The following is a 57671-nucleotide window of genomic DNA, read 5'->3' on the forward strand; positions in this document are numbered from 1 at the left end:
TTTATTGGAAGCATCCTGAGCTTTTTTCAAGATGACATCTCTTTCCAATCTGGCTTCTGCCAATAGCTTCTCATTTTCAGCTTTGAGATTAGCCATTTCATTTCTAGCAGTTTCAGCTGCTTTCAATGCATTTTCAATGCTGCTCTCTCTTTCTTCCAAAGCTGCAAGCATAGGCTTCCAAGCAAATTTGATCAAGATAAAAAGCAAACCTAGGAAGCCTAATAGCTGCCAGAAAATAAGACCGGAACCTGGGGTTATCAAATCCATGATGTATGATTTATTTCAGATTGTTCAATGAAACAGAAAGAAAAGGGAATGGCACGAAGCCAGACCCTTTTCAATTTTTGATTAGCTGATGCCCGCGATATTCAACGCGATCAACAAACAGATTACCGCTGCGAACAGGGAAACCACCTCGATCAAGGCTGCGATGATCAACATAGCACCTTGGATCTTACCAGCAGCTTCTGGCTGACGAGCAATAGATTCCATTGCCTGACCACCGATACGACCGATACCAAGTCCTGCGCCAATCGCAACAATACCAGCACCGATTCCAGCTCCCATAAGAGCATAACCAGCAGTCAATAAGATAGACATTAACATAATTGTAGATTTATAAATTGAACAAAGAAATTCCTAATTAATGATGATCGTCATGCGCGTGCTCTGCTACCGCACCACCTATGTACATCGCTGTAAATAGTGTAAATACATAAGCCTGAATTGTAGCAACCAGCAATTCGATAATATTGATAAATGTGACCATCAAGGTACTTACTACCCCAATAGTGTAAGATTCAAAGATGAATGCCAAGGCAATAAAACCTAGGATTACAATGTGTCCAGCAGTGATTGCCACAAACAATCGGACCATCAAAGCAAATGGCTTGGTAAACAAACCGATGATTTCTACCGGAACAATGATCAACAACATTGGAATCGGAACTCCAGGTGTTGCGAAAACGTGTTTCCAATAATCCTTATTTCCGTTCACGTTGGTGATGATAAAGGTCAAAACCGCCAAGGTGCAAGTCACAGCAATATTACCGGTTAGGTTAGCAGCACCAGGAAGAAGACCCAATAGGTTACCAAACCAAATGAATAAGAAAAGTGTGATTAGGTAAGGAACAAACTTTTTGTATTTGGGACCAATCGAATTTTTTGCAATCTCATCTCTCACAAAAATCACGATAGGCTCAATCAACGCAGCCGCACCTTTAGGGGCTACAGCACCGTTTTTCTTGTAGTGTCCAGCTGCAGAAAGCGCAATCCATGCCAAAATGAACATGACGATAAACATCATGACCACATTTTTCGTAATGGATAACTCAACGAAGCTACCTTCATCAACTCTACCCAAATGATCATGCTCGTCAATGTAATATCCTTCGTGGGCGTATTCTTTTCCAAACTCATGAGTTTCGTGATTTTGGAAATTGGAGGACATAAAAACCTCCAAACCTCTGTCGCCGGAATAGACAATTACAGGCAAAGGCAGGGTCACATGCGTGTGACCAAAGGTCGCAAAATGCCACTCATGCGAGTCTTTCACGTGATGCATGATGAAGCTCGTCTTGTCTTCCTCTGATCCGGCTGCGAAAGTGGGGTTAGAAAATCCCAGCAAAAATGCTGATAATAAAATACTTAGGGCCAGTAGTTTGCGCGTCATCAACTCTTTAATTTGAGGGCTACTTTGAAATCGGGCGCAAGTTAGATAGAAAGGCGTAGATATCAAAAACTAAGTAGAACAAAAAAATCACAAAGAAATCTCCTATAAACAAAATTATATTCTCCATTCCGGGCCAAACTTCGATCCCAACGAACACCAAAGAGCCAATTAATCTCAGAATCATTGCTAAAACAGATATTTGAAAGAAATTTTCAGAAAATGATTTGAGTAAAAAAGCGTTTAAAACATTGATAAAAAAGGAGATAATTAGGAGGAAAAAATAAATATGCCAGATATGAGTGTGGATAATCTGTGGTACCAAAACCTGTAAAATCAAGATCAATCCTGCCAAAATCCCCGAAAGGATAAAGAAGCGGAGATGCATATTTTTTGGTAAAGACATGGTGAATTAATTTTTTACAAAAGTACCAAATTTTATTTGGATGATGGTTTTACGAATTGAATTCCTGCTTTTAGACTATAAGATTGCTTATGGCATTTTACTTCCAGGAAAATCAAACCTTATAGCACAGCCCTCGCTATTACTTGTTTTTAAGACTTCTAATTTTAGATTTCAGACTTCTGATTTTAGCTTTCTAACTTCACCTATCTTGTTTCATCGACACCCAAAGCTGATAAAAAGCCAGAAAAACCGATAAAAAAGAAAACAACAGTATCCACACAGGAAATTTCATGTCACTTTTTTGCTGCAGCCACCAACCAAACCAGGTTCCCGCACCTATCACACCAAATAATTGAAAGGATAAACCAATATATTTGACAAAGGAATTGCTGTCATTCCATGCTTTTCTCTCCTTTTTTGGATCTTCAGGTTGCTCCATATTCTTAAATAAAGTAAAATAATCCGATACCTTTCCTCTGGTATTCAGTGAATTGAAATATTTGAATGCCTATTTCGTTCGCTATGTAGCACAAAAGAGCTATTTTGGTATCACAAATCTTTGTATTTATTCATGCGGCTTACATCCCGGCTCATATTTATTTGTTCAATTTTTTTAGGTTCCTGCTCTTCAGAGAGGAATACCTTCACCAACCGGGCTTTTCACAATCTCACATCTCATTACAATGCTTACTATCTAGCAGATGTCAAGATCAATGAAGTGCTGAAAGAAGTAAAAAGCAACTATAAAGAAGACTACACTCAGGTTTTACCGGTATTTATTCCTATCGATTCTGCGACTATCCAATCTTCCAATGAAAAATTGGAGTCAGCGAGGGAATTGGCATCTAAGGCAATTGAATGGCATAGAATATCCAAGTGGGTAGATGATAGCTACTATTTAATCGGAAAAGTAGATTATCTGGAGGCTCAATCTGATGATGCAAAAAATGCCTTCAAATACGTCAATGTCAAAAGCAAGGACAGGGACCTCAGACATAAGGCATTGATTAACCTGCTTAGACTATATGTGGATTTGAGTCAATTTGAGGATGCCAATTTTACTATAGATTATTTGTCCAAAGAGTCTAAAATCAATGAGGAAAATCGGTATGAGCTTTACAGGACTCTGGCCTATTATTACGAAAAAAGAAGGGATAGAAGTGGAGTGATCGGAGCCTTAGATAAAGCCACCGAATATGCGCAAGACAAAAAAGAAACCTCCCGAATTAATTTTATTCTAGCTCAATTATATCAAAGAGAAGGCTTGGATGCTTTGGCTTTTGATTATTACAAGAAAGCTCAGGAGGGAAATCCCCCCTATGAAAGAAGTTTCTTTGCCCAACTTTATGCTCAGCAAGTGGCCGAGTTGAATGCTTCCAAGGATTTGAGAAAAGTTCGGAATTACTACGAGTCCTTATATGCAGATCAAAAAAACAAGGACCTCAAAGATGTAGTGGTTTACGAAAGGGCTCTTTTTGAAGAAAAACAAGGTGATATTCCTTTAACTGTAAGTCTACTACACCAAGCAGCAAAAGAGCCCGGTAGCAACCCAAGGTTGAAGGGGTACATTTACCAAAAGCTGGCAGACATAAATTTCAATGAATTTAAAGATTACAGAGCCACAAAGTATTACTTGGATAGTGCCTTAACTTTTATCAAAGCCTCAGATCCAAGCGCTGCTCAAATTGCACAGCAAAAAGAAACCTTGGATCAATATGTCTTTCATGTGGAGAGAATTCAACAAAATGATAGCCTTTTGTTTTTGAGTTCTCTCAGCAAAGAGGAACAGACTGCACTTGCAAACCAGTTTATCAAATCTGAAGAGGAAAGGCTTCTAGCCGAAGCAAAGGCAAAAGAAAAACCCAAAAATTCAGGGATTTTTGATAATCTCTTAGCTTTTGCAGACAGGGGCTCTGGTTCTTCTTTCTATTTCGATAATGCAGTTGCAATGCAGCAAGGAGCAATTACATTTTACAGAACCTGGGGTAATCGTCCTCTTCAGGATAATTGGAGAAGAAGTGCAGTTAATTTTCAGGGAAATACCGGCAATAATCCACAGGCAACAGTAGATTCCACCGCCACTACTGATGAAAACAATCCCCTAAATCAATTACCTGATATAGAAACTCTGTTAGCACAGATACCTCAGACTGCTGAAGACAAAAAATCATTAAATCAGGAATTGGAGGAGTCTTATTTTGAATTGGGCAAGGTTCTTTATTTTGATTTAAAAGAAATAGAGAGATCTATTGACAATTTGGAGGTACTGGTCCGAGAGTATCCTAACAGCTCCAAAAAGCCAGAAGCATATTACCTTTTGTATTTGGCACAAAAAGAAAGAGGAGGAAACTTTCAGCAGTATGTAGGCCGATTAAATCGGGAGTATCCTGATTCACAGTACACCTATTCAGTAAATAATCCAGAAGCAGCTTCAGGAAATATAGCCTATCTCCAATCTTCCAAAAATTACGAGCAGGCCTATGATTTATACTACAACGGCAACTTCGGAGAAAGTAGAAGAATTATCCGATCAACTTTGGAAGAATATCCATTAACAAGAAATACAGAACGATTATTGCTCTTGGATATCATGATTTCCGGAAAAGTTGAAAGCCGTGAAAGATTCAAAGAAAGGCTGGAGGCTTATATAGAAAACACAAAAGATGCGGGCTTGGTAGAATTGGCAAGAAATATGCTCAAGCCACTCTTGCCGAAAGAAGATTTGGCTTCATTAAATCAGGCAGACAGTACCGCTCTGGACTCTGCTAATTTGAATTTATCCTTGAAGGATTCTGTTTCGACAGAGAAAAAGCTATTGGATTCTCCATTTAAGTTGGATGAAAATCAGACTCATATCATGGTTTTGGTCATGAGCCCGGAGGAAGCAGAAAAGGCCGCAGGTTTGGTTGGAGAATTGGAAAATTTCCATGCTAAAAACTTCTCCAATTCAAGGTTGAGGACTGGTAATATGAATATGAATAGAGAAAATGCCATTTATATCATCAGTCCATTCACTAATGCGGAGAAGGCAAAAGAGTATTATTTGAAATTTATGGAGAACTTTGAGTCTGCCAAACTTAGCAAAGAGCTTAAAGACCAGGCATTCTTTATCTCCATTGAAAACTTTCAAATTCTGAATAGAAGTAAAAACTTAGAAGAATATAGAGCCTTTTTTGAGGCATATTATCAATAAATATGAGTAAAAACACCAAGCCCGAGACAACTTCTTGGGCAAGTAAAACAATCAAATACCTCTGGATTGCCTTTGGAGCAATGGTTTTCGGATTCATCCTATTCGTGTGGATGGTCTCTGTAAATTTCTTAGGGCTTTTTGGTCCACTTCCGGATTTCAAAGCACTGGAAAACCCAGAAAGCGAAGTAGCTTCAGAATTATATTCTTCTGACGGTCTGCTATTGGGAACCTATGCCCGGGAAAATAGAAGTCCGGTAAGTTTCAATGAGCTTTCTCCCAATCTAGTCAATGCCCTCATCTCCACAGAAGACGTTCGATTCGAAGATCACTCTGGAATTGATATGACAGCAATGGTTCGGGTTTTTGTCAAATCAATTCTCTTGGGGCAAGATGCTGGGGGTGGTTCTACCTTAAGCCAGCAGACTGCTAAAAACCTATTTAAAACCAGAACTGATGCCAATCAGGGCTTTTTGAGTTCTATTCCGGGTTTGAGAATGTTGATTATCAAAACCAAAGAGTGGATTGTAGCTACTCAGCTGGAAAAGGCATACACCAAGAATGAGATTTTGACCATGTATCTGAATACCTCAGAGTTTGGTTCGAACGCATACGGAATCAAAACTGCCGCAAGAACATTCTTCAATAAAACTCCGGCAGAATTGGATGTGCAGGAGTCTGCCGTCTTGGTAGGTCTTTTCAAAGCTCCAACCTATTATAGCCCTGTTTTCAATCCTGAAAACTCTTTGAGAAGAAGAAATACTGTTTTGTATCAAATGGTGAAAAATGATCATTTGACACAAAATGAATTTGATTCGATTTCAAATATGCCAATTGAACTGGATTATAGAGTTCAAAACCAAAACCAAGGATTAGCTACTTATTTCAGAGAAGTAGTGAAAGCAGATTTGCTTCGATGGACCAAAGAGAATATCAAGTCTGACGGAACCTCCTATGATTTGTTTGGCGATGGCTTGAAAATATATGTAACCATCGACAGCAGGATGCAGAAATATGCTGAAGAGGCTGTTGCTGAACAAATGGCAGCATTACAGCAGAAGTTTTATAAGGAAATGGGAAGTCGTGACCCTTGGATAGACAGCGAAAACAGAGTGATTCCTAACTTCATCGAAAATGCTGTTAAACGAACCGAAGCTTACAGACTATTGAAACTCCGCTACAAGGACAATGAGGACTCCATCAATATCAAGCTCAATGAGAAGAAGAAGATGAGAGTGTTTTCTTGGGATGGAGAGATAGATACTTTGATGAGTACCATGGACTCATTGAAATACTATAAGAAATTCCTTCAGACAGGTTTTGTAAGTATGGATCCACATACGGGCCATATTAAAGCTTGGGTTGGTGGAATTGATCATAAATATTTCAAATTTGACCACGTAAAGCAAGGAAAGAGACAGCCAGGTTCTACTTTCAAACCATTTGTCTACGCTGCTGCAATAGAGAATGGATACAGCCCATGTTATTCAGTGATTGATCAACCTGTGGAAGTTTACATTCCAGGCCAGCCAGCTTGGTCCCCGTCCAACGCTGATGGCAAATTCACCTACGAAAGAATGACCATCCGTAAGGCAATGGCCAAATCAGTCAATTCGGTGACTGCATATATGATGAAAAAACTCAGTCCGAAAATAGTCATTGAAACGGCTAGAAGGTTGGGCGTTACCAGTGATTTGGAAGAAGTTCCAGCCTTAGCTTTAGGTGTAAATGACGTATCTGTTTTTGAGATGGTGGGTGCATTTGGAACCTTTGTTAATCAGGGTGAGCATACCACTCCATTCTACATCGATAGAATTGAGGATAAAAATGGAAATGTTATTCACCAATTCACTCCGAAGAAGAGACCTGCTATGAGTGAGGAACATGCATATTTGATGACATATATGCTAAGAGGAGGCTTCGAAGAAGAGTCCGGAACTAGCCAAGGAGTTCCTTGGTCTTTGAGAGAGGGCAATGAATTAGGCGGTAAAACAGGAACTACTCAAAATGCTTCCGACGGCTGGTACATTGGAATCAGCAAGGACCTAGTAACAGGGGTGTGGACAGGCGGAGATGATCGTGCTATCCACTTCAGAAGCTGGTACGATGGTCAAGGTGGACGAACAGCCAGACCTATCTGGGTGAAATATATGGAGAAAGTATATGCAGACAAAGATCTTGGATATACCAAAGGCCCATTTCCGAGGCCTGAAAGACCACTCAGCATAGAAATCAATTGTGATGTCTACGAAAAGGAAAGTCAGCGATTCGTAGAATTTGATTATGATTCGAAAAAGAACGATTTCTAAGTAAAAAATCTTCTATTATTGAAAACAGCTTCATTTCGGAGCTGTTTTTTTAATTTAGCCGTATGCAGTCATCTTCATATTCACCGGAAGCTTATAATCAATTACCCGATCATCCGGGCGTATACAAATACTTCAATGAAAGTGGAGATCTGATTTATGTTGGAAAAGCAAAAAGCCTTAAAAAAAGAGTAAGTAGCTATTTCAATAAAAATACAGGAGTGAACCTCAAGACCAGAAGAATGGTCAAAGAGATTCGGAAAATCGAAATCACCTTGGTGAATTCTGAATTTGACGCGCTCCTATTGGAGAACAACCTAATCAAGAAATCTCAGCCTAAGTATAACATCTTACTAAGAGATGATAAAACTTACCCCTATTTACTGATTACCAAAGAGCATTTCCCAAGAATTTTCCCCACTAGAAAATTAATCCCAAAAAGAGGAACATACTTTGGACCTTTTGCCAGTGTCAAGGCGATGAATAATGTACTGGATTTGATCAGGGAGCTTTTTACTATCAGAACCTGCAAGCTGGACTTATCGCCATACAAAATTGATGAAGGAAAGTATAAGGTTTGTCTGGAATACCATATTGGCAACTGCCAAGGTCCTTGTGTAGGAAAGCAGGCAGAAGTGAATTATTTGAAGGACTTGGAGCAGGCAAAGCATATATTGAAAGGCAACTTGGGGATAGCCAAAAGCTATTTCAAACAGGAAATGCAAGCCTACGCAGAAAGCTTAGAATTCGAAAAGGCCCATAGAATGAAGGAAAAGCTGGATCTTTTAGAAAAATATCAGGCCAAATCTCTTGTGGCTAATCCAAGCATTTCCAATCATGATGTCTGTACTTTGGTTTCAGATGAAAAATATGCCTATGTCAATTACATGCGCGTCAAAAATGGTTCTTTGATTGTTTCCAAAAATGTGGAATTAAAAAAGAAGCTGGATGAAAGCAATGAGGAATTACTGATAGCAGCTTTAATCAGGTTACAAGACCAATTTAATAGCGACGCTGAGGAGGTATTGGTAAACATAGATATCACAGAGCCAATAGAAGGTCTTAATCTAACCATGCCTAAAATTGGTGATAAGAAGAAACTGATAGAACTCTCAACCAAGAATGCACTATTCTATAAAAAAGAGAAGGCATTACTTCAAGGATTGAATCAAGATAAGAAGGACAGAGTTATCCGTCAGTTGCAGCAAGATTTGAGTTTACCGGAGATTCCTGATCATATAGAATGCTTTGACAACTCCAATATTCAAGGCACCAGTCCTGTGGCAAGTATGGTTTGTTTTTTAAATGGAAAGCCTGCTGTAAAGGAATACAGACATTATCACATCAAGACAGTGGAAGGGCCTAACGATTTTGCCAGCATGAAGGAGATCGTGACAAGAAGGTATAAAAGACTGATGGAAGAAGAAAAGCCTCTTCCTAAGTTAATTGTGATCGATGGAGGAAAAGGACAGCTTTCTTCAGCGGTTGAAGCAATTCAGGATTTAGGAATATATGGTAAAATGCCCATCATCGGGATCGCCAAACGCCTCGAAGAAATCTATTTCCCAGGAGATTCCTACCCCATTCATATTGACAAAAAATCAGAAAGTTTAAGGTTGCTTCAAAGAATAAGAGATGAAGCTCACCGATTTGCAATCACCTTCCATAGAAAGGTTCGCAGTAAAAATGCTTTTGGAACTCAATTAACAGCAATACCTGGAATTGGGGAGTCCACTGCCAATAGACTCTTGAGTCATTTCAAATCGGTAAAAAAGATCAGTCAGGCCAGCGAGGAAGAGCTAACCGAAATTATTGGATCAAGCAGGGCAAAAGCTTTGATTGAATGGAAAGAAAAAAATAAAGGGGCTTAAAGCCCCTTTTTATTTTACCACTCCCAAAGGGAGTTTTCAAATTCTAGTAGTTTGTATTCGAATGCTAATGCATCCATGTATGCTTTCATGTCTGGGTTCGGATGATCTGCCCTAACCATATCAGCAATTAGAGCTTCATCTGGATTTGTGAACCTTCTCACTACCGACCTAAAGAGTCTACTTTCAAAAGCTTCATCATAAGTCAAACTTTTAGATATGTTCTGGTAATTAAGCCATCGGGCTTCCGGATGATCTTTAAAGTAGTTGTAGAAATCTTTGTAGCGAATATAACCTATAGTTTCTTGACCTGCATTGGAATTGGTAGCAGATGGCATTACCAAATGAATGAATTTAATGTCAAAAACCATATCCGAATGATGCTTATCGAATACAAAATCTTCCTTGAAATCCAGATAATACAATTGCTTAACGAAAATACTATCTCCAGTTGCATTCAACCAGAAATTCTCTTGGAATTCAGCAATTGATAATGGACGGGTAAAGTCTTCGTCAGCAAAAACTTCCAAAGCATTTTCATCCACAACAGCTTTATAGATATAGCTCATGATGCCATTAGTCTTAGCATCACCAGAGCCATAAAGAGAAAGATTGTACTTTTCCCTCAAATCAATTCTTCTCCAGACACCAATTTGATACATTTTATCGTCCTCTCTAATCCTTTTGGCAGAGAAAACGGTATCAATAGCAAATTGTCTATCACCGTATCCAGATGGACTCACACTAGTAGCCGCAACTTGGGCTTCACTCGTCAAAGGGGCTAAGCCACCAGCTACGAGTACGGATAAGAATAAATTTTGAAGAAACTTTTTCATAATCGTATTTTCTGAATTCTTACCGGAAAATTATTTTACTCCGATACGAATGATTTGATTCAATGAGGTAGGAATTTTATTTCCTCTAAAGTTGGTACGGGTTACTTGATTCACCACCACCACTATATCATCACCAGGTCTTGCACTTTCCAAAAGTGATCTCATAGCTAGGCTGTTTCCATTTGAAATCTGGATAGTCTGTCTTGGAACATCACTTCTCAATAATCTTACTTCTCCACCTGTTACCTCGAAATTGGCATCTTTCGCCATTGTTCTTCCGAATGTAGGCTCAGGAGTAGCTAAAATTTTCAAACCTGTAAGCGATCCAATTGCTTGAGCTTGTGCCAAGTCAACCGGAGATCCATTGGACATAGCAGCAACAATGGTTGGAGCAGGAACTGGTTTAATATCAAACGTTACGTCATCAATTTTATTTCCTCCAGAACTAACACCGATAGTTACTTTACCAGATGCTCCAGGAATAATCGTAACCTGCCCAGGCTTATTTCCTTTGATAGATTGACCATTACTTACAGAGAATTCAGGCGCATAAGTATTTCCAAGCGCTGGAACCTCAATTAGCAACTCATTGGCACAATCTGCATACAATTGCTGAACAACCTCAGAAGAAACTTTTACTACTGGTTGAGCAACAAAGTATTCGTACTCTACAGGAAGAACTTGATCTTCGCCACCGATATTGGTAACAATTTCACCTTTTAATACTCTTCTAGCCAATCCTCTATCATCATATTGAGAAGCTGGAGTAGCCGTAAATTCAATCTGACCAAATCCTCTTTCATCCACAGTTACTGATCTTCCATCCAAAGTCATGGTTGGAGTAGCAGATGAAGATGAAGAAGCAATAAACATAGTACCTTCAAATTTGGTACCAGCAGCTACGATATTGGAAACTGCAGAGATTTTAGCTTCTGTGATATCGGCTTTGAAGTAGAATGAACCGATTGTGTTGGCGATGGTAGTTAATGCTTCACTTTCGATATTCAACACCTCATTTTGATATTGAGAAATCAAAGCCATTACTGCACCCACTGGGGACTTCACAAAATTCAAAGCAACAAAGCTTTTATTCTTTGCTTCAGAGTCATTTTTGAAGAGGTCGATTTCAGCTGCATCCAATGCAATTGGAGCAAACTTTCTATCGGTAATACCTACGCTAGCCAAAATCTCCTCAATTTTAGTAGGATAAGCATTTAGAGTTTGTTTCATCTCCTCGCCTTTCCCATTGTTCACGAAAAGGTTACCTGCAACCTCTGTATTTTTCAAGGAAGAACTCACAAAAGTACCTTCTTCATTCTTAGCGTTAGACTGAGTAATCAGCTGCTGCTTCAAATCTTCAAGGTAGCTGTAGATTTCCTTGGTAGTTTCACGCACTTGCTGTGCTGCTGCTACTTTAGGAACATCTTTCTCATTATTTCCTTGCTGTTCAACTGTATATTCAATTGAACCAACCGTTGATTCGTTCTTTAGGATAAAGTTCCGGGAAGTTCTCTCCATCCCATCATTGATCAAGACGAATTTCTGGAGGATCTGATTACTTACTTGTAGAGCCAGCAATGCTGTCAATACCAAGTACATCATCCCGATCATCCGCTGTCTAGGTGTCTCTTTAACTCCTGCCATTTGTTTTTATCTAATGGTTTTTTTGTTTGGGAAAGAATTAACCTTTCATAGCGGATAGCATTCCACCATAGATTTTATTCAATGAGCTTACGTTTTGATTCAATTTCGCAAGTTCGTTTTTGAAAGCTTCTGTTTCTTTGCCTGCTTCGCTAAGACCTTCCATAGCAGCAGTCATATTAGAATAGAATTTATTCAATGTTTTCACGTGGCTGTTAGCATCCTGAAGCTCCATTTCATACACTGCATTTAGGGCAGAAAGGTTTTTGGTTACAGTCACTACCTGATTGTGATATTCTTTAGCATCCTGTGAAGCAGCTGACATTTCAGTCAATGCAGCAGCAGTTTTACCATAAGATGCGTTCATGTCTACTAGAGTTTTTGCAGCTGTTTTCACGTTGGTAGCATACTCATTGGTAGCTACTGCTGCATCTGCCAAGTTGCCCATTTTTTCAGCTGAGCTGGCAAGATTTTGCATGCCTTTACCTAAGCTTTCAATCAATTCAGGACCAACTTTAGCATTGGCTAGCATGTCGTCAAGCTTTTGAGAAACTTGATCACCAGCTCCAGCTGTTGCTCTTGCTTTCTTAGGAGCAGGACCATCTCCAGCTAATTCCGGATAAACTTTAGTCCAGTCTACTTCCTCCGGTCTTGGTTCAAAGGCTGAAAGGAAGAAAATCGCCGCCTCAGTAGTAAGACCTACACCGATCATGATGTTAGCGCCTTGCCAGTCAAGGATTTTAAACATTGCACCGAGGATAACGACTGCAGCACCAATACCATAGATTTTAGGCATTACGCTGGAATAAAAGAAGTTGCTTTTGCTAGCCATTTTGTAATTAAGAATTAAGGTTTTTGGTTTTTAAAGTGTTGGGTTGATTTATCGTCTTCGTCTTTTGCTGGATTTCACATCCATGGAGCCAGACCTTCCGATAAAGGTCATTGCGGTTCTAAATCCGATGTGAGCCTGAGCCACATCCTGATATTCATAAGTTCTTGTAGATGTTTCTAGGTAGTGTGCGATATCTTTCCAGCTACCGCCTCTTACTACTTTTCTTGGTTCAGTTTCCACATCATACACTGGGTTCAAATCCCAAGTAGCAGTTCTGGAAGTAGCAGCATAAGCATCCAATACCCATTCTGCAACATTTCCTGACATGTTATGAAGTCCAAATCCATTTGGAGCAAAAACATCCACTGGTGCTGTGTAAGCAAATCCATCGTCAATGTAATTACCTCTTCCAGGTTTGAAATTAGCCATTAAGCATCCACGCTTATTTTTCAAGTAAGGACCACCCCAAGGATATTTTGCTACGTCTTTTCCACCTTTTGCTGCGTATTCCCATTCTGCCTCAGATGGCAAACGGAAACTTGGCAAATCAAATTCAAATTCATCATTTGCATTCATGTGGTAGGTTCTCCACTCGCAATATTTTTTCGCCTGATCCCACGTCACACCCACAACTGGGTAATTGTCAAATGCAGGATGATCAAAATAAAACTCCATCAATGGATCACCATAGTGAAATGAGAAGCTTGTAGACCAAACAGTAGTATCTGGCTTTAACTCATCTAAGTTGAATTGTGGCTCCTCTTTTAAAGTGGTAGGAGTACCAGTAGTAAGTGTACCTTCTTTAACAGCTTCTAAAAATTGTCTGTATTTGTTATTGGATACTTCATACTTATCCATGAAAAATTCAGATATGGTTATCTGTTTGTTCATTGATGATTGTGTGAAAGCAATGTCCTCATCGGATTGTCCCATCCAAAAAGTTCCTGCCTTAATAGGAACCATATCGTATGGGAGGTTTTGTTGCCATTGTGCTCTCTTCGGAACACCAGTCACTTCACCTCTCCTATTGAGCTTTTCACTTGCCGATCCTTTTTTACTAAAAAGTCCGCATCCAGGTAAGATTGTCGCAATTGCCAAGCCCAAAACGATCGGCATTAGACGGATATTATTTTTATTATACATAAATGACATTTTTTATATCATCAAATGAAAGTCTTATTTAAAACCTTGACTAAGATCGAAATTTAGCTGAATTTTCAACAGATATGCAAATAACTTGCCAATTTTAAACAGAATAAATTTTCATAAATTCTCCTGAAGTTCAGCTTTATACAAGGGCTAACCTGTATCTCTTAAAATCTAAATCTTGGAGTCCGCTGAATGACTCGCTCTACATTTCTGCTTATATCGGTTAATCTATAACGTAACATAAGCTCATGACTTGTCGGAGATTTTGCCTCCAAACCGCTTACTACCAAATCAAAGGAATACCCTAATACAAGAGAATTATCTCTCAACAAAGAGTATCCCAAGATAAGGGAAACACTTTCTTCCCCTCTAAATGCCACTCCCCCACTAATCTTATTCTGGTGAGTAGCAATAACGCTCACATCATAAGAAAAATTATTGAAGGACACAGATTTTAATAGAAAACTTGGCTCTATTCTCAACTGCCCTACTGGTCTGAATCTATACCCAAACAATAAATAGGAATGATTCCTTAATGGATTTGCAAAACCTCCATCTCCAAAATCAAACTCGGGTTGATTGAGATGTCTAGAACTCAAACCTACATAATAATCTCCTCGGTCCAAAAGAAGTCCTGCTCCAAAATTGAAATTGATGGCATTTTCCTTTCCTGAAGAAGGTAAATTAGGTTCAGGGTTCACCACAACCAGCTCTCCATAATCGATTGAACTGGAGAACATACCTGCATAGGCACCAAAACTAATCGTAGTTCTATTGATTTTTTTATGATATGCTCCTTGAAGATTGATCTCCAAATTTCCTGTGGCGCCTATTTGATCATTGACTATAGTAATACCGTAACCAATATTTTTCCCTTCTAAACTACCCTGAGCTGTCAAAAGCTGCGTAATAGGTGCTCCTCCTGCCCCTGTAGAAGTAGAATAATTTGCCCATTGAGTTCGGTGAAGTGCTGAAAATCGAAATCCTCCTTCTCTTCCAGCAAATGCTGGATTGTAATACATGCCATTATACATGTACTGGGTGAATTGCGCATCTTGCTGCGCAAAGCTGGATTCGATGCTGAAAAAGCTGAGTATAACAGCAAAGCCAAAAATGTATTTCCACCGACTGCTTTGAATCATTTGAATGTGGTTTTGTCAGATGATAGAACTATTGTAAGCAATTAAACTGAAAAACCACAGAATTTGATTTCAAGATTTACAAATTGTTTGCCTTTTTTATATAAAGCTCCAACGCTCCTGTCATACTTGGGGCATTTGGAAGCGGTGCTTCAATATCTAAAATCAATCCCATATCTCTTACGGCTTGTGCTGTGGTCGGACCAAAAGCCGCAATCCTGGTTCTTCCTTGTTCGAATTCTGGGAAGTTTTGTTTCAAAGATTTTATTCCTGAAGGACTATAGAAGGCTAAAATATCATATTTAACATCCGCAAGATCTGACAAATCAGCGGCTACTGTATGATAAATGATTGCTTCTGTAAATGCAATACCTGCTTTCTCCATGTAATCTGGAATATCGTCTTTACGAATGTCGGAGCAAGGAAATAGGTATTTTTCGTTTTTATGTTTCTTGAAATAATCAAAAAGATCTGATGCAGTTTTCTGACCTACAAAAAGCTTTCTTTTTCTGATTACAATATATTTCTGAAGATAATGGGCTGTTTGATCCGAAATACAGAAGTATTTCATGTCAGCGGGCATTTCTATTTTGAATTCTTTACAAATATTAAAAAAATGATCGATCGCGTTTCTGCTTGTAAAAATGATTGCAGTGTGCTTAAGGATATCAATTTTTTGCTTTCGAAATTCCTTGGGAGGAACCGGCTCTACCTTAATAAACTGCCTGAAATCAATCTTGAGATTGTATTTTTCAGCCAGTTGAAAATAAGGTGAATTTACATCGTTAGGTTTAGGTTGAGAGACAAGAATACTTTTGACTGGTTTAAACCGATCCTTAATAGCTGCACTCATGCTTATTAATTTCTTTAAATTATATCTACTATTGACCTAATACCATGATCCATTTTGCAAGGATCAGAAAAGGCACCAATTCTGCGATGCAAAGGTAAGTAAATAAATGGTATTTCTTAAAAGATAGGCGATTCATCATAATTAAGAAAAGTCCGGTGATGCCAATTAGATAAAGCCAAAAGAAAACTTGGAGAGATAATTCAAGAACATTTTCCAGCATAAAAAAGGAATTCATCAGATAAACGAAAATAACTCCGATCATAATAAAACATGCCCAAACAATTAAGCGAAGCAAATAGAAAAAGTGTGGAAATTCCAGCTTCCTTAAATCAAATAAATAAGCAACAATTCTAATCCCAATAAACTTGAATACTGTAAGAATTAGCAAACCAACTGTAGTGACCAACCAGAAAATCATCAGGGACATCACATCTTGATCGATCAATTGAAAGACCAAGTCTCCCTTATAGATCACAAAGCCCAACGTACCCACCAAAGCCAGCAGTAAATTGACCATAAAAACAAATAGCAAAACGTCCATTGAGAAAAACTTTTGCAAACTTCCAACATCGGAAAAATCCTCATCACTAAGTAGCCCACTAGGTCTCAGCATGCCGGAAAAAAGAAAAGGATATGCTTGCTTGTAAAAGGCAATGAAAAATAAAACAATAAGTAATCCTAGTCCGAAAAAATCCCTGAGTACACTTCTCTTTTTTTCCCGGATACTTATGAGATTCTTGCTTTCCTCCGGAGTGGTCTGATCCAACTCAGTTCCAATCATTTTTTTCAAAATGATATTTTGGCTTCCTATACCTTCCTTATATAAAGTCAAGATCACTTTTTCCTGAGCTAATTCTTGAGCCACCTCAGTAACCCTTCGAATTAACACAGTGTCAGAATTGGAGTAAAACCAAAGTTTTTCCCCAGCAAAAACAACCGTCTGCTCTGGCACTTCCAGATAAAGATTAGCCATGGGAAAAGTTGCCAGATTCAACTCCTGACTTATTCTATCACTACTTGCAAACCAACTCTCTCTTTCAGCTACCTCCCAAGTTTTGGAATAATCTTCCAAAACCTGTGCAGACAGGGAAAAACCAGGAATAAAGAAAACTGTGAAGAGAAAGAAAATCCGGATTCTGGCCATTTTTTTTTAAAATCTCGCTAAATATCCAAAATGAATTTTTGATTGGGAAAAGGAAGCTTGTTGTTCATTGGACTTTCCAATCGCATAGATAAATCTGAAAATCCCCGAACCTGTCTCAAAATTCAGGCCCGCACCAAAAGAAACCGGCCTGTCAAAGGAATTTGCAAAGTAAGGGTTTTCTAGAATCCCAAGATCTATAAATGCCAGTAGAAATGAATTTTCTCCAAAAAATAATCGCTGCTCTGCATTCAGATAGGCAAAAGAGGAAGCAAAGAAAAAATTTTCATTAAAGCCTCGAATACTTTTCAGACCTCCCAATCTGAATAAATCATTGACCAAAAGTGTTTCATTTCGCACAAAACCTCCTGCACCCCCAAAGTACATTCCCCAGGAAGGTTTAAGAAACAGATGCTTTTCCCAAATAAGACTGACAGAATATTGTGGATTGCTCAATTCCAAATCCTGATAAACAGCTTCAGGAATCCCTGTATTTTGAAGTATTCTCTTGTTTCCAGCTGAAATCTTCCCAGAAACCTTCCAGCCTTTTCTCGGCGCAATCACATCATCCAACAAATTAAAATCCACTCCCAAACCATATTCATTCCATCTAAAATCGGCTACATCTGGTAATTGCTCCACCTGCCTGAATGCAAAAGTTGAGAGTAAATCACTTGCCTTTCTGTTGGTAAAAAAGGTCAGGTACAAAGAGCTACTCGCATTATAACCCACCCGAAGTCCTAGATTTCTATTGATAAAGGTACTATCCTGCTTGAGAAGACTAAACTCTCCCCCCACATCCAAAGGACTATTGAAAAGAAACGATTCCTTGGCTTTGATATTGAGGTTTTGGGTTAATTCATTAAACCTTTGCCAGCTGACCTCCACATCTCTTCCTTTCCCTCCTAAATGAAATAACTGCAAGTCCAACTGACCGGTAATCAACACCTTACCTGGTTCATTTTGATTAGGCAAAAATCCAATGATTCCATCCAACACATTAGAGTTTCTCTCGACCAAGCTAAAAACTGGCTGAGCTTTTTGAATCCTAAATTCCACCTCGGGTTGACTTCTAAGTCTGAAATAAGGAGATCGATTCGCAAGTCTGCTTGCCCTTTCCAGTTCTTTCTGAGAGAAAGGATCATTAGGAATGAGCCCGGAAAATCTCTGAAAATATTTGGCCTTAGTTTTAGGAGTTCCATCCAAACTAATACTATCCCAAACTATCAAGGGCCCGGATTCATATATAATGGAAGCTTTTATCCCGTTTTCTGTTCTTTCCAGACTGTCCATCTGAACCGACGCAAAAGGATAGCCCTGATTCTCGGAGATTCCTACAATTCTGTCAAATATGGAATTGACTTGAGCGAAAGACAATTTCCCAAGGTTCAATTCTTTTGCCATGGTGGAAGGTAGATTCCCTTGGGACAAAATTACTTCCTCTATTTTTTTACCTGTTTCAAATTTAATCCAGAGCGAATCCCCTTGAACTCGCTGATTTTGAATAAACGCACCCAAATAACCCTGTGCCTGATAGGATAGTAAAAGGGAATCGATTCCATGTCCTCGACCTTTATCGGATTCAAACTGCCGCCACTCATACTCCACTCCATCTAAGCTCCATCCCAACCAAAGCTTTTCCTGTGCTTGAAGCGAAAAAGTCAGAGGGAGATAAACCAAAAAAAGGAACAAGATGAGTTTCATGTGTTTATAATTTGTTTTTCAAAGACCACATGGAATCTCGCATATTTTCCCCGAACATCGGGGCATCCCAGTGTATGCAGACTCCGATATGCTCGATTTCATCTGAGGAAATTAGGATTCATTATATTCGCAAATTAAAAGAAATCGATGGCAGGTATCTATATCCATATTCCTTTTTGCAAACAGGCTTGCCATTATTGTGACTTCCACTTCAGCACAAATACTAGCTACTTGGAGCAGATGATTCAGATGATCGGGAAGGAAGCTGCACTCAGAAAGGAGTATCTCAAAGGACATACGATAGAAACCATTTACTTTGGCGGAGGCACTCCCTCCATCTTAGAACCCAAGTGGATTGATTTTTTATTGGAAAATCTCAAAAGGATTTTTCAACTCAATTTGAAAGAAATTACACTTGAGGCTAACCCGGACGATCTGACAACTGAAAAATTGCAAGCCTGGAAATCAGTGGGTATTGATCGATTGAGTTTGGGAATTCAAAGTTTTGACGATGAAATTTTAAGATTTTATAATCGAGCCCACAATTCAAAAGAATCCATAGAAGCTATTGCAAAGGCCCGCAAAATAGGCTTTGAGAAATTTAGTATGGATTTGATTTATGGCTTTCCTAGTCAAGACCATCAGCTTTGGGAAAAAGATCTAAGTACCGCATTGGAGCAGGATCCAGGGCATTTATCCTGCTACGCATTGAGTGTGGAACCAAGAACTGCTCTGGGAAAATGGGAAAAAACCGGAAAATTTGAACCTGCTTCTGAAGATTTTGTGGCAGAACAATTTGAAATTCTCCAAGCATTCACCGAAACAAAAGGCTATAGGCAATACGAAATCTCCAATTTTGCCTCTTCTGGTAATGAAGCGATTCATAACAGCAACTATTGGAAAGGACTGTCATACTTGGGTTTAGGCCCAGGAGCACACTCATTTGACGGTGAGAAAAGGGGAGCAAACGTCAGGAACAACATCCAATTCATCCGGGCAATTGAAGCCAACCAAATCCCTTTTGAAATTGAGGAAATGGATGAACTTGACCGCTTAAACGAATACATTTTAACCAGTCTCCGAACAAGTTGGGGATTGGATATTTCATTTGTAAGTCAAACATTTGAAAAAGATCTGATTCAGGAGAAAAGGAGTGAAATCTCCAAATTTCAAGAGCAGGGCTGGCTTGTTTGGAAAGATAATACCCTATCTTTGAGCAAAAGCGGAATGCTTTTGGCTGATAGTATAGCAGCAGCCTTGTTTTTCTAAATTAACCTATGAATTATAATCCCAATAGCCGAAAAAAAGAAGCCGCTCCTCTAGAGGATGCTTTCAAAGATTTGCTGAAGGTCTATCGATTGGAGGGGAAATTTCAGGAAAAATCTTTGATCCACGATTGGGGAGAGTTGGTAGGTAAAACTATCGCCTCTCGAACCGAATCAGTCTTTATCCGGGATAAAAAGCTGTTTGTAAAACTTTCATCCGGCCCAATCAAGCGGGAAGTGCAGATGAATAAAAGTAAAATTCTAAACCTGATTGATGAGAGGTTTGGTGCAGGGATGATTGAAGAGCTTATTTGCCTTTGATATAATCCTTAGATGGTTATTAGAATTTTTTAACATCTTACATAAGAAAGCAATCGAGAGATTACTGTCTTTTTTCCATTCCCATTAACTAATATTGGGGATGCATACATGATCAAACTACCTAGCATACATATCGGAAAGCTTAGCTTTTTGCTCGCCATACTAGTATGGCTGGCTTTGCTTTTTGTAGACCTTACCAGATTATTTGGGGCGATCAACGATTTAAATTCCGGAATAGCCCCTGAATTCACATGGATACTGGAAATCTTATTTTTTATCACAGTGTATGGATTCTACAATTACGCAATCAATAAGGATGCAAGAAACGATTTCCTAAATTTGATATGGAGAGCGGCTTCCACAGGCATGTTTGCCTCGGCGATTTTCCTCTTAGTCCAGCTTTTTTATATCCTGTTGGGAGAAAGCAGATTGGCCGATGAGCCATTTCTTCGAAATTTCTTTTACCATGTGCACTTTGCCTTAGTCACTATATTTTTGATATCCAGTGCGATTCTTTGGAAGAATCTGATCCTCTATCAAAAATCCAAACAAGTAGTCAAGCAATGGCAGACTTATGAGTTCGCATTATTGCTAGCCATGTTTTTCATTTTCTTCAATAAAAACACCTTTGATTATAGCTTTATATTTGGCTTAGTCATTTTGACTGGCTTGGGGATAGTTCTTTCAGGAAATTTGAAATGGATCCCATATCTTACCTTTAAGGAGAAATGGAAGTCCCTACTTTTCCTGTTTTTCATACTTTTGAGTGGGGGTTATTTATTTTATCAAACCAGCCAGTTTAGCAATGCCCAGCAAACCTACCCTATCAATCTGCTGGATAACTTATTCCTGATTTCACTTTTTTTATTCATCCTCATTTATGCCTTATTCAGCTTCCTAGTTACCCTTTTCAATTTACCCACATCTTCAGTTTTTGAGCAGAAGTTGACAGAGGCGATCAATTTTCAGCGACTAAGTCAATCCATTCAGCCAGAAGAAAATGAAGAGCAGGTATTGGATATCCTGATTGACTCCTGCATGAGTGCTGCTTATGCAGATGCTGCCTGGATGGAAATGCATAGACTGGAAACAGGCACAGAGCTTATTCAGGAAAGGTGGATCAATGAAGAAACCAGAAATGAGCTTTCTGAGAAAATTTCGGGTATGAAGGCGGCCTCTCAATGGGAGACAGAAACAAAGCCTGATAATCTAAGTCCTCTTGCCTTGAGATTGGATCACCCTAAGTTCGAATCCATACTAATCATCCCTTTGGTGGTCAATAAGTCAGTAATCGGCAGATTGGTACTGTGCAAAGAAGTAAAGGATGGTTTCAACAAAGAGATGATCAATATCATCAGCACCTTTACCCGTCAGGCCAGCATCGCAGTAGAAAATCACCGATTGCTGAATCAGGCTATTCAGAATGAACGGTATCAGGAAGAGTTGAAAATTGCCCAGCGGGTACAAAAGTCCCTACTTCCTGTCAAATTGGATCATAATGAATCCTTTGAAATTTGCGCCTATTCCAATGCTGCCGATGAGGTTGGGGGTGACTATTACGATACATTTCAGCTGGACGAAAATCGATTTGTACTGATCATCGGGGACGTTTCCGGAAAGGGAACTTCGGCAGCCTTTCACATGTCCCAAATGAAAGGGATATTCCAAAGTCTGATTCAACTGGATCTAGGAGCTTCTGAATTTATGAATCGTGCCAATAGTGCCTTGAGTAGATGCCTGGAAAGAAATCATTTTATTACTGCTTCGATATTTATAATTGATACTTCCAATCATACTTTTTTACATGCCCGAGCAGGACATGTGCCTACTTTAATGTGGGAAAAATCCAAAAATAAAGCTGATTTCTTGGGGGTTGACGGATTGGGTTTAGGAATCTTAAGAAACATGCAGTATGAAAAACACGTTGAGGAAAAGGTATTCAGCTTTGAGTCAGGAGACATACTGCTGCTGTTTACAGATGGTATAGTAGAGGCAAAAAATCAAAAATCTCAACAATTTGGATTTGAAAGAGTCCGATCCTTAGTAGAAGTTTATCATCATTTATCACCGAGAGAGATTCAGACAAAATTAATCGACTCACTGCACGATTTCGTGGAAGGAGACGGAATGATTGACGACGATTATTCTCTCATGGTAGTTAAGTTCAATTAATCAAAAAACATGCTTTCGATTCACACTCATGAGGAACATACCCACCATATCCTTCGGATACAAGGGGAAATTGATGCCAGCAACTCAGTGCAACTGGATGAGTCTATCCGAAGTCTTGCTGATAATGGTGCCAAGTCGATTTTAGTTGACGGTTCTGATCTTGAATATATTTCATCAGCAGGATTGGGAGTATTTATGTCTTATTTAGAAGACTTTCAGGAGCAGGGAGTTAGTTTAAAAATTTTCGCACTGGACCCTAAAGTATTTGAGGTATTTAAAATATTGGGACTGGATCAATTGATTTCAATTTTCCCCACTAAAGAAGAAGCGATCCAGGAAGTATAACATGGTACAAAAGATTCAGATAGCATGCCGCACCACGGCACTTTCGGAATTAAGGGACTTTCTTAATCAGACCCTCATGGATTCCAGGATGTCAGACAGTGATATTTTACAAGTCACGCTGGCGGTGGAAGAAGTGTGCGCTAATCTCATCATACATTCTCACAGCTGTAATGAGGAAGACCATATTGTCCTTTCAGTAGAAAAAGATGCTGAGAAGCTTATTTTTGAAATTAAAGATGAGGGCGAAGCTTTTAATTTATTGGATTACGAAATGCCGGATTTGAAAAAAGTAATTTCCGAAAAGCGAAAAGGAGGTCTAGGCATCATTTTGGTACGTAAAATCATGGACGAAATAGAGTTTGAAAGTGACAGAGGAATTAATACCTGTAGGCTAATCAAACTTTTTCGATCCTAATTCTTGTTAAATCCTTAATTCAAAAGGCATTTCCCTTGAAATCCTGATAATTTTGTAACATTGCATCTTGAAAATTCAGCTTTCTGATTCATGACTAACCGAACCATTTCGGCAATTCTCTCGGCCTTTCTTTTCCTGTATATCAATCCGGGCTCAATTGCCCAGACAGCTTCACAGGAAGATCCTCTTTTGACAGTGGGTGGTAAGCCTGTGTCCAGAGATGAATTCGTCTATTTAATAGGGAAAGGCTCCAATTCCGATGCAAATACCCCTGGTTTAAGCAGGGAAGAATTTGAGGAAAATTTGGATCTCTTCATCAACTATAAATTGAAAGTAAGAGAAGCCGAAGCCCTAGGCTTGGATGAGACCACTGAGTTTAAAAGAGAATTCGCTTCCTTCAAAGAAAGCCTCAAATCCCCTTTTCTTATAAAAAACTCTCTGGAGGATGGTGAACTGAGAAAGGCCTATTCCAGGATGCAAGAAGTCATCAGAGCCAGCCACATTCTATTCCAGTTTCCACCCAATGCCAGTTCAGAAGATAGTTTGATCGTGTTGAAAATGGCTCTGAAGATCAAGCAGGAAATTCAAAATGGCGGAGATATAAATGCTTTGGCAGTAGAATACTCGGACGATCCTTCAGCAAAAATCAATAAGGGAGACCTTGGGTATTTTACCGCGTTACAGATGGTGCAGCAATTTGAAGATGCGGCTTTCACACTTCAGCCTGGGCAAGTTTCTGATCCTGTTCTTACAAGTTTCGGATACCATATTATTAAAGTTCAGGAAAGACAACCTAACCCTGGACAAGTTCAGGTATCTCACATTTTGGTTAGAGTAGATGAAACCAATCCTAACTCAGAAAATCAAGCCCGGAGAAAGATTTCCGATATCTATACTGAGATTCAAAAGCCTACCACGCTTTGGGAGGATATTGTGAAAAACTACTCAGAAGATCCAGCCACCAGTAAAAAAGGAGGGCTTTTGCCTTGGTTCTCTGTCGGAAATATGATTCCGGAATTTGAAATGGCTGCATTTTCACTTACTGAAATTGGAGAAGTATCTCCTCCAGTGAAAACCAGATACGGATATCACATTCTAAGATTAGAAAATAAAAAGCCAATAGACTCCTTTGAAGAAATGGAGGATATGATTCGATCAAGAATTTTGAGAGATTCCAGATCAACCATGATTCAATCTCAAGTTCTTGCAATCCAGAAAGCTAGATATGGATTCAAGGAAAATGAAGCCAATGTCGAAAAATTAAGAGCTACTTTGAATACCAAGAAAAAGAATGAATTCCGTCCTGAAATCACAGCTTTAGGAATGGGAGCCTCTAACCTATTTACTCTGAGAGGAAAGGCATATTCTACGGAAGATATGCTCACCTATATGGAAACCGATGAAGTCAATCCAAAAACTAAAGGAGGAACATTCGATATATGGTATGATAGGTTTGCAGGTGAACTATTAGCTCAAATAGAAGAAGAAGACTTAGAGGCTAATAATAAAGAATACGCCATGCTTCTCAAGGAGTATAGGGATGGAATCCTGCTTTTTACTTTGATGAATGAAGAGGTGTGGCAAAAAGGAATACAAGATTCTATTGGACAAAGAGCCTTTTACGAACAAAATATCAGGGATTATCAATGGGGAGAAAGAGTAAATGCTTTCATCGTCAAGGTATTAGATATAAATAAATTAGAACAGGCCAAATCCAGACTTCAGGGAAATGCTTATTCTGAAAGCTTGGTGAATGAATTTGAAGAGTTTTATAAAAGCAATGATCCACTGGCTTACCAAACTCAGTCAGGATTGATTGAAATTGCTGATAACCCTATTCTTTCCAAAGCAGACTTATCCAAGTCTTTCCAAGAAATAGAAGCTGATGGACACCTTCACCTAGTGGTGGTGGGAGCTAAAGTTCCTCCCGGACCTATGGCATTTGAAGAAACAAGAGGCCCGGTTATCAGAGATTATCAAGAATACTTAGACAAGCAACTTATTCAGTCGCTTCGCAAAAAATATCCCATCAAAGTGAACAAGAGCGTAAAAGAAGAGGCATTCATTGCGCTGAATCAATAAATTCAATTACACCGATTCAGGTCGGAATTATCATCCATGAATAAACTAAACCTACTTACATTAATCCTTTTCAGCTTATTCTTCACCCAGCAGGCAATTGCTCAGGAGAGTTCGGTTTCCGGGCAGGTACTGGACAAAATTGTCGCCAAAGTAGATAACAACATTTTGCTGGAATCAGATGTGCAAAAGACCTTTTTGGAAGCTGTGGCACAATCGCAGCAAGGCATGACACCTCCATCAAGATGTGATGTTTTCGAGACGCTTTTGATCAATAAGCTGATGGTTGCAAAAGCTGAAATAGATTCCGTAATCGTGACAGAAGCTGAGGTAATGCTTCAGGCAGACAACCGATTCAATATGGTATTGCAGCAAATCGGCGGAGATGAAAACACCCTACTTCAAGTCTATGGAAAAACTGCTGAGCAGCTAAAGAATGAAATCTATGATGTCATGAAGGAGCAGTTGACCGTTCAAAGAATGCGTGATAAAATCACGCAAGGACTGACTGTATCTCCCGCGGAAGTTCGGTCATTCTTCCAAAGCATACCGCAGGACTCCCTCCCATTCTTTTCTGCAGAAGTAACCGTAGGACAAATTGTAAAAAAGCCTGAGGTAAATCCTCAAGTAAAAGAAAATATTTACAACCAGCTTAAGCAATTCAAAGAGGATATATTGGCAGGAAGAGCAGACTTTGCTGACTTGGCCAGAAGGTATTCTGAAGATCCAGGCTCAGGTGCTCAAGGAGGGGACTTAGGTTTTTTCCGCAGAGGTGAATTGGCTCCAGAATATGAGGCTACTGCATTGAGCTTGAGACAAGGTGAAATCTCTGATCCCGTAGAAACCCAATTTGGATTTCATATGATCCAACTTCTTGAAAATAAAGGAGGGAGTTATAATACCAGACATATTCTACGAATTCCACAAGCTACGGAAGATGATATTAAAAAGACCGAGCGTTACTTGGATAGCTTGAAGACGGAAATTGAAGCAGGAAGATTGGAATTTGCGAAAGCAGCCAAGGACTATTCTGATGATAGAAATACCAGCGATAATGGCGGATTCTTTACTGATCCGGGAACAAGCTCTAACCGATTAACGCTTCGAACATTAGAGGATCCTGTATTGTATTTCACAATCGACAGTATGAAGGTGGGATCCATTTCCAAACCAATACGATTTGAAGATCCTAGAGAAGGAACCAAGGTTAGAATTCTTTATTATAAAGCCAAATATCCAGCTCATCGAGCTAACCTCAATGATGATTACGAGAAGATGAAAGCAGCGGCCTTGAGAAAGAAAGAAGATGAAATTCTAAGTACTTGGTTTGTAACTGCCAAAGAAGACGTCTTTATAGATATTGACCCCGCATATGATCGATGCAACGCATTGGTAGAAAAGAAATAAAAAAGGGAGCTGATGTTGAATCAGCTCCCTTTTTTGTAAATAACAGCACTTAATTCTTACCAAAAAGCGTTTTAAACGCCATTCCGATTTGCTTGAATCCTTCTTTAAAAAAGCCTTTAGATTCTTTGAGTTTGGGTTCTAGGTTCTTTTTTCTTTCCTCATACTCCTTCTCCAGCATTTCTTTTCCCTTTTTCAACTCAGCCTCCAAAGAAGTTTTGTTCGCTTTCAACTCGCTGATTTTCTTATCGATTTCTTCTTTGACTTCTGAACCTGCGTCTTTCCCTTTTTGGACCAGTTCCTCTATCTTGTGACCGATCTCCTGAAGGGTAGCTTCAATTTCCGAAATACCTTTATTGTTTGTTTTCATGTGTTTTTAATTTATGTTTCAAAGGCCACATGGAATCTCACACATATTACAATGACCCAATGTGTGTCGCTTGCGTCGTGCTCGATTTCATCTGTTATTTGGTTTAAATGTTCAGATGGAATACTCATGAAATTTTCTGGCCTTGTGCCTGAAATTTCAAGAGCATTTCATAGCTAAAAATCTGAATTTTATTGAGTTAATAATTTAACCAATTTATTTCAAAGAATGGAATAAAGGGATATTAAAGATCAGAATCCACCGATTCTCCGGCTTGGGTTTGCTTTTCATAAAGCTCAGCATAAACGCCTTTTTGCTCCATCAAAGACTGATGATTTCCACGTTCTATGATTTTACCATCATCCAAAACTATGATTTGGTCAGCCAGTTTGGCCGAAGAAACCCGATGAGAAATAATCACAGAAGTTCTGTTCTTCATGATTTTCTTCAGCGCATTGAGGATAACATTTTCTGTTTTGGTGTCCACTGCTGAAAGGCAATCATCCAAAATTAAAATCTTAGGCTCTTTGGCAATAGCTCTGGCGATGGAAACTCTTTGTTTTTGCCCACCTGAAAGTGTGATCCCTCTTTCACCCAGCATGGTTTCAAAACCTTTTGGAAAGTCCACAATATTCTTGTAGACATCGGCATCTTTTGCTGCCTGTTCTATTATTTCCTTTTCTGTATGATCCAATCCAAAAGCGATATTATTTCCTATTGTATCAGAGAACAAGAATACATCCTGAGGTACATAGCCAATATTTTTTCTCAGATGGGAAATATCAAAGGATTCAATGGGTTTGCCATCAATTAAAATCTGACCTTTAGCAGGATCATACATTCGCATCAATAAATTGGCAATAGTAGATTTGCCAGAACCGGTTGTACCAATAATTCCCAAGGTTTGTCCCGATTGAATTGAAAAAGAAACCTGATCCAAAGCCTTCACGCCCGAGTCAGGATAGACAAATGAAAGATCCTTCATTTCTATTGTTCCATGAATCTCATCTTTGGCATCTTCAGTACTGATGATATTATTTTGCTCATCCAAAAATTCATTGATTCGAGTCTGAGAAGCAGCAGCCCGCTGCACAATACTGGTTACCCAGCCCAAGGATGTCACTGGCCAAGTCAGCATGTTCACATAAAGAATAAACTCTGCAATCACGCCATATCCTATATCGCCGTTGATCACTTGGAGGCCTCCAATGTAAACAGTGATGATGGTAGAAATACCCACCAAGGCCATAATCAAGGGAAAGAACAAAGCATTCACACGTGTCAGCCTGATGGATTTTACCTTGTACTCTTCACTAGCATCCGAAAAGTCTCTGACACTATCATTTTCACGTACAAATGCCTTAAGCACTCTAATTCCCGAAAAAGCTTCTTGGGTAAATGTGCTTAGATTAGAAAGGCTTCTTTGGATCTTTTCCGAGCGCTCATTAATCAGGTTATTGACAAAATAAATACTTATGGAGAGTACCGGAAGGGGTAATAATGAATACAGTGTCAATTCAGGATTGACCATGATCATGTATGAAATTACCAATGGAAAAAGAATCAGAAGGTTTAATCCATACATGATGGCAGGTCCCAAATACATACGGACTCTACTGACATCCTCTGTGATTCTAGCCATCAGGTCTCCCGTGCTATTTTTTCTGTAGAAGGATAAAGACAGGTTTTGATACTTTTCAAAAATCTCATTTTTCATATCATACTCAATCCTTCTGGACATGATGATAATAGTTTGTCGGATGAGAAAAAGGAAAAAACCCCGCAAAAGGGCCATAACTAAAATTAATACACCAAAGACGAGGACAAATTTTAAAAAATTTTCAGAGGCAATATCACCTAATCCTCCTAGGTCTAAAGGCTTAAATATCACCGAGCTTTCCACCACATAATCTATGGCAAGTCTTACAAGTTGGGCAGGAATAATTACGAATATATTTGAGATTACAGTAAATAGTATTCCCAAAAGCAATAAGCCCTTGTATTTGTATAAATACTTATTGAGTCTCCAGAGTGGCTTCACCAAATAAAAACTTTAAAATCGAGGAATTGGATTAATTATTCTAGTTAGATTAATTCTTTGAAGGCTAATAAAAGTATTTAATTTTGTATCAGCCTTGGTATAGAAGGAACAACCCAAATATAACACATTCTAAAAAGCTAAGTTCACATGTTAGAGATTAAAGCTTCGCAAACCGTGAAAGAAGGATCCATCTTTGGACAAATCAGCAGCATGGATCACGAGCAGCTCGTGGTTTGTCATGACGAGGCCACTGGCCTTAAAGCCTTGATAGGCATTCATAATACTACCTTGGGTCCTGCACTCGGAGGTACCCGCATGTGGCCTTATGCTACAGAAGAAGAAGCGATTACTGATGTGTTGCGTCTTTCCCGAGGGATGACTTTCAAAAATGCACTTGCCGGATTAAATCTTGGAGGAGGAAAAGCAGTAATTATTGGTGATCCAAAACTCAAAAATGAAGCCTTCTTAAGAAGGTTTGGTCGTTTTGTTCAGAGTTTGGGCGGCAGGTATGTAACTGCGGAAGATGTCAACATGAAGACATCTGACATGGAGTACATAGCCATGGAAACCAAACATGTAACCGGACTTCCTGAGATCAAAGGCGGTGGTGGCGATCCATCTCCTGTGACTGCTTACGGAACCTACATGGGTATGAAAGCTGCTGCGAAAAAAGCATTCGGCTCAGATTCATTGTCAGGTAAAAAAATCTGTGTTCAGGGAGTAGGTCAAGTAGGTAAATATTTGATCGAATACTTGATCAAAGAAGGCGCTGAAGTATTGATTACCGATATTTTCGAAGATAAACTGAAGAAAGTAGCCCTTGATACAGGAGCTGTAGCAATTGATCCTAATCTGATTTATGACATGGATATGGACATCTACGCACCTTGCGCTTTGGGAGCTACTATCAATGATGATACAATTGATAGACTGAAATGTGCTGTCATTGCCGGTGGAGCCAACAATCAATTGAAAGACGAAGCCAAGCATGGTCAGATCCTTTTAGAAAAAGGAATTATCTACGCTCCAGATTTCCTAATCAATGCTGGTGGTGTGATCAATGTTGGCGCAGAGTATTTTGGCGGTTACAATAGAGAAATTGTCTACAAGCAGGCAGAAAAGATCTACGATACTTGTTTATACATCTTGAATAAGTCTGAAAAAGAAAATATTCCTGCTCAGCAGGCTGCTATCGAAGCTGCTAAAGAGCGTATCAATGCAATTGGAAGAGTTAAGCTCTCTTTCTAAATAAAAATTACTTGATGAAAACCACCGGAAGGACCTTTCGGTGGTTTTTTGTCTTCATATGGCAGGGTGAAGCCCGGTCAAAATGTCTATATTTACAGCTCGTTTCTCAAACTATGCTAAACAGAAGAATCCTCAGGGTCAAAGCTTTTCAAAATCTTTATGCCTATGAGCAGTGCAAAGGTTCCAATTTTAACCTTGCAAAAGATTACATCAAGGAGTCCTTTCTACCAGATTTGAATAGTATGGAAGTCCAGGACAAGGCTGCCCTCTCCAGAGATGCCCAGTCAGCTATCCAATTATTCGAACAAAGTGTAGACAGCAAAAGTCAGCTTCAAGCTTCTGACGGAAGTCCAAAAATCAAAAAGGTCGTATTGGAGGCAATCAATACTTTCCATTCTTCCAATAAAAAAGATCAGGATTTTCTGTTGAAAAACATGATCGCTTCCGCAGAAAGAATCCCCCAACTTTATCTTTTAGCAATCGAATTATTGCAGGCATTTTCCAAGCAAGCCGGTACAGAGATTGAAAAGAAAAAAAAGCTTCAGGCGGGGAACCCTGTAGCATTTGCCAATGAGCTGAATCTGACAAACAATAGGGTTCTGGCAAACCTTCGAGAATCTGATATCTATCGTGCAGCAGTAGCTAAAAACAATGCAAACCTGGATGATTTGGAATTGGAAATCAGAGAATGGTTTAGAGATTATATCAAACCTTCTGAGGAATACCAGGCATATATAAAGTTGAGTAATCCTTCCGTGGAAGAAGATTTGCATGCTGCAGATGAACTTTTGAAGAAGATTCTATTCAAAAACGACGTAATATTGAACTACTTTTCTGAAAAAGACCTTAATTGGACAGAGAACAAGTCAGTCGTTCGCAGCTTGGCATCAAAGGTTCTGAAAAATGCAGCAGGTCTTGGAGAAGATTCTGATGGGCAAATGCCTGAAATTGCAATGAACTGGGATGAGGATAAGGAGTTTTTTCAAAATATCTTTAACTTCACCATTGAAAATGACAGGGAAAATAAGGCGTTAATCAGTCAAAAAACCAAAAACTGGGATATTGATCGATTGGCATTTACAGATAAAGTCATCATATCTATGGCGATTACTGAAATGCAAAACTTCCCAAGCATCCCTGTCAAAGTCAGCATCAATGAGTACATTGATATCTCCAAGACATACAGTACTCCAAAGAGTAAGCAATTCGTCAACGGATTGTTGGATGTCATGGCGAAAGAATTAACCGAAAGCGGTAAAATTCGTAAAAGTGGACGAGGACTTTTGGACAATAAATAATACAACTATGAGCAAAAACAGTAATTCACTCATCGCATTTGTCATTGGAGCCGGTGTAGGTGCGGCATTGGGTGTACTTTTCGCACCGGATAGCGGTTCAAATACAAGAGACAAACTTTCTTTCAGACTTTCAAAATATAAAAAGGAACTGGAAGAATTGATCGACGAATTAGTAGAGGGAAAAGAACTTCACCTCAACGAAGCTAAAACAGAAGGAAAAAGAGTAATCACAGAAGCCAAAAACAAGGCAGAAAATCTTCTGAGTGACGTGAATAAATTAATTGACCAAATAAACAAAGACAAAAACTAATATGAAAGCTAAACTCTTGAGTGTAGCTGCATTAGCCCTAATGATTGCATTGGGCACTTCTTGCAGCCAGAAAAACGATCAGGACGCTAAAATTCAAGCATTGGAAGATAAAATCGCACAGCTTGAAGCTGGTAGTTCTTCCATCACCCCTGTAAACGCTCAAACTACCCAAACTGCTGACCCAAGCACTCTAGGCGCATTTGAGTTTGCAGAAATGGAGTACAACTTTGGTACTATCAAAGAGGGAGAAGTGATTGAGCATATCTTTAACTTCACCAACAATGGACAGGCTCCATTGGTGATTTCCAACATCACTGCTTCTTGCGGATGTACCAGCCCTGATTGGACTAAGACTCCAGTAAATCCAGGAGAAAAAGGTTTCGTGAAAGTAGTATTCAACTCTACTGCGAAGTCAGGTGCTCAGGCTCCAACTGTTACTATTCAAGCTAATACCAATCCAACTGTAACCCGTCTTCAAATGAAGGGTACTGTTACACCTGGTGCAGGTGCTGCAGGAGCTCCAGTAGGACCGGTAAAAAGATAATTGATGATAGCAACAGTTTTAGCGCAAGCTTCGGGCGGTGGCGCAGGCATTATGGGACAGGTTTTTCTGTTCGGATCGATCATTTTGATCATGTATTTCTTTATGATTCGACCTCAACAGAAGAAACAAAAAGAGACCAAGAAATTTATAGAAGAAATCAAAAAAGGAGAAGACGTAGTCACAATCGGAGGACTTCACGGTAAAGTGAGTTCGGTTGAAGGTGATGTGGTAATTCTTGAATTAGATAGAGGATTCAAAGTCAAAGTTGAAAAATCAGCTATCTCCATGGATTTCTCTAAGAAACCAACAAAATAAAACATTGAATTTTGCCGGATACTAAAAAATCCTCTAGCGGGATTTCACCGAAAAAACTCTCTAATCTAAAAGTGGTAGTTCTCTGCGTTGCAGCGGCTACCACTTTTTGGATTTTAAACGCCCTGAATAAGGACGACTATACGACTATTGTCGATTATCCCATAGAATTCTCTTTTAATCAAGAGAAGTTTATGGCAGTCAGGCCTTTGCCAAAAAGCGTGGAAATCGAAATTTCCGGCAACGGGTGGGATTTGTTAAGAAAGTACTTCAACTTCAACAACAATCCCTATGTCATAGAATTAAGTAATCCTACTTCCAGAAACTTCATCCTGACTGCCGATATCAAGCGGGGAATCTCCGAATTTATTTCCCCAACCCAGCTTGTCTCTTTAGTCAGAGATTCGCTTGAATATGAAATTGATAGAATTCAAACAGTCAAACTACAGCCTGAATTGGATTCTTTAAGCTACTCCCTAGCAAAAAATTATAGGCTGCTGGAAAAACCGATTTTCGAACCTTCTCAAGTGACAGTAGTTGGCCCTAGCTCTATTATCGACCTTTTCGAGGGCAAGTTCCCTGTTCAGCTTAAGGAAAATAGGCTCAACAAAGACCTCAAAAAAACTGTCAAATTAGAAGTAGGTGAAAATATTCAGCAATTCATCACCATCAAAGATGAAGTCATTCAGGTGAAATTGGATCTGGTTGCTTTTTTGGAAGGAAATAAAAGACTGAAGGTTAAAAAAATTAACTTTCCCAGAACTGTCAGCCTGGAAGAAGAAGATCCATTGATTATGATGTACTACTTGGTGGATGAGCGAAAAACCCAAGAGCTAAAGAAAATGGAGTTTGAAGCAATTTTGGACTACTCCAAAAGAAACCGACAGGACTCCACTATATCCGTACAAATCAACCCGCTTCCTTCCTTTTTAGATCAGGTTAGAGTGGAGCCTCCACAATTAAGATTGAAGTATGAGCCCTAAGCCAAAGCTTGTCGGAATAACGGGAGGAATAGGTTCTGGAAAATCCACCGTGGCTAAAATTTTTGAGATATTGGGAATCCCTGTTTACTATGCAGATGATAAAGCCAAATCCCTGATGAACCATGATTCGGAATTAAAAGAGCAAATCATCCAAGAATTCGGAGAAGAAAGCTATAATTCAGAAGGGGACTTAAATAGAAAGTATTTAGCATCCACCGTTTTCTCTGATCCTGAAAAAGTAAAAAAGATCAATAGCTTGGTTCATCCAGCTGTAGGAAGGGATTTTGAAACCTGGGCTAGTATTCAAAGTACTTCTTATGTGCTTAAAGAGGCAGCATTAATTTTTGAAACTGGCGGTGAAAAGAAACTCGATGCCGTCATCAATGTAAGTTCACCCCTCAAAATACGAGTAAACCGGGTGCTTATGAGAGACCCTCATCGATCCTTAGAGCAAATCAATCAGATTATTGATCAGCAAATCCCAGATGAAGACAAAAATGAAAGAGCTGATTTTGTCATCAAAAATACAGAGAATAAGATGCTGATTCCCCAAGTCTTAGAAATTCATCAAAAGCTCCAATCATAAAGGTTTTTCCCACCAGCTTTTGTGAACGATTTTCCAATTGCCCTCCACCAAGATAAGGGTTAGAAAATCATAATAATAAATTCCCGGCCAGAACAACTCTGTTTCAACTGAGGCAGTATTTCCCTGAACTCTGATGGAAATAATCTCATTTTTATAGTCAGAAGGATTTCTTTTGTCTCCTTTGGAAGTACCTTCTGCCCATGTAGCGAAGTCCGTTATGGTCAGATTTTCCCCTCTGTACCCAATCAACCTAGCTTCGGGAAGAAATGCTTTTTCAAGCTTTTCTTTATCCCGCTCAATCATCCCGTCAAAATACAAATGTACAGTTTTAGTGATTAAATCTCTGTCTGATTGTTCTTGGGCAAATGAAAGCTCACATAAGCTCAAAAGAAAAAAGAGTAGTATAAGTTTCTTCATGTCTTTAGAGTAAGATTCAACTTTTCAATAAACGCTTAATCGGGAGGAAAATGTTTTATGGCTCAAACTTTCGAACAAGATTTAATAATTCATATCATTAAAAAAAGGAACCCTATTAGAGTTCCTTTTTTAATTAACAATAGACCCTTAATTATCGATCAATTGAGCTCAATACCTTTTTCATAAAGGCGTTTCCAGCGTCTTTTTCAGACATACCAGAAGCTACCATTTCATGAACCTCCAGCGCACCACAGAGATTGGAAATAAGCTCTCCAATCACATCTACCTCATTTTCTTTTAGAGAAGGAGCCTCAGAAACATTTTCTAAAACTTCCAGAGCCGTTTCAATCTGCTCAGGAGTACAAGTTCTCTGAATGGTTTTAATTACTGGCAATTTCATTGATTAAGGCTTTTAATTGATCTTCCTTATTTGTTTGAATCTGCTTGACCAACTGACCTCCTTTGAATGAGGCGAAAGTCGGCAAGTTATTGACTTGTGCCAGCTTTCTAGATTGAGGAAACTTCTCAGCGTCAACTACCACAAATACTTTATCTGCATTTTCTCCTGCAAGTCTTCTGAATTTAGGCTTCATAATTCGGCAATTTCCACACCAGCCAGCAGAATACTGCACGATTACCTCCTCGTTTGATGCTACAAGCTCTTGTAGAGTATCTTCAGTTAGTTCTATCATGGTTTTGATTAATTATTGGATAAATAATTAGCTACACCTTCATTAGTAGCCTGCATCGCTTCTTTTCCTTCCTCCCAGTTGGCAGGACATACTTCACCAAATTTTTCCACATGAAGCAAAGCATCCAAAAGTCTCAAGTACTCATCGATGTTTCTTCCAAGAGGAAGGTCATTGATTGATTCATGACGTACCGTTCCTTCTTTATCAATCAAGAAAGTTCCTCTGTATGCTACAGGGGTTCCTTCAAAAGACCAGAAGTTGGTTTCAGCATCGAAAGAATATTTTCCCGCCAAAACCCCATAATTTAAAGCAATGGTTTTAGCAGCGTCTGCCAAGATAGGGTAAGTCACTCCTTCAATTCCTCCTTCAGCCTTTGGTGTCATCATCCAAGCCAAGTGAGTCTCCTCTGTATCGGTAGAACATCCAATTACTACAGTATCTCTCTTTTCGAACTCGGCTAATTTTTCTTGAAAAGCATGTAGCTCAGTTGGACATACAAAAGTGAAGTCTTTTGGATAGAAGAAAAGAACAACATTCTTTTTACCCAGATACTGCTCTAAGCTGAAGTTTTCAATGATTTCTTCTCCGTTAATTACCGCTCCTACAGAAAATAATGGAGCTTTTTTTCCTACTAATGCCATGTATTTTTATTTTAATGATGGACACGAAATTAAAAAGCATCAAACAGAATAAAAAGAATAAACTATCGAATTAAGTTTTTTGAAATGATATTAACAAAATTATATTTTATTATTAATTTTTATTTAAAATATTATATCATAAAACGAAATACAATAGAATTCTCTAGAGATCGCAATCCTTTGCGGACAAAACTTATTCAGATCAATAGAATTATTCTATTACCAATCGTCAAAAACAATAAAAAAGGCTGCTCAATTATGGAGCAGCCTTAATTTCAAATATTTATAAATTTTTACACTAAATCATTTCAAAACCCAAGTACGAATGAAGAACTTTTGGCATTTTAATTCCTTCTTCAGTCTGGTTGTTTTCCAAGATAGCGGCAACAATTCTCGGTAAGGCAAGCGCCGAGCCGTTGAGAGAATGAGCCAATTGAGTTTTCTTATCCTCACCTTTGAAGCGAAGTTTTAATCGATTGGTTTGGTAAGTTTCAAAATTTGAAACAGAACTCACCTCCAGCCATCTTTCTTGAGCAGCAGAATAAACTTCCATATCATAAGTCAAAGCAGAAGTAAAGCCCATATCTCCCCCACACAATCTTAAGACCCTGTAAGGAAGTTCAAGTTTTTGAAGCAAACCTTGAACATAGCTGCTCATATCCTCCAAAGCTTCATAGGACTTATCCGGATGAGTTATTTGAACGATCTCTACCTTATCAAATTGATGCAGACGGTTCAATCCTCTCACATGCGCTCCCCAGCTACCTGCTTCCCTTCGGAAACAAGGGGTATAGCCAACATTCTTAATCGGTAATTGATCCTCAGCTACGATGACATCTCTATATAAATTCGTAATTGGAACTTCGGCAGTAGGAATCAAATACAAATTATCTGCAGTTGCATGATACATCTGCCCTTCCTTATCCGGAAGCTGGCCCGTACCATATCCTGAATCTTCATTCACTAATATTGGCGGCTGAACTTCCATAAAGCCAGCTTTCAAGGCCTCATCCAAAAAGAAGTTGATCAAAGCTCTCTGTAGTCGAGCACCTTTCCCCTTGTAAACAGGAAAACCCGCGCCGGTAATTTTTACTCCTAGATCGAAGTCAATGATATCGTACTTCTTGATCAGCTCCCAATGTGGTTGCTTTCCATCATATAGATTGGGGATATCACCATGCTCTAAGACCACTTCATTATCTTCAGCTGATTTCCCTGAAGGAACGGAAGTATGAGGGATATTCGGAATAGTATATAAAAGTGCTTTTAAATCCTCCTCAGCTCTTGAATTTTCATCATCCAACTCTTTAATCTGAGCTTTTATCTCAGCTGTACGGGCTTTTGCCTTTTCCGCCTCATCCCTTTTTCCTTCCTTCATCAGCATGCCAATTTGTTTGGAAATAGCATTCGATTCAGCCTGAATCTGGTCTCTCAGAGTTTGGGAGGACTTTCGCTGATCATCCAGCTGAATCACCTGATTCAACAATGATTCAGCATTTGGGAAATTTCTTTTATTAAGACCTGCTAAAACGGCCTCGAAATTATCTCGAATATGATTTACTAATAGCATGGAAAAGGTATTCTTTAGAAAGCTGCAAAGATAAGGACTTATCTTACAATGATGCTCTTTGTAACAGAGGAGAAAGGGCCTTCCAGCTCTTTTCCATCATTTCTCAAAAGGGAAATTTGAACTTGATAGGTTCCTGGAAGCAAATTGGCTACCCGAACTGGGGCCATGTGATCTATTTCGTAGGAAAACTCCCCTACCTCAATTCTTACCTTCAGCCCATCCAGTTTCATATCTCCTCCTACTACCAAAAAATCAATAATCAACTCATGATCAGCATCTACAATCTGATTATTTCTAGGAAGATTGACTGCCAAATAGGGTTCTGCTGAGTACGGAAATGGTCTGGAGTCTCCTACTTGAAAATCTCTATCAACATAATTTCCGAAATTTTTTAAGGCCAATCCCTCTTCATCTACCAGATAAGCTACTACCCTATAGCTTCCTTCTTCCAATTGCCTTTGAAATATTGGTGTCCTGAAACCTGCAGGATCTCCACCATTCAAAATATTGAATAGCAAAAAGCGCTCTGCAGACTGCTCTTCAAAAGGAAAGTTTTTGATATTAAATTCAAAAGGTACTTTTCCGGGCCGAAATACCTGATTTCCCAGCGGGGTATATAACTCAAGAATAGCATCAGGATAATCTGAGGAGTCCTCGTATTGATAAAAGGTAACCTTCTGCTGGCTTAGGTCTAGAGAAAGAGAATCCTGGGAAATCTCCATGACTTCCTCGTTGATTTTTTTCTTTTCCTCACTACAAGCCCAAATAAAAAGGATCAAAACGGGCATCCATAACAGGTTTTTTTTCATACCGCGGGGTTTTGATACTAAAGGTATTATTTTTAGGGCAAAATTTCAGGAAATCATACCTAACAGAATATTACGATGGACATCCTATTCGACGAGATTCCAAGTCTGGATTTAGCAGACTTTACCTCAGGAACACCAGAACAAAAAGCAGCTTTTGTCAAAAAATTAGGCGAAGCATATCAAAACATAGGTTTTGTGGCGATCAAAAATCATGGATTGTCACAGGATTTACAAGACAGATTATACGGCAGTATCAAATCATTTTTTGCATTACCGGATGAAGTAAAGTCCAAATATGAAAAACCTGAAATCGGTTTTCAAAGAGGTTATACCGGAAAAGGGAAAGAGCATGCAAAAGGTAGAAACACCGGAGACTTAAAAGAATTTTATCATGTAGGGCAAGAGCTGGCACATATTCCAGACTCAGATCCTATCAAAGCAGAGTATCCTGAAAACATTTGGCCGGATGAACTTCCAGAGTTTAAGAATGATGCCTTAGAAGCTTATAGAACACTGGAAAATGCAGGGAAAGCCATGTTGAGAGCGATTGCGCTTAACTTGGATCTACCGGAAGATTACTTTGAAGAAAAGGTGGCTCACGGAAATTCGATTTTGAGACAAATTCATTATTTCCCGATCACTAATCCCGATGAGGTTCCAGCTGATGCTGTACGTGCAGCGGAACATGGAGATATCAATTTGATCACGCTATTGATGGGTGCAAGTGCGGATGGTTTGCAGGTCTTGAGAAAGGATGGCAAATGGATTCCAATCACTGCGCTTCCTGATCAGTTGGTGGTCAATGTCGGCGATATGCTGGAAAGATTGACCAATAAAAAATTGAAGTCAACTATTCACCGGGTAGTAAATCCACCGCGCGAATTGATGAACACAAGTAGGTATTCTATCCCCTTCTTCATGCATCCAAGATCCGATATGGATTTGACCTGCCTGGAAAGTTGCATAGATGAGCAAAATCCGAAGCAATTCAAAGATGCCACAGCTGGTGAGTTTTTGGAGGAGAGACTTCGGGAATTAGGCCTTCGTAAATAATCATGTCAGTCAAAAGGGTCAGATACTACCTATTTCTAAGGGACATTCTGACCCTTTCTTTGACAGCCTTTGGTGGCCCTCAGGCATTTTTAGCCATGCTGATTGATCGCATGGTACATACAAGAAACTATATAACCGAAGAAGAACTCTGGGAGCTCAATGCCTTATGCAACATGCTTCCCGGCCCCTCCTCTACGCAATTGGTTTCAGCAATTGGCTTCAGAGTGGGAGGTCCTAATCTCGCTTATTTAGCGCTATTAGTTTGGATAATCCCTGCAACTCTGCTGATGACCTCTGCAGCTGCATTGATTTACTTTTTAGAAGAAAATACCCCAGGGGCTTTAAACTTCGCCAAATTCATTCAGCCCATGGCGATAGGTTTTATCATTTTTGCCGCGCAAAAAACGATTTCAAAAATGGTACAGACCACTGAAGCCATGGTTTTGGTTTTGATTTCTACCTTCATTTCATTTTTCTACAGTTCTCCCTATGTATTCCCCATTCTTCTTTTGGCTGGGGGACTAAGCACCTCAATCAAATATAAAAATCAACCCAAGTATGAAAAAGATGAGCCTTTGGTCATCCAATGGGCCAATTTCTACTTATGGGGCGGGGTTTTGGTCTTGGCGGCAACTCTAGGTGCTTTGACCAAATACCAACCTGTCATCTTATTTGAGAATTTCTATCGAAACGGGAGCTTGATTTTTGGAGGAGGTCAAGTATTGGTGCCTTACTTGTACACTGAATTTGTGGATTTCAAAAACTTTCTCAGTTCTGAAGAATTCCTGACTGGATACGCTATTTCACAAGGAGTACCGGGACCTACTTTTTCTTTTTCGTCTTTTGTAGGGGCATTTTCCATGAAAGAGTTTGGATTGGTTGGTTTTCTAACTGGCGGATTAATCGCTGCTGCAGGAATATTCCTGCCTGGAATATTTATGATCTTCTTTGTGATTCGATTTTGGGATCAACTGAAAAAATACAGACCTGTAAGAGCTGCGCTGGAAGGAATCAATGCCGTATCCTGCGGGATGTTGATTGCTGCAGCTTATTTACTTTTTGAGCCATTAGAAGCTAACCTAGTTAATATTTTAATGATATTGGGAACCTATTGCCTGCTTCAATTCACTAAAATATCCTCCCCTATGATCATTTTGGGGGGTATTTTATTAGGAATTGGAGTGAATTTCCTCTCCTAATTTTAGAACGAAAAAGGTCTATCCAATCAAAAAGGAACAAGAATAAGGCTTTAGACGTTTTAAAACCGTAAATCATTTCCTATATTTCCTTTATGCAGGCCTACGAATTTATCAATAACCTTATTCCTCCATTGAAGCTAAGCGACAAGACTAGAAAGGCTTTGGCTTGGATGGAAGAGATCCGAACGGATGTTTTACCCGTTGTGGATCAAGGTCATTTTTTAGGGCTTCTCCGAGATGAAATGATTTTTGAATTGAATGATTTGGATAAAGACATCTTGGGTATTGTTCCTGAAAATCCAAATTGTTGGGTATACAGTGACAAGCATATTTACGATGTACTAAAGGCCAGCTCAGAGCATCAATCCAATATTGTTGCGGTGGTAGATAGAGATATGACCTACTTGGGAGTCGTAACCATGGAAGATGCAATCTCTGCTTTTGCGGATAGCCTTTCTATCCAATCCCAAGGCTCTGTATTGATTCTTTCTTTGAACATGACGGATTATTCTTTGGCAGAAATCAGTAGGATTATTGAAACAGAAAATACCAAAGTATTAAGTTCATTTATAAGTAGTGACCCATTGGATGATTCTAAAATTAAGCTTACTCTGAAACTAGACAAGCCTGAACTACGACATATCAAAGCTACCTTGGAGCGTTTTGGTTATAAGATCCTAGACCATTACCAGGAGGAAACCGGTGTGAGTAGTGAAGAAGACAGAATCGGTAACTTGCTAAGATTTTTAGATATTTAGGCTATGAATTCAAGAAATGAGTATTCCCCACCTGAAAGGAATACTTATCTTTTTTGATTCAATACCTATTAAAAACCCTGCTTTTTTGCAGATTAAAGAGGGATTTTATGCCAAATAAACTCAAATTTTAAACAGGTGAAACCGAGCATGACAAAGCCGTCATTCTGGGGGATGCCCCGATGTATCGGGGAATTATGCGACCTGCCTGCGACAGGCAGGGATTCCATCCCGATTTTCGGGGAAGGTAGTGACCTATGAAAAATAAAAAATAAACAGATGAAAGTCGCTTTGCACGGCTTGGCGCTCAAAATAGAATTTCTAAATGACGTCAAAGCTTTATTCACAGCTTTACAAAATCATCAGTTCGAAATATTTGTCACGGAACAGTTTGACAGGCAACTTCGAATGCACGGCAATACCGGGCTGAATTATTGGCTGCTGGACGGTACAGATGATATGAGCCAGATGGATTTTTTAATTTCCATAGGAGGCGATGGGACTTTGCTGGACTCCGTATGTCAGGTGGGAGAAGTAGAAACTCCGATTTTGGGTTTAAATACGGGTAGGTTAGGATTTTTGGCGACTGTATCCACCGATAAAATTGACGAGGCAGTTAGAAACCTAAGCGAGAATAATTACCAAATTGAAAATAGAAGCCTCGTATCTCTGGATGCAAAAAGAAAACTTTTCAATGGGTTGAATTTCGGATTGAACGAATTCACCATTCACAAAAGAGATACTTCTTCCATGATCACTGTTCATACTTACATTGACGGAAAGTATCTGAACAGCTATTGGGCAGACGGACTCATTGTAGCAACTCCAACCGGCTCTACGGGGTACTCTTTGAGTTGCGGGGGACCTTTAATTTCTCCAGAGGCAAAAAATCTAGTCATCACTCCGGTAAGTCCTCATAATTTAAATGTGAGACCTATCATCGTTTCAGATGAAAGTGAGATTACCTTCGAAATAGAAGGAAGGGCAGAGAAGTTTTTGATTTCATTGGACTCCAGATCTACCTCCATTTCTTCAGACTTGAAGTTGAAGGTAAAAAAAGAACAATTCTGTGCCCGGCTTGTCAAATTACCCAGCTACAATTTTTTTGATACCTTGCGGTATAAATTAAATTGGGGTTTTGATATGAGAAATTGAGGCTAAAAGGTAAAAAAATGCCAATTTTAGCTTAACAAATATTAACCGCAATCATACTAGGCAGCGTTTTTTAAACGTTGGGTACTTCATAACTTGCATCGTCTTGAAAAAGGTCAATTTTCAGATTTTCAAAACACTAGTCTGTATTTCTATACTAGGTCTTTGTTTTCTTTCGGAAGCAAAGGCTCAGAAATATGAAATAGGTGGCGGACTGGGTACCACGGCATATACCGGGGATATCCTGAGGAAAATTGATCTGGACCACTTAGGTCTTCACGGCACGTTGTTTGGCAAGAGAAATTTTGACAATGTATGGACGCTTCGGCTTGGTTTGACAGCCGGTACTCTAAGAGCTACCGATAGTGTAAGACCTTATGACTTGGTAGCAGAGAGAAGAGATGCAAGATTCAGAGGAGGGATTATTGAAGGAACAGCCATTATGGAATTTAATTTCCTGGATTTCCTTCGGAATGATTCTGAATTTTTCTGGTCTCCTTATGCATTCTTTGGAATAGGTTATTCTCACTTCTTTTCAAAAGGAAACACCTATGCTTTCCAATTTTCGGAAAGGTATAACGTAGGTACCGTGGTAATTCCATTTGGAGGAGGGGTAAAATACAGGCTTGATGATAGGTGGACACTTGCAGTCGAAGCTGGCATTAGAGCCACATTTACGGATTACCTGGATAAGGTAGATAGTAGAACACCGCCTATACCCAGATTTCAGGATCCGGCCAACCCTAATCAACCCTATGGGATCAACTACGGAAACCCGTATGACAAGGATTGGTATTACTTTTTGGGTGTGACACTTAGCTACACCATCGCTTCTACCAAATGCTACGCCTATTAATTAATTGAGTCTTAGGCTTAATTATTGGAAAAGAAATAGCATTTTTGTACCTCCAAAAATGTAAGGTATTCTGAACCCAAGTAATGAAGGAAGTACTAGACAGAGAGCGGATCCCCAGACATATTGCAATTATCATGGACGGCAATGGCCGTTGGGCCAAGAAAAAAGGCGCCATGAGGATATTCGGCCACAGACATGCAATTCAGGCTGTAAAAGATGCAATAGAGGGAGCAGAAAACCTGGGAGTGAAATATCTAACCCTATTTTCTTTCTCTACCGAGAACTGGTCCCGACCTCAAGATGAAGTGAATGGTCTCATGGAATTATTGGTAAAAACTATTACCGATGAAGTGCCCATGATGATGAATAACAATATCCGATTAGAAAGCATAGGCGATATTGACAGCCTCCCTCCTTCGGCATACGAAAAACTAATGGAGGCTAAAAAAATAACCTCTACCAATTCCGGTCTCACCGTCATCTTGGCATTAAGCTACAGTGGACAGTGGGAACTAACCCAAGCGACCAAACGCATTGCTCAAAAAATCTCTGAGGGGAAATTGAAGGTTGAGGATATCAATCAAAATTTGGTAGCGGAGCATTTAGAAACCGCAGGAATACCAGATCCTGAATTGATGATCCGAACCAGTGGGGAGTACAGGATTAGTAATTTTCTCCTGTGGCAACTGGCCTATACAGAGTTACATTTTACTCCTGTATTATGGCCGGATTTTAGAAGAGAGCATCTGGAAGCAGCCATCTTGGATTTCCAAAAAAGGGAAAGAAGATTTGGTAAAACCGGAGAGCAAGTTAAACCTTAGGTAATAAATGTAGTCAAGCTTGATTCGATTCTCATTTCAGCAAATGAAGATTGTAAAGCGAGATTCCATATGACCATCTCGGTCAAATTATAGTCTTATGAAAAGAAGTTTACTGATTCTGTTTTGTCTGATCTGGGCAAGTTCTGCAATGGCTCAAATTCGTTTGGGTCAAAGCCGTTATACATCGTCTAGACCGGTGAATATTTTGGAATTAAATTATTCCAAACCAGAAACCTATAGAATCGCAGAAATAAAAGCAGTTGGTCTTACCACTTTGGACGAAACCGCCATTCTATCCCTTTCCGGTTTGAAAGTCGATGATAGAATTGAAGTTCCTGGAGAGGCTATTTCGAATGCTTTGAAAAAGCTTTGGAATCAAGGGATCATCGGAGATGTAAAAATCTTAGTGACGAAAGTGGAAGGTGAGGATATCTCCCTGCTATTGGATTTAACTGAAAGACCTAGATTTTCCAGAGTAGAATTTAAGGGAATCAATAAAACTCAGGAAAGCGAACTGAGAGACAAAGTCAATATTCGAGGAAGAGTAGTTCGGGAGGACGTTCTCAACACCGCGCAGCGAAATATCCAAAAGTACTTTGTGGACAAAGGCTTTTTGAATACGGATGTAAAAGTGACTCAAGAACGAGATACCACACTTCCCAATTCTGTCAAGCTCCGATTCGATGTTAATCAAAACTCGAAAGTTAAGATCAATGAAATCAGAATCTTTGGAAATGAGGAGATCGCTGATTCCAAAGTGAAGGGGAAGTTGAAGAAAACCAAAGAGCATGCGAGAGTAAGTGTGTTCCGCGATATTTATTCCAGAGTTACGGCAGCTACTCCTGAAGACATTGGAAATGCAGTTTTACACACTGATTCTGTTTCCAAAGAGGACGCTAAAACTTACATCAACAAAAACTTCAAACTTAATTTCTTTGCCGGGTCCAAATACATTCCCAAGGAATATAGGAATGATAAAGAAAACGTAATCAACTTCTACCAAAGCAAGGGATTCAGAGATGCCAAAATTGTCGAAGACTCTGTTTACAAGTTCGGGAAAGATGAGATCAACATTGACATAGAGCTAGAAGAGGGAAGAAAGTATTATTACAGAAATATTGAATTCACCGGTAATTTCATTCACCCTGATGAGGTGTTGGCTGCCAAGCTTGGTATTCAAAAAGGGGACGTTTACGATAAAGAAAAGCTCGATAAGCGCCTGAATTATGATCCTCAAAAGGGAGATGATGTCAGTTCCCTTTATCAGGATAATGGTTATTTGTTCTTCAATATACAGCCGATAGAAGTTAATGTAGTCGGCGATTCCATTGATTTGGAAATGCGGATTTTTGAAGGCCCGCAGGTAACTGTAAATTCTGTTAGCATCAAAGGAAATGAAAGAACTTCTGATCACGTGGTGATGCGTGAAATCCGGATTCTCCCTGGTCAGAAATTCAACAGAGCCTTATTGGTACGTACGATCCGGGAATTATCCCAATTAGGATACTTTGACCCTGAGAAAATCAATCCGGACCTTCGTCCTAATTTCGAAGCAGCGACGGTGGATATCACTTTCGAACTGGAAGAAAGGCCTAATGATCAGATCGAACTATCCGGTGGATGGGGAGGATTCTTTGGGTTCGTTGGAACTGTTGGACTTACTTTCAACAACTTCTCCATCAAAAACATCGGCAACTTTGATAAATGGGATCCACTTCCTGTAGGAGATGGCCAAAAATTATCATTGAGAGTTCAGGCTAATGGGCGTTCTTTCCAAAACTATTCTCTTTCCTTGACCGAGCCTTGGTTTGGAGGAAAGAAACCAAATGCCTTGAGCTTTAGTTTTAACCACTCTGTACAAAGACAGGTTGACTTCTTCAATAGAGCAAACTTTGGAAATGAATTGGGCTTTTTCAAAATCACTGGAGCGACTCTTGGATTAGCAAAAAGAGTAACCTGGCCGGATGATTACTTTAGCGTTTCCAACTCACTTCAGTTCCAGATTTATGAGTTCGATCAATTTGGAACATCCTTCGGATTGAGTTATCCGACCGGAAGATCTAATAGCTTATCAATCAACAATACGATTGCCAGAAATAACGTGGATAATCCAATCTATCCAAGATTTGGGTCGAATATCATGTTATCCACTTCATTTACTCCACCTTATACTTCTTTGAATCAGAACTTGAATTCTGAATCAAGTGATGAGGAAAAATATAAGTGGTTGGAATATCATAAATGGATGTTTGATGCTTCTGTCTATACTCCACTATTTGGATCCACCAAATTTGTGGCAAGTGCCAGAGCACATATGGGCTTCTTGGGCTCTTATGGTAATAGAATTGGATTGATTCCTTTGGAAAGATTTGTTATGGGTGGTGACGGTATGACCTTTAATAACTTTGCTTTGGGTCAGGAAATCATCGGCCTAAGAGGTTACGAAAATCAATCGATTACTCCAGGAAGAGAAACGAGAGGTACGGCCAACCCTGATCCTTTTGGTGGTGTGGTTTACAACAAATATGTCATGGAGCTTAGATTCTTGGTTTCTCCTAACCCATCAGCAACGATATTCTTATTAACCTTTGCTGAAGCCGGAAACAACTGGGGATCTTATAAGGACTTTAATCCATACGATCTGAAAAAATCAGCAGGTGTGGGTGCAAGAATCTTCATGCCGGCATTCGGATTATTAGGTGTAGACTGGGGTTATGGCTTTGATCAAATACCTGGAGAAACCAGAAGAAGTGGTCCACAATTCCACTTTACCATTGGTCAGCAGTTTAGATAAGCTTGAAATGAGTGCGAGATTAGTTAATTTATGTCAAAATTTAAGGGAACAAAGCTCGTTTAAGAGCTGAATCTTCAAATTGATGTCACATGAATAACTCATCGAAAATTGTACTTTTGCTTTTCTTAATCCTGCTTTCTGGCTCTCTAAAGGCACAAAAGTTCGGTTATATAGATTCAGAGTTTATCTTAAATAAGCATCCAGATTACAAAATTGTGCAGCAGGAGCTACAAAAGCTCAGCGACAACTGGAAGAAAGAGGCACAAAGTTTGGATAAAGAGATCAAAGAAATGTACGTTCAGCTAAAAGCTGAAGAAGTTCTATTGACAGAGGAAATGTATCAGAATAGGATGCAGGAGATCAAGAAAAAAGAGAAGGCATCTCAGGAATTCAATAGCCGTATATTCGGTATTGATGGACAATATTTCCAAAAGCAGGCGGAGCTTTTACAACCTTTGCAGTCAAAGATCTATGATGCCATAGAGCGGGTGTCCAGAAAAAACAATTTGGCCATGTTATTTGACAAAGCCTCCGTACCTTCGGGAATTATTTATACAGACCCAAGACATGACTATTCAGAGTTTGTTTTGGAAGAGTTAGGAATAGAAGACAACAATTAAAATTAAAATCTAAACGTATGAAAGTTAAAGTTATCCTTTCCGCAATCGCATTGCTTTGCGTAGGATTTGTCGCCCAAGCGCAGGAAGTAAAAATTGGTTATACCAATGTAGAATTTATCATGGACTTGATGCCTGAAATGGAGCAAATCGGTGCTGACATTCAGGATTATCAAACCCAACTTCAAACAAATATTCAAACAAAAGCTCAGGATTTCCAAAGACAAGTACAGTCTTATCAGCAAGCAGCTGGTACTATGACTGAGCAGGCTAGAGCTGCAAAAGAGCAGGAGCTTACTAAACTTCAGCAAGATTTGCAGAAATATGAGCAAGACGCTCAAGTTAGCTATCAAAGAAAATTACAGGAACTATTAGACCCTGTACAGACTAAAGTAATCAATGCAATTAACGCTGTAGCTGCTGAAAATAACTACACTCATGTATTTGCTGAGACAGCAGGACAAGCTCCTATCCTTCTTTATACCAAAGAAGAAGATAAGTTTACTGAGTTGGTATTGGCAAAATTAGGCGTAGAAATGCCTAAGGCACCAGCTACTTTGGATTCCACTAGACCAAGAATGCAGGAGTAATTACTCCAAGAATATAAAGAAACCGATCCACATAGTGGGTCGGTTTTTTTGTTTAGGCCAAATTGATCAGAGCTAACTTTTGTTTGAGTTTTCGAAGCTCTAGAGAATCATTTACTTTTACTGCATGCCTAAAGAATCGATTAAGGATAAACTTAGCAAAAGCCAAGACGCCATTTTAGTGGATTTTTACGCGGATTGGTGCGGACCATGTCAAACCATGGATCCAATTATTTCCGAGGTTCTCGAAGAACTCGACGGCAAAATAAAGCTTTTAAAACTAAACGTTGATAAATATCCTCAGCTTGCGCAGCAATTTGCAGTAAGATCAATCCCCCATTATGCACTCTTCAAGAGAGGCAAAATTCTTTGGAGAAAGGGAGGGATTATCACTAAAAGAGATTTGGAAAAGGCTTTAAAAGGCTTTACCTAAAAAAAGATTCTTTTTATAGGTTAGCGTCCAGTAAAAGAATGCTTAGAAAAAATGACCTATTAATCGTTACTTTTCATCCAGAGTATTACACCGGCAATCATAATCACTCCTCCCACTGCCAAGGCCAAATTGATATCCCTTTGCGTTTTTTTTGCTTTTTGTAGGTAGTTTGATCCCAATCCTTTTTTGCCGATAAACTCTTCAATTCTATCGATTCTATTTTCCAATTCTTCTTTAGCTTTTCTAGTAATTTCCATAATGGTTGTATGTTTAAAAGTTTACTCTTACTACTATTCAACACTTGTGATAAAAAATAGTTCTGATTTTCTATCTGGTTCAAGAAGGAATGGAGTGGAATATTGAGCCATTTTTGATTGAATTTCCTCCCAGAAAAGGGAGTTTTAATCCCAATATTTCTGGAATAGAGAAGCATCAGAACTGCATTGAACAAATCCCGAAACCCGATTTTTTTAGAATGGTGCGGTACTCGTCAAACTATGCCCCCTTTCGCCTATGTTTGGAATGGACGCCATGGACTAAGGCAACTGTTAGATGTAATTCCATTTTCAAAGTTTAACTTGTTTAGGGTTGCCAGATCCAAACCAACAAAAATTTATTTTTCCACCAGTTCCGCCGACCGACCGATAGAGGAAGGCTTAGGACTTTTCAGAAGTTAGACGGCTTCACCGTCTTTTATCCATTCCTCTGGTACAATGATAATGACCCCGAGAGGGGTCAAACCTTTGAATAGCCATGGGTGCAACCCATGGTGACAGGTAATACAATTTATATGGTACTTACAGACCCTGAAGGGGTCGAACAATATGGAGAAGTTATTTTCAAGCCATCCCTTCTGAACATATAATAAACATTCGTGTAAACATAGATTTCCTTTCCTACAATCTGGCAAAGCTAAAATGAGGTTTGATGAGTCAATTTATTGCGCCTAGTATTGATTTCATTTTATTAGAATTTGCAAATAGAATACCTATAATTCAACCCTTTCAGGGTTGCCAAAACTAAATTATTTGTCGTATTCATTCCCTTGGTTTCACCTAGGGCTATTGAGGGGTTCGACGGCTACACCGTCATTTTACAATCACAAAAAACGTTGAAAAATCTTGACTATAAAGTGGTGAAACTTTTATTAAATGTGCGTCGAGCGTAGCCATGGGCAAAACCCATAGATTAGATGATAAAAAACCCCTACCAACCGACCTAAGGGGATTCAACAGTAATAAGTCATTATGCTCAATCTCTTCTTGATGGACCCAACTATTATATCTAGCTCTAGGTTTCACCTAGGACTATTGAAGGGTTGGACGGCTACACCGTCTTTTTACAATCACAAAAAATGTCGAAAAATCTTGACTATAAAGTGGTGAAACTTTTATTAAATGTGCGTCGAACCTAGCCATGGGCATAACCCATAGATTAGATGATAAAAAAACCCTACCAACCGACCTAAAGCGATTTAACAGTAGTAAGTCATCATGTTCAATCTCTTCTCGATAGACCCCACTATTATATTTAGTGTTCCATGTTTTTAACCACACCTGAATTGAAAAGGCTTTGAAAAGCTTTATATGAAAAAAGCTCCCGGTTAAGGAGCTTTTCTATTTTAAACAAAGAATTTCAGTTTGATAACTTCCTTTTCGGATAAGAAACGATAATGTCCCCGTTTTAAGTCTTTTTTATCTAATCCGGCAAACATTACTCTGTCCAAGGCAGTCACTTCGTAGCCAAGGTGAGCGAATATTCTTCTTACAATCCTGTTTCGTCCTATGTGAATTTCAAGACCTAGAATTTTACGATCCTTAGAAAGCACTTGCATGTCATCTACATTAGCCGGTCCGTCTTCCAATGTCAAGCCTTCTAATACAGCTTCCTCATCCTTTTTGGTCAAAGGTTTATCTAAGGTTACCTGATAGATTTTTTTGATCTCATTGGAAGGGTGAGAAAGCTTGGCAGCCAATTCCCCATCATTGGTAAATAATAGCAGTCCAGTAGTATTTCTATCCAATCTACCTACCGGAAATATTCTTTCTTCACAGGCGTTCTCTACCAACTTCATCACTGTTTTACGCTCCATCGGATCCTCGGTCGTAGTGATAAAGTCCTTTGGCTTATTCAATAGAACATACACCGGCTTTTCAGGATTAATTCTTCTTCCTTGATATACTACTCGGTCTGCTTTCTTTACTTTATACCCTAGCTCAGTAATGACCTCATTATTCACTGTGACTAATCCCTGAGCGATCAATTCGTCGGCCTCTCTCCTACTGCAAATTCCGGAATTGGCAATGTATTTATTCAGTCGAATTAAATCAGATCCTTCTGACCCCTTAGATTTTTTCGCAGGCAATGCATCGAAATTATAATCTGGACGGTTTTGATCCATTTCAAAACGACTGGGACGATTTTTCCCAAAACCCTTTTTCCCTGCAGGCTTAGGGCTTCTGCCTACTTCCTTTTCTCCATAAATAGGCTTTTGATCCTTCCCTCTTCCTAAATAAGCTCTTGGTTTATCTCCTTCAGGCTTTGTTTGGAAATCTTTCTTGAATGATTTTTTGAAAGGCTCTCTTTTGAAGTCGCCTGATTCGGAACCTGATTCAGGCTTAGCTCCAAAAAAGCGTTTTTTCTCCATTCCTTGACTGGAATTGGAGAATTTACCCTCATCTTTTCTAAAATTTGGTCTCTTCCCGGGCTTGTCTTCTTTATCCCATTTAGCTGAAGTGTCAGATTTTTTCCAATCTTTTTTTGGCCCAAAACTCTTTTTATCGAAGTCTTTTGAACCAAACTTAGACTTAGGAGCCGGCTTGCCTTTTTGGAATTTTTTGGAATCTGAGGATTCAGATTTTTTAGAGTCAAAAAATGGTTTTCTTGAATTATCTTTTTTCATAAGTATGCAACATCACTGCTGTATTAATTTTTAACTGATCATCCGCAAATCCTTCCAATTGACATATTTTCTTTGTTCATCGAGCTAGAAGACAGAAGACTGAAGACCGAAGTTTTCGGATTCTGATCCATAAGGCTAAAACTGAACAATTTTTCCCATTCAGCGGAAAAAAAAGCGGATATACATAAACTTTAAATAAACAATTGGATTTCAATCGTTTAATTGGGCTGCAAAGATACAGCCATTCCAAGGATATTTACTAGTTAAGTAAGAGATTTACTTGTTTTTATAATGGTATTCTGTTGCTTTTCTTACTGAACCTTGAGAAAGGAGCAATTCTCTTGCTTTTTCCTCGTCCAAGCCCGTAGCCTCCATGATCATCAAGGTTCCTCGGTTAATTAGCTTGGCATTGGAAAGCTGCATATCCACCATTTTATTCCCTTTTACTCTTCCCAATTTGATCATCACCGTAGTAGAAATCATATTCAACACTAATTTTTGGGCAGTACCGGCCTTCATTCTAGTGCTTCCTGTGACAAACTCGGGACCTACGACTACTTCTATTGCAAAGTCCACTTCCTGACTTAAGGGAGAATTTGGATTACAGGTAATACAGGCTGTTAGAAGTTCATTTTCTTTGGCTGTTTTCACACCTCCAATTACATAAGGAGTCGTGCCAGAAGCGGCTATACCAATGATCGTATCATCTGGGTTGAATCCATATTCCTGAATATCCTTCCAGGCTTGATTTGCATCATCCTCGGCATTTTCTACGGCTTTGCGTATAGCGGCATCCCCTCCAGCTATCAATCCAATGACCCAATCATGAGGCACTCCATAGGTCGGAGGGCACTCTGAGGCATCCAAAATGCCTAAACGGCCAGAAGTACCGGCACCAATATAGATTAGTCTCCCTCCCCTTTCCATCCTCGGAACAATCTCTTCTACCAGGGATGTAATGACTGGAATAACCTCTTTGACAGCCTCAGGCACTCTATGATCTTCCCGGTTAATATTTTCCAATAATTCCGGAATAGACATTTGCTCCAGATTATCATAGTAAGAGGTACTTTCTGTCACTTTCATTTTTGATAGATTTTTTTGGGTCGCTATATCTTTTTTGAATGCTCCAAACCAAATGTATGAGGACTCTTTTCCACAGAATAGATTTATAATTTATTCTGATGATACAGAGTCAATCCTGCTATAGGGCTTTCTATAATCAAATTTACTTGTAAGCCTTGATCCCTCGCTGCTTTTCTCAAAATATCTGAGTTATAGAAGGCAATGGATCCGACAAAATTAACTTGCTTAGACTTGCAGTCTTTATACTTAAAGATATGCTTTTCGAAGAATTCAATAAAAGAATCATAGAATAAGCGATAGCAGTAAGGGTTGGATGCATGTTCTGTAATAAATCTACAAAAACTAGCCATGTACCTATTTGGAAAGGGTTGCCTATAAACATGATCCTGGATGATTGCCTGGGTTAAATGAAATCTATCCTTCAATTCCTGAAAGATTTCAGAGGGCATTTCTTGGTTGATAAAATCCCGGAGTAGCTTTCTCCCAATATATCCTCCACCTCCTTCGTCCCCCAGAATATATCCCGGAGCGGGTCTTGAATCCACAATTTTAGCTCCGTCATAATCGCAGCTATTTGAACCTGTGCCTAAAATACAAGCTATCCCGGCCTGATGTCCACAGGTAGCATGAGCAGCAGCAGCTAAATCATGATCAATTTCTACAGCAGAATCAGGGAAAATGGATTTTAAAGCTTGTTCAACTTCAGCTTTTCTTTCAGGAGCGGAACAGCCTGCACCGTAGTAATAAATCTGCTCAATTTCATCAGATAGATTTTGAAGAAACTCATCCCGCATTTGAATAGCCATTTCTTCGGCCGTCTGATAATAGGGGTTGAAGCCAACACCTCTATGCTGGGAAATCTTTCCATCCTGATGAATTACTCTCCAGTCTGTCTTACTGGAACCGCTATCTGCTATTAATATCATTTCAAATCAATCGCCCTATGGGCTGAAATTTTTCAAAAACTTTTTCTGTATGGGGAGCATCTTTCAATTCCTCCGTAAGATCCTGTCCAGCCCAATGCTCATAGTGAGTGCCCGTCTTCCAAAGTCTGGATGCACTTACATCGTATATCAAACCCTTGTAAGAGACCCATACTTCCGGCTTGTCTTGCCCATTCCTCAAGGCCAATTGTTGCCTCGTGTAATCCTTCATTACAATAACTTGATCTGAGCATTGATCCAACGCTCCGGAATTTCTCCTTTTTGTGCAACTTGATAATCAGAATAACTACAAGGAACTGTACTTACCCTATCAAACTTTTCCGTTTCATTATGAGGAATCTCCATCCACCACTTTCCGCTTCTTTTACTTTTATAGAAGACCAGAGTATTAGGCTTTGTATCTAGAGAAACCGTGTATTTGGTATAATCGCTACTCTTGAAGGAAAGGCTGTCTTTTCTGGAATAAAAACCTTCGATGAAATACCAGATCATGACAGCGCTAACTTTAGCTGTCTTGTTGGAGGCATCATCAAAATAAGGTTCGTAACCATAAATTCCAATGGAACTCAATTTCTCATTCATTCCGGCAAACCAGCAGATTTGACAGGCTTCTTCGGCTGTCAATCCAAATGGCTGCGGATCCACAGCTCCTGGAGCATCAGAGGATTGAATCGCACATAGATCAAAACTCAAAAAGTCAGCATTTCTAATCAATGGCTCTATTTCTTTAAATTCTTTCCTAACCATTCCCAGTCTCATGTGATCAAAATAGAGTTTCTCTACCACATTGATCAAAGAAGGATCTACCAAAAAGCTTTGATAGGCCAAATGAGAATAAGAAAAGAGGAAATTCGGCTGATGTAAAATAATTTCCTGTGTGTGTTGGTCTGAAAGCGGCCCCTCTTCTTCCATGTCCAATTTGGCATCGACAGTCAAAAGGCTGACCAGCTTTTTCATTTTTTGATAGGATAGATATTGGCCATAATCCAAATCATGAGTGCCCCCAAAATAAATCGGAAGGATTTGTTGCTTCATCAAGAACTCCCCTACCTTTTGCATTTTTTGGTAAGTTTCCTCCAAGGTTTCTCCTGGGATTAAATCTCCCAAATCGGCTACTCTGTAAGGGCCAACTCCGCGTTTTAATTCATACAGTTTTTCACGGATTTCAAGGGATCCTCGCTCTACACTTTCGGACTTTTGAATTCCTCTGGCTTCTTTTAGTCCTACCAAAGCAATTTGAATACCCTTCAGATCAGGGAATTCTTCTCCATACCAGTGGATTTGTCGGAAAAATGAATTTTCCGGGTATTTTTTTTGCCAAAGAAAGTCCGCAACGGGATCGAAAAAAGATTGAATATTCATAAGGGTGTGATGTTGGGTAAAAATAATCAAAAATGTGACCACAAATAAAAAATCCCGCCGAAGCGGGATTTTAAGTTTTGATTATCCTCCGAAATCATCGAATCGGATATTTTCTTGAGGAATTCCTAAATCGTCTAGCATTTTAAGAACCGCTGCGTTCATCAAAGGAGGTCCGCAAAGATAGAATTCTACCTCATCTGGCTCAGGATGATCCTTCAAGTAGTTGTCATACAACACTTGGTGGATGAAACCTACATAGCCATCACCTTCTTTATCGTCCAAAGACTTCTTGATTTTCCAATTGTCTTCGGGAAGTGGCTCGGAAAGTCCAATGTGGAAATTGAAATTAGGGAATTCTTTCTCGATATCTCTAAAATGAGGAACATAGAACAATTCCTTCTTAGATCTACCACCGTACCAGTAAGATACTTTTCTATCAGTTTTCTCTGTATGGAAAAGGTGGAAGATATGAGATCTCAATGGAGCCATACCAGCACCACCACCAATGTAGATCATTTCTCTTTGGGTCGGGTTGATATGGAATTCACCATAAGGTCCGGAGATCATCACTTTATCCCCTGGCTTTCTTGAGAATACGTATGAGGAACAAACTCCTGGATTGACATCCATCCACTTGTTATTTGCTCTATCCCATGGTGGAGTAGCAATACGGATTGTCAACATGATAATATTACCTTCAGCAGGGTGGTTGGCCATGGAATAAGCTCTGAAAAGCTCCTCGTCATTTTTCATGACTAAGTCCCAAAGACCAAACTTATCCCAATCACTTTGATAAACATCATCTGGGTGACCCAATTCAGGATGCGGAGTGATATCCATATCCTTGAAGTTTACCGTGATAGCTGGAACGTCAATCTGGATATAACCTCCGGATTCAAAGTCCAAGTTTTCACCTTCTGGCAACTTAACTTTAAATTCTTTGATGAAAGTAGATACGTTGTAGTTAGACACAACTTCACACTCCCACTTCTTAATTCCGAAGATTTCTTCAGGTACGCGGATTTTCATATCCTGCTTTACCTTGACTTGGCAAGCCAATCTCACATTAGATTGCTGCTCTGCTCTGCTTAGGTGACCAACTTCAGTAGGAAGAACTTCTCCTCCACCTTCTTCCACGACACACTTACACATAGCGCAAGTACCCCCTCCACCACAGGCAGAAGGAAGGAAGATTTTTTGGTTACCAAGCGTAGACAGCAAACTCACCCCAGCTGAGGTAGTGATAGCATTGCTTTCATCTCCGTTGATGACAATTTTCACATCTCCTGAATTAACCAGTTTGGACTGGGCGAACAAGAGAATAAATACCAGTAGCAATATGATTAAGGTAAATGCTACAATGGATGTAATAATTACAGAACCCATGAAATTTTGGTTTTACTTTTCGTATGGATTGATACCCGTTTTCGGTGCACAAATATATCTATTAATCAATAAAACAGGCCAATTTGCTTTTCAAATTTGAGCCTAATCGAGCATAGATTTTTTTTAGATAACTGATTAATTGTTCAAGAGGTTTAACAAAGTGGTCAACCTGCTTTTCAACTGTCGTCTATCGATGATGAAATCAAGAAATCCGTGTTCCAAAACAAATTCAGAACTTTGAAAACCTTTTGGTAAATCTTTACCGATTGTCTCCCGAATTACTCTTGGACCGGCAAATCCGATCAATGCTTCAGGCTCAGCGATGTTAAAATCACCTAGCATAGCATACGAGGCAGTTACGCCTCCGGTTGTCGGATCTGTTAAAAGTGAAATGTATGGAATAGCTGCCTGATCCAACAGGGCCAATTTGGCAGAAGTTTTTGCCATCTGCATCAAAGAGAAACCAGCTTCCATCATTCTAGCACCACCTGACTTGGAAATCATTAAAAATGGCACTTTGTTTTTCAGGGAATGATCGATTGCTCTGGCGATTTTTTCTCCAACCACAGAGCCCATAGACCCCCCGATAAAATTGAAATCCATACAGGCCACTACCAAATCAAGCCCATTCATTTTGCCATAAGCAGTCCTTACGGCATCATTGAGTTCGGTTTTATCTATAGTAGCAGCAATTCTGGAAGTATAAGGTTTGGTATCTGAAAACTTCAAAGGGTCTCCAGACTTCATGTCCTTGTCTAATTCCGTGAATTTGTTGTTATCAAAAAGGATTTCAAAATATTCCTTGGATCCGATTTTTACGTGGAAATCATCATCAGGGCATACATAAGCGTTGTTTTTGAGCTCTCTAGTATGAATGATATTTCCATTGGGAGTTTTGAACCACAATCCATCCGGCGCATCTTTCTTCTCTGCTGTGGAGGTTTTGATCCCTTTATCAGTTCTTTTAAACCAAGCCATATTGAGTTTTTAAAATGATTTTTGACGAGTCAAAGGATACAAATTTAGTCCTTATATCTGTGAAATAAAACTCATCCTCATTTCTCTCCTTCACATGGGTATGAAAAACCTCTAATTTCATTCCTGTAGTATTCCTTTTAGAGGCCACAAATTTTGCTTTATTTTGAATAGGTCTTCAAGAAATATTTTCTTT

55 protein-coding genes (1 of these 55 running past the window's edge) are annotated in these 57671 nt (G+C 39.2%); 27 read left to right on the forward strand and 28 right to left on the reverse strand.

Features of this window, described 5'->3' with window-relative positions:
- The 4 genes from B2906_RS03650 to B2906_RS03665 form a co-directional block, all read right to left on the reverse strand.
- Positions 1 to 267: the 5' portion of a F0F1 ATP synthase subunit B gene (locus tag B2906_RS03650; RefSeq protein ID WP_144604603.1), read on the reverse strand. It extends 228 nt beyond the left edge of the window; the window shows 267 of its 495 coding nt (coding positions 1–267); the start codon lies at positions 265 to 267; its stop codon lies off the left edge, out of view.
- A gap of 81 nt (positions 268 to 348) precedes the next feature.
- Positions 349 to 606, reverse strand: coding sequence for an ATP synthase F0 subunit C (gene atpE, locus B2906_RS03655; RefSeq protein ID WP_026947636.1), 258 nt, complete (start codon positions 604 to 606; stop codon positions 349 to 351).
- A gap of 37 nt (positions 607 to 643) precedes the next feature.
- A complete protein-coding gene (gene atpB, locus B2906_RS03660; protein ID WP_091652277.1) occupies positions 644 to 1672 on the reverse strand; it encodes a F0F1 ATP synthase subunit A in 1029 nt (342 codons plus the stop codon).
- 602 nt (positions 1673 to 2274) lie between these two features.
- Positions 2275 to 2514, reverse strand: coding sequence for an AtpZ/AtpI family protein (locus B2906_RS03665; protein WP_219957116.1), 240 nt, complete (start codon positions 2512 to 2514; stop codon positions 2275 to 2277).
- 132 nt (positions 2515 to 2646) lie between these two features.
- Here B2906_RS03665 and B2906_RS03670 point away from each other — a divergent pair, with 132 nt between their 5' ends.
- From B2906_RS03670 to uvrC, 3 genes are all read left to right on the forward strand, one after another.
- Positions 2647 to 5268 (forward strand): tetratricopeptide repeat protein, encoded by a 2622-nt coding sequence (locus B2906_RS03670; protein ID WP_219957117.1) that lies wholly within the window; start codon positions 2647 to 2649, stop codon positions 5266 to 5268.
- Positions 5269 to 5270: 2 nt separating this feature from the next.
- Positions 5271 to 7574 carry a penicillin-binding protein 1A gene (locus tag B2906_RS03675; protein WP_219957118.1) on the forward strand — a complete coding sequence of 768 codons (2304 nt, stop codon included), beginning with the start codon at positions 5271 to 5273 and terminating at the stop codon, positions 7572 to 7574.
- A gap of 62 nt (positions 7575 to 7636) precedes the next feature.
- Positions 7637 to 9442, forward strand: a complete 1806-nt coding sequence (uvrC, locus tag B2906_RS03680) for an excinuclease ABC subunit UvrC (protein WP_219957119.1) — start codon at positions 7637 to 7639, stop codon at positions 9440 to 9442.
- Positions 9443 to 9456: 14 nt separating this feature from the next.
- Here uvrC and gldN read toward each other — a convergent pair whose 3' ends face one another.
- The 8 genes from gldN to B2906_RS03720 form a co-directional block, all read right to left on the reverse strand.
- Positions 9457 to 10275, reverse strand: coding sequence for a gliding motility protein GldN (gene gldN, locus B2906_RS03685; protein WP_091652258.1), 819 nt, complete (start codon positions 10273 to 10275; stop codon positions 9457 to 9459).
- A 30-nt stretch (positions 10276 to 10305) separates the two neighbouring features.
- A complete protein-coding gene (gldM, locus tag B2906_RS03690; RefSeq protein WP_286935629.1) occupies positions 10306 to 11919 on the reverse strand; it encodes a gliding motility protein GldM in 1614 nt (537 codons plus the stop codon).
- A gap of 37 nt (positions 11920 to 11956) precedes the next feature.
- Positions 11957 to 12748 (reverse strand): gliding motility protein GldL, encoded by a 792-nt coding sequence (gene gldL, locus B2906_RS03695; protein WP_091652253.1) that lies wholly within the window; start codon positions 12746 to 12748, stop codon positions 11957 to 11959.
- Between the two features lie 48 nt (positions 12749 to 12796).
- The gene (gldK, locus tag B2906_RS03700; protein WP_286935630.1) at positions 12797 to 13891 is read right to left on the reverse strand and encodes a gliding motility lipoprotein GldK; all 1095 of its coding nucleotides are present in this window, start codon (positions 13889 to 13891) and stop codon (positions 12797 to 12799) included.
- 170 nt (positions 13892 to 14061) lie between these two features.
- On the reverse strand, positions 14062 to 15039 hold the full coding sequence (locus B2906_RS03705) for a PorP/SprF family type IX secretion system membrane protein (protein ID WP_286935632.1): 978 nt from the start codon (positions 15037 to 15039) through the stop codon (positions 14062 to 14064).
- A gap of 76 nt (positions 15040 to 15115) precedes the next feature.
- A complete protein-coding gene (locus B2906_RS03710) occupies positions 15116 to 15889 on the reverse strand; it encodes a uroporphyrinogen-III synthase (RefSeq protein ID WP_286935633.1) in 774 nt (257 codons plus the stop codon).
- Between the two features lie 28 nt (positions 15890 to 15917).
- Complete coding sequence (locus tag B2906_RS03715; RefSeq protein ID WP_286935634.1) at positions 15918 to 17033, reverse strand: DUF4271 domain-containing protein; 1116 nt, start codon at positions 17031 to 17033, stop codon at positions 15918 to 15920.
- A gap of 6 nt (positions 17034 to 17039) precedes the next feature.
- Entirely contained in the window at positions 17040 to 18734 is a 1695-nt protein-coding gene (locus B2906_RS03720; RefSeq protein WP_219957123.1) for a BamA/TamA family outer membrane protein, read from the reverse strand.
- 147 nt (positions 18735 to 18881) lie between these two features.
- Between B2906_RS03720 and hemW the strand changes: the two genes are divergently transcribed.
- The 7 genes from hemW to B2906_RS03755 all read left to right on the forward strand — a co-directional run bounded on the left by hemW (position 18882) and on the right by B2906_RS03755 (position 26738).
- On the forward strand, positions 18882 to 20003 hold the full coding sequence (hemW, locus tag B2906_RS03725) for a radical SAM family heme chaperone HemW (RefSeq protein ID WP_219957124.1): 1122 nt from the start codon (positions 18882 to 18884) through the stop codon (positions 20001 to 20003).
- 8 nt (positions 20004 to 20011) lie between these two features.
- A complete protein-coding gene (locus B2906_RS03730; RefSeq protein WP_091652233.1) occupies positions 20012 to 20320 on the forward strand; it encodes a DUF721 domain-containing protein in 309 nt (102 codons plus the stop codon).
- Positions 20321 to 20428: 108 nt separating this feature from the next.
- The gene (locus B2906_RS03735; RefSeq protein ID WP_219957125.1) at positions 20429 to 22492 is read left to right on the forward strand and encodes a GAF domain-containing SpoIIE family protein phosphatase; all 2064 of its coding nucleotides are present in this window, start codon (positions 20429 to 20431) and stop codon (positions 22490 to 22492) included.
- A 9-nt stretch (positions 22493 to 22501) separates the two neighbouring features.
- Complete coding sequence (locus B2906_RS03740; protein WP_091652227.1) at positions 22502 to 22837, forward strand: STAS domain-containing protein; 336 nt, start codon at positions 22502 to 22504, stop codon at positions 22835 to 22837.
- Position 22838: 1 nt separating this feature from the next.
- The gene (locus B2906_RS03745) at positions 22839 to 23252 is read left to right on the forward strand and encodes an ATP-binding protein (protein ID WP_219957126.1); all 414 of its coding nucleotides are present in this window, start codon (positions 22839 to 22841) and stop codon (positions 23250 to 23252) included.
- A 90-nt stretch (positions 23253 to 23342) separates the two neighbouring features.
- A complete protein-coding gene (locus B2906_RS03750; protein WP_219957127.1) occupies positions 23343 to 25334 on the forward strand; it encodes a peptidylprolyl isomerase in 1992 nt (663 codons plus the stop codon).
- Between the two features lie 36 nt (positions 25335 to 25370).
- Positions 25371 to 26738, forward strand: a complete 1368-nt coding sequence (locus B2906_RS03755; protein ID WP_219957128.1) for a peptidylprolyl isomerase — start codon at positions 25371 to 25373, stop codon at positions 26736 to 26738.
- A 49-nt stretch (positions 26739 to 26787) separates the two neighbouring features.
- On the opposite strand, the gene B2906_RS03760 is transcribed toward B2906_RS03755, so the two are convergent.
- Together B2906_RS03760 and B2906_RS03765 are read right to left on the reverse strand one after the other, a co-directional pair.
- Entirely contained in the window at positions 26788 to 27105 is a 318-nt protein-coding gene (locus tag B2906_RS03760; RefSeq protein WP_219957129.1) for a hypothetical protein, read from the reverse strand.
- Between the two features lie 241 nt (positions 27106 to 27346).
- Positions 27347 to 29143, reverse strand: a complete 1797-nt coding sequence (locus tag B2906_RS03765) for an ABC transporter ATP-binding protein (protein ID WP_286935635.1) — start codon at positions 29141 to 29143, stop codon at positions 27347 to 27349.
- Between the two features lie 147 nt (positions 29144 to 29290).
- Here B2906_RS03765 and B2906_RS03770 point away from each other — a divergent pair, with 147 nt between their 5' ends.
- From B2906_RS03770 to coaE, 7 genes are all read left to right on the forward strand, one after another.
- Positions 29291 to 30391: a Glu/Leu/Phe/Val dehydrogenase dimerization domain-containing protein gene (locus tag B2906_RS03770; RefSeq protein ID WP_091652209.1), complete on the forward strand. Its 1101-nt coding sequence runs from the start codon at positions 29291 to 29293 to the stop codon at positions 30389 to 30391.
- A gap of 113 nt (positions 30392 to 30504) precedes the next feature.
- The gene (gene nusB, locus B2906_RS03775) at positions 30505 to 31689 is read left to right on the forward strand and encodes a transcription antitermination factor NusB (RefSeq protein WP_091652206.1); all 1185 of its coding nucleotides are present in this window, start codon (positions 30505 to 30507) and stop codon (positions 31687 to 31689) included.
- A 7-nt stretch (positions 31690 to 31696) separates the two neighbouring features.
- Positions 31697 to 31999, forward strand: coding sequence for a YtxH domain-containing protein (locus B2906_RS03780; protein ID WP_091652203.1), 303 nt, complete (start codon positions 31697 to 31699; stop codon positions 31997 to 31999).
- Between the two features lies 1 nt (position 32000).
- The gene (locus B2906_RS03785; protein ID WP_091652200.1) at positions 32001 to 32543 is read left to right on the forward strand and encodes a DUF1573 domain-containing protein; all 543 of its coding nucleotides are present in this window, start codon (positions 32001 to 32003) and stop codon (positions 32541 to 32543) included.
- Between the two features lie 3 nt (positions 32544 to 32546).
- A complete protein-coding gene (gene yajC / locus B2906_RS03790) occupies positions 32547 to 32858 on the forward strand; it encodes a preprotein translocase subunit YajC (RefSeq protein WP_091652198.1) in 312 nt (103 codons plus the stop codon).
- Positions 32859 to 32929: 71 nt separating this feature from the next.
- Complete coding sequence (locus B2906_RS03795; protein WP_286935637.1) at positions 32930 to 33838, forward strand: YbbR-like domain-containing protein; 909 nt, start codon at positions 32930 to 32932, stop codon at positions 33836 to 33838.
- The gene (gene coaE, locus B2906_RS03800; protein ID WP_219957132.1) at positions 33828 to 34424 is read left to right on the forward strand and encodes a dephospho-CoA kinase; all 597 of its coding nucleotides are present in this window, start codon (positions 33828 to 33830) and stop codon (positions 34422 to 34424) included. The genes B2906_RS03795 and coaE overlap by 11 nt, the downstream gene beginning before the upstream one ends.
- Here coaE and B2906_RS03805 read toward each other — a convergent pair.
- From B2906_RS03805 to B2906_RS03830, 6 genes are all read right to left on the reverse strand, one after another.
- On the reverse strand, positions 34419 to 34841 hold the full coding sequence (locus B2906_RS03805; protein ID WP_219957133.1) for a nuclear transport factor 2 family protein: 423 nt from the start codon (positions 34839 to 34841) through the stop codon (positions 34419 to 34421). The two genes, coaE and B2906_RS03805, sit on opposite strands and share 6 nt — an antisense overlap.
- A 151-nt stretch (positions 34842 to 34992) precedes the next feature.
- On the reverse strand, positions 34993 to 35241 hold the full coding sequence (locus tag B2906_RS03810) for a DUF6952 family protein (protein ID WP_219957134.1): 249 nt from the start codon (positions 35239 to 35241) through the stop codon (positions 34993 to 34995).
- Entirely contained in the window at positions 35222 to 35533 is a 312-nt protein-coding gene (locus B2906_RS03815; RefSeq protein ID WP_091652184.1) for a thioredoxin family protein, read from the reverse strand. Before B2906_RS03815 ends, B2906_RS03810 begins: the two co-directional genes overlap by 20 nt.
- 8 nt (positions 35534 to 35541) lie before the next feature.
- Positions 35542 to 36174: a peroxiredoxin gene (locus tag B2906_RS03820; protein WP_219957135.1), complete on the reverse strand. Its 633-nt coding sequence runs from the start codon at positions 36172 to 36174 to the stop codon at positions 35542 to 35544.
- Between the two features lie 298 nt (positions 36175 to 36472).
- Positions 36473 to 37744: a serine--tRNA ligase gene (gene serS, locus B2906_RS03825; protein WP_219957136.1), complete on the reverse strand. Its 1272-nt coding sequence runs from the start codon at positions 37742 to 37744 to the stop codon at positions 36473 to 36475.
- Positions 37745 to 37782: 38 nt separating this feature from the next.
- A complete protein-coding gene (locus B2906_RS03830; protein WP_219957137.1) occupies positions 37783 to 38553 on the reverse strand; it encodes a hypothetical protein in 771 nt (256 codons plus the stop codon).
- Between the two features lie 75 nt (positions 38554 to 38628).
- Here B2906_RS03830 and B2906_RS03835 point away from each other — a divergent pair, with 75 nt between their 5' ends.
- From B2906_RS03835 to trxA, 10 genes are all read left to right on the forward strand, one after another.
- Entirely contained in the window at positions 38629 to 39606 is a 978-nt protein-coding gene (locus tag B2906_RS03835) for an isopenicillin N synthase family dioxygenase (protein WP_091652173.1), read from the forward strand.
- 2 nt (positions 39607 to 39608) lie between these two features.
- Positions 39609 to 40805, forward strand: coding sequence for a chromate efflux transporter (gene chrA / locus B2906_RS03840; protein ID WP_219957138.1), 1197 nt, complete (start codon positions 39609 to 39611; stop codon positions 40803 to 40805).
- Between the two features lie 92 nt (positions 40806 to 40897).
- Positions 40898 to 41563: a CBS domain-containing protein gene (locus B2906_RS03845; protein WP_091652168.1), complete on the forward strand. Its 666-nt coding sequence runs from the start codon at positions 40898 to 40900 to the stop codon at positions 41561 to 41563.
- Between the two features lie 276 nt (positions 41564 to 41839).
- Positions 41840 to 42715 (forward strand): NAD kinase, encoded by an 876-nt coding sequence (locus tag B2906_RS03850; RefSeq protein ID WP_091652165.1) that lies wholly within the window; start codon positions 41840 to 41842, stop codon positions 42713 to 42715.
- Between the two features lie 103 nt (positions 42716 to 42818).
- A complete protein-coding gene (locus B2906_RS03855; protein WP_219957139.1) occupies positions 42819 to 43568 on the forward strand; it encodes a DUF6089 family protein in 750 nt (249 codons plus the stop codon).
- Between the two features lie 83 nt (positions 43569 to 43651).
- Positions 43652 to 44389, forward strand: coding sequence for an isoprenyl transferase (locus tag B2906_RS03860; protein ID WP_091652158.1), 738 nt, complete (start codon positions 43652 to 43654; stop codon positions 44387 to 44389).
- A 97-nt stretch (positions 44390 to 44486) separates the two neighbouring features.
- The gene (locus B2906_RS03865) at positions 44487 to 47183 is read left to right on the forward strand and encodes a BamA/OMP85 family outer membrane protein (protein ID WP_219957140.1); all 2697 of its coding nucleotides are present in this window, start codon (positions 44487 to 44489) and stop codon (positions 47181 to 47183) included.
- 89 nt (positions 47184 to 47272) lie between these two features.
- On the forward strand, positions 47273 to 47803 hold the full coding sequence (locus B2906_RS03870; protein WP_219957141.1) for an OmpH family outer membrane protein: 531 nt from the start codon (positions 47273 to 47275) through the stop codon (positions 47801 to 47803).
- A gap of 17 nt (positions 47804 to 47820) precedes the next feature.
- A complete protein-coding gene (locus tag B2906_RS03875; RefSeq protein ID WP_219957142.1) occupies positions 47821 to 48390 on the forward strand; it encodes an OmpH family outer membrane protein in 570 nt (189 codons plus the stop codon).
- Between the two features lie 124 nt (positions 48391 to 48514).
- Positions 48515 to 48820: a thioredoxin gene (gene trxA, locus B2906_RS03880; protein WP_219957143.1), complete on the forward strand. Its 306-nt coding sequence runs from the start codon at positions 48515 to 48517 to the stop codon at positions 48818 to 48820.
- 59 nt (positions 48821 to 48879) lie between these two features.
- Here the strand turns inward: trxA and B2906_RS03885 are convergent, their stop codons facing one another.
- From B2906_RS03885 to accD, 8 genes are all read right to left on the reverse strand, one after another.
- On the reverse strand, positions 48880 to 49077 hold the full coding sequence (locus B2906_RS03885; RefSeq protein WP_219957144.1) for a hypothetical protein: 198 nt from the start codon (positions 49075 to 49077) through the stop codon (positions 48880 to 48882).
- Between the two features lie 1364 nt (positions 49078 to 50441).
- The gene (locus B2906_RS03890) at positions 50442 to 51722 is read right to left on the reverse strand and encodes a pseudouridine synthase (protein ID WP_219957145.1); all 1281 of its coding nucleotides are present in this window, start codon (positions 51720 to 51722) and stop codon (positions 50442 to 50444) included.
- 276 nt (positions 51723 to 51998) lie between these two features.
- The gene (gene murQ / locus B2906_RS03895; protein ID WP_255590698.1) at positions 51999 to 52835 is read right to left on the reverse strand and encodes an N-acetylmuramic acid 6-phosphate etherase; all 837 of its coding nucleotides are present in this window, start codon (positions 52833 to 52835) and stop codon (positions 51999 to 52001) included.
- A gap of 56 nt (positions 52836 to 52891) precedes the next feature.
- Entirely contained in the window at positions 52892 to 53734 is an 843-nt protein-coding gene (locus B2906_RS03900) for an N-acetylglucosamine kinase (protein WP_219957147.1), read from the reverse strand.
- Position 53735: 1 nt separating this feature from the next.
- On the reverse strand, positions 53736 to 53963 hold the full coding sequence (locus B2906_RS03905; RefSeq protein ID WP_219957148.1) for a cytochrome b5 domain-containing protein: 228 nt from the start codon (positions 53961 to 53963) through the stop codon (positions 53736 to 53738).
- Complete coding sequence (locus B2906_RS03910) at positions 53963 to 55114, reverse strand: formimidoylglutamase (protein WP_091652106.1); 1152 nt, start codon at positions 55112 to 55114, stop codon at positions 53963 to 53965. Before B2906_RS03910 ends, B2906_RS03905 begins: the two co-directional genes overlap by 1 nt.
- An 81-nt stretch (positions 55115 to 55195) precedes the next feature.
- On the reverse strand, positions 55196 to 56500 hold the full coding sequence (gene nqrF, locus B2906_RS03915) for an NADH:ubiquinone reductase (Na(+)-transporting) subunit F (RefSeq protein ID WP_091652104.1): 1305 nt from the start codon (positions 56498 to 56500) through the stop codon (positions 55196 to 55198).
- A gap of 135 nt (positions 56501 to 56635) precedes the next feature.
- The gene (gene accD, locus B2906_RS03920) at positions 56636 to 57478 is read right to left on the reverse strand and encodes an acetyl-CoA carboxylase, carboxyltransferase subunit beta (RefSeq protein WP_091652101.1); all 843 of its coding nucleotides are present in this window, start codon (positions 57476 to 57478) and stop codon (positions 56636 to 56638) included.
- Positions 57479 to 57671 lie beyond the last annotated feature (193 nt).

It is taken from the genome of Algoriphagus sp. UBA3586 (assembly GCF_002376385.1).
Lineage (GTDB): Bacteria > Bacteroidota > Bacteroidia > Cytophagales > Cyclobacteriaceae > Algoriphagus > Algoriphagus ornithinivorans.

What these genes read in the sequence shown, in the direction of transcription:
- atpE (WP_026947636.1), bottom strand. Translation starts at nt 606, where the DNA reads ATGTTAATGTCTATCTTATTGACTGCTGGTTATGCTCTTATGGGAGCT.
- atpB (WP_091652277.1), bottom strand. Translation starts at nt 1,672, where the DNA reads ATGACGCGCAAACTACTGGCCCTAAGTATTTTATTATCAGCATTTTTG.
- B2906_RS03665 (WP_219957116.1), bottom strand. Translation starts at nt 2,514, where the DNA reads ATGGAGCAACCTGAAGATCCAAAAAAGGAGAGAAAAGCATGGAATGAC.
- B2906_RS03670 (WP_219957117.1), top strand. Translation starts at nt 2,647, where the DNA reads ATGCGGCTTACATCCCGGCTCATATTTATTTGTTCAATTTTTTTAGGT.
- B2906_RS03675 (WP_219957118.1), top strand. Translation starts at nt 5,271, where the DNA reads ATGAGTAAAAACACCAAGCCCGAGACAACTTCTTGGGCAAGTAAAACA.
- uvrC (WP_219957119.1), top strand. Translation starts at nt 7,637, where the DNA reads ATGCAGTCATCTTCATATTCACCGGAAGCTTATAATCAATTACCCGAT.
- gldN (WP_091652258.1), bottom strand. Translation starts at nt 10,275, where the DNA reads ATGAAAAAGTTTCTTCAAAATTTATTCTTATCCGTACTCGTAGCTGGT.
- gldM (WP_286935629.1), bottom strand. Translation starts at nt 11,919, where the DNA reads ATGGCAGGAGTTAAAGAGACACCTAGACAGCGGATGATCGGGATGATG.
- gldL (WP_091652253.1), bottom strand. Translation starts at nt 12,748, where the DNA reads ATGGCTAGCAAAAGCAACTTCTTTTATTCCAGCGTAATGCCTAAAATC.
- gldK (WP_286935630.1), bottom strand. Translation starts at nt 13,891, where the DNA reads ATGTATAATAAAAATAATATCCGTCTAATGCCGATCGTTTTGGGCTTG.
- B2906_RS03705 (WP_286935632.1), bottom strand. Translation starts at nt 15,039, where the DNA reads ATGATTCAAAGCAGTCGGTGGAAATACATTTTTGGCTTTGCTGTTATA.
- B2906_RS03710 (WP_286935633.1), bottom strand. Translation starts at nt 15,889, where the DNA reads ATGAGTGCAGCTATTAAGGATCGGTTTAAACCAGTCAAAAGTATTCTT.
- B2906_RS03715 (WP_286935634.1), bottom strand. Translation starts at nt 17,033, where the DNA reads ATGGCCAGAATCCGGATTTTCTTTCTCTTCACAGTTTTCTTTATTCCT.
- B2906_RS03720 (WP_219957123.1), bottom strand. Translation starts at nt 18,734, where the DNA reads ATGAAACTCATCTTGTTCCTTTTTTTGGTTTATCTCCCTCTGACTTTT.
- hemW (WP_219957124.1), top strand. Translation starts at nt 18,882, where the DNA reads ATGGCAGGTATCTATATCCATATTCCTTTTTGCAAACAGGCTTGCCAT.
- B2906_RS03730 (WP_091652233.1), top strand. Translation starts at nt 20,012, where the DNA reads ATGAATTATAATCCCAATAGCCGAAAAAAAGAAGCCGCTCCTCTAGAG.
- B2906_RS03735 (WP_219957125.1), top strand. Translation starts at nt 20,429, where the DNA reads ATGATCAAACTACCTAGCATACATATCGGAAAGCTTAGCTTTTTGCTC.
- B2906_RS03740 (WP_091652227.1), top strand. Translation starts at nt 22,502, where the DNA reads ATGCTTTCGATTCACACTCATGAGGAACATACCCACCATATCCTTCGG.
- B2906_RS03745 (WP_219957126.1), top strand. Translation starts at nt 22,839, where the DNA reads ATGGTACAAAAGATTCAGATAGCATGCCGCACCACGGCACTTTCGGAA.
- B2906_RS03750 (WP_219957127.1), top strand. Translation starts at nt 23,343, where the DNA reads ATGACTAACCGAACCATTTCGGCAATTCTCTCGGCCTTTCTTTTCCTG.
- B2906_RS03755 (WP_219957128.1), top strand. Translation starts at nt 25,371, where the DNA reads ATGAATAAACTAAACCTACTTACATTAATCCTTTTCAGCTTATTCTTC.
- B2906_RS03760 (WP_219957129.1), bottom strand. Translation starts at nt 27,105, where the DNA reads ATGAAAACAAACAATAAAGGTATTTCGGAAATTGAAGCTACCCTTCAG.
- B2906_RS03770 (WP_091652209.1), top strand. Translation starts at nt 29,291, where the DNA reads ATGTTAGAGATTAAAGCTTCGCAAACCGTGAAAGAAGGATCCATCTTT.
- nusB (WP_091652206.1), top strand. Translation starts at nt 30,505, where the DNA reads ATGCTAAACAGAAGAATCCTCAGGGTCAAAGCTTTTCAAAATCTTTAT.
- B2906_RS03780 (WP_091652203.1), top strand. Translation starts at nt 31,697, where the DNA reads ATGAGCAAAAACAGTAATTCACTCATCGCATTTGTCATTGGAGCCGGT.
- B2906_RS03785 (WP_091652200.1), top strand. Translation starts at nt 32,001, where the DNA reads ATGAAAGCTAAACTCTTGAGTGTAGCTGCATTAGCCCTAATGATTGCA.
- yajC (WP_091652198.1), top strand. Translation starts at nt 32,547, where the DNA reads ATGATAGCAACAGTTTTAGCGCAAGCTTCGGGCGGTGGCGCAGGCATT.
- coaE (WP_219957132.1), top strand. Translation starts at nt 33,828, where the DNA reads ATGAGCCCTAAGCCAAAGCTTGTCGGAATAACGGGAGGAATAGGTTCT.
- B2906_RS03805 (WP_219957133.1), bottom strand. Translation starts at nt 34,841, where the DNA reads ATGAAGAAACTTATACTACTCTTTTTTCTTTTGAGCTTATGTGAGCTT.
- B2906_RS03810 (WP_219957134.1), bottom strand. Translation starts at nt 35,241, where the DNA reads ATGAAATTGCCAGTAATTAAAACCATTCAGAGAACTTGTACTCCTGAG.
- B2906_RS03815 (WP_091652184.1), bottom strand. Translation starts at nt 35,533, where the DNA reads ATGATAGAACTAACTGAAGATACTCTACAAGAGCTTGTAGCATCAAAC.
- B2906_RS03820 (WP_219957135.1), bottom strand. Translation starts at nt 36,174, where the DNA reads ATGGCATTAGTAGGAAAAAAAGCTCCATTATTTTCTGTAGGAGCGGTA.
- serS (WP_219957136.1), bottom strand. Translation starts at nt 37,744, where the DNA reads ATGCTATTAGTAAATCATATTCGAGATAATTTCGAGGCCGTTTTAGCA.
- B2906_RS03830 (WP_219957137.1), bottom strand. Translation starts at nt 38,553, where the DNA reads ATGAAAAAAAACCTGTTATGGATGCCCGTTTTGATCCTTTTTATTTGG.
- B2906_RS03835 (WP_091652173.1), top strand. Translation starts at nt 38,629, where the DNA reads ATGGACATCCTATTCGACGAGATTCCAAGTCTGGATTTAGCAGACTTT.
- chrA (WP_219957138.1), top strand. Translation starts at nt 39,609, where the DNA reads ATGTCAGTCAAAAGGGTCAGATACTACCTATTTCTAAGGGACATTCTG.
- B2906_RS03845 (WP_091652168.1), top strand. Translation starts at nt 40,898, where the DNA reads ATGCAGGCCTACGAATTTATCAATAACCTTATTCCTCCATTGAAGCTA.
- B2906_RS03850 (WP_091652165.1), top strand. Translation starts at nt 41,840, where the DNA reads ATGAAAGTCGCTTTGCACGGCTTGGCGCTCAAAATAGAATTTCTAAAT.
- B2906_RS03860 (WP_091652158.1), top strand. Translation starts at nt 43,652, where the DNA reads ATGAAGGAAGTACTAGACAGAGAGCGGATCCCCAGACATATTGCAATT.
- B2906_RS03865 (WP_219957140.1), top strand. Translation starts at nt 44,487, where the DNA reads ATGAAAAGAAGTTTACTGATTCTGTTTTGTCTGATCTGGGCAAGTTCT.
- B2906_RS03870 (WP_219957141.1), top strand. Translation starts at nt 47,273, where the DNA reads ATGAATAACTCATCGAAAATTGTACTTTTGCTTTTCTTAATCCTGCTT.
- B2906_RS03875 (WP_219957142.1), top strand. Translation starts at nt 47,821, where the DNA reads ATGAAAGTTAAAGTTATCCTTTCCGCAATCGCATTGCTTTGCGTAGGA.
- trxA (WP_219957143.1), top strand. Translation starts at nt 48,515, where the DNA reads ATGCCTAAAGAATCGATTAAGGATAAACTTAGCAAAAGCCAAGACGCC.
- B2906_RS03885 (WP_219957144.1), bottom strand. Translation starts at nt 49,077, where the DNA reads ATGGAAATTACTAGAAAAGCTAAAGAAGAATTGGAAAATAGAATCGAT.
- B2906_RS03890 (WP_219957145.1), bottom strand. Translation starts at nt 51,722, where the DNA reads ATGAAAAAAGATAATTCAAGAAAACCATTTTTTGACTCTAAAAAATCT.
- B2906_RS03900 (WP_219957147.1), bottom strand. Translation starts at nt 53,734, where the DNA reads ATGATATTAATAGCAGATAGCGGTTCCAGTAAGACAGACTGGAGAGTA.
- B2906_RS03905 (WP_219957148.1), bottom strand. Translation starts at nt 53,963, where the DNA reads ATGAAGGATTACACGAGGCAACAATTGGCCTTGAGGAATGGGCAAGAC.
- B2906_RS03910 (WP_091652106.1), bottom strand. Translation starts at nt 55,114, where the DNA reads ATGAATATTCAATCTTTTTTCGATCCCGTTGCGGACTTTCTTTGGCAA.
- nqrF (WP_091652104.1), bottom strand. Translation starts at nt 56,500, where the DNA reads ATGGGTTCTGTAATTATTACATCCATTGTAGCATTTACCTTAATCATA.
- accD (WP_091652101.1), bottom strand. Translation starts at nt 57,478, where the DNA reads ATGGCTTGGTTTAAAAGAACTGATAAAGGGATCAAAACCTCCACAGCA.